The organism is Siminovitchia terrae (assembly GCF_003605405.2).
GTDB lineage: Bacteria > Bacillota > Bacilli > Bacillales > Bacillaceae_C > Siminovitchia > Siminovitchia terrae.
Genome location: NZ_QYTW02000036.1, coordinates 1 through 45,875 on the forward strand (window position 1 = coordinate 1; position 45,875 = coordinate 45,875).

44 protein-coding genes, 1 other RNA gene, 2 pseudogenes and 1 other annotated feature are annotated in these 45,875 nt (G+C 42.0%); of the genes and pseudogenes, 35 read left to right on the plus strand and 12 right to left on the minus strand.

Annotated elements, in window-relative coordinates:
• The first annotated feature begins 163 nt into the window (after window positions 1-163).
• Entirely contained in the window at window positions 164-595 is a 432-nt protein-coding gene (locus D5F11_RS23120) for an acyl-CoA thioesterase (protein ID WP_120118882.1), read from the plus strand.
• Window positions 596-796: 201 nt separating this feature from the next.
• Complete coding sequence (locus D5F11_RS23125; RefSeq protein ID WP_126646669.1) at window positions 797-1,012, plus strand: hypothetical protein; 216 nt, start codon at window positions 797-799, stop codon at window positions 1,010-1,012.
• Here D5F11_RS23125 and D5F11_RS23130 read toward each other — a convergent pair.
• On the minus strand, window positions 1,009-1,263 hold the full coding sequence (locus D5F11_RS23130; RefSeq protein ID WP_126646670.1) for a hypothetical protein: 255 nt from the start codon (window positions 1,261-1,263) through the stop codon (window positions 1,009-1,011). The two genes, D5F11_RS23125 and D5F11_RS23130, sit on opposite strands and share 4 nt — an antisense overlap.
• Before the next feature lie 209 nt (window positions 1,264-1,472).
• Here D5F11_RS23130 and D5F11_RS23135 point away from each other — a divergent pair, with 209 nt between their 5' ends.
• The 3 genes from D5F11_RS23135 to D5F11_RS23145 are packed head-to-tail and all read left to right on the plus strand — an operon-like array spanning window position 1,473 to window position 3,354.
• Window positions 1,473-2,543, plus strand: a complete 1,071-nt coding sequence (locus tag D5F11_RS23135; RefSeq protein WP_120118880.1) for an NCS2 family permease — start codon at window positions 1,473-1,475, stop codon at window positions 2,541-2,543.
• Window positions 2,544-2,555: 12 nt separating this feature from the next.
• Window positions 2,556-3,107 (plus strand): phosphoribosyltransferase family protein, encoded by a 552-nt coding sequence (locus tag D5F11_RS23140; protein ID WP_120118879.1) that lies wholly within the window; start codon window positions 2,556-2,558, stop codon window positions 3,105-3,107.
• A gap of 1 nt (window position 3,108) precedes the next feature.
• Complete coding sequence (locus D5F11_RS23145; RefSeq protein ID WP_126646671.1) at window positions 3,109-3,354, plus strand: hypothetical protein; 246 nt, start codon at window positions 3,109-3,111, stop codon at window positions 3,352-3,354.
• A 133-nt stretch (window positions 3,355-3,487) separates the two neighbouring features.
• Here D5F11_RS23145 and D5F11_RS23150 read toward each other — a convergent pair whose 3' ends face one another.
• On the minus strand, window positions 3,488-3,712 hold the full coding sequence (locus D5F11_RS23150; RefSeq protein WP_120118877.1) for a hypothetical protein: 225 nt from the start codon (window positions 3,710-3,712) through the stop codon (window positions 3,488-3,490).
• A 4-nt stretch (window positions 3,713-3,716) separates the two neighbouring features.
• Window positions 3,717-4,037, minus strand: a complete 321-nt coding sequence (locus D5F11_RS23155) for a YbjQ family protein (protein ID WP_120118876.1) — start codon at window positions 4,035-4,037, stop codon at window positions 3,717-3,719.
• Window positions 4,038-4,167: 130 nt separating this feature from the next.
• On the opposite strand from D5F11_RS23155, the gene D5F11_RS23160 reads away from it, so the two are divergent.
• Together D5F11_RS23160 and D5F11_RS26975 are read left to right on the plus strand one after the other, a co-directional pair.
• On the plus strand, window positions 4,168-6,372 hold the full coding sequence (locus tag D5F11_RS23160) for a YhgE/Pip domain-containing protein (protein WP_120118875.1): 2,205 nt from the start codon (window positions 4,168-4,170) through the stop codon (window positions 6,370-6,372).
• A gap of 467 nt (window positions 6,373-6,839) precedes the next feature.
• Window positions 6,840-7,007, plus strand: coding sequence for a hypothetical protein (locus tag D5F11_RS26975; RefSeq protein ID WP_185830876.1), 168 nt, complete (start codon window positions 6,840-6,842; stop codon window positions 7,005-7,007).
• A 90-nt stretch (window positions 7,008-7,097) separates the two neighbouring features.
• Here D5F11_RS26975 and D5F11_RS23165 read toward each other — a convergent pair whose 3' ends face one another.
• A complete protein-coding gene (locus D5F11_RS23165; protein WP_120118874.1) occupies window positions 7,098-7,202 on the minus strand; it encodes a YjcZ family sporulation protein in 105 nt (34 codons plus the stop codon).
• A 1,114-nt stretch (window positions 7,203-8,316) separates the two neighbouring features.
• Here D5F11_RS23165 and D5F11_RS23170 point away from each other — a divergent pair.
• Entirely contained in the window at window positions 8,317-9,117 is an 801-nt protein-coding gene (locus D5F11_RS23170; RefSeq protein WP_120118873.1) for an ABC transporter ATP-binding protein, read from the plus strand.
• A 38-nt stretch (window positions 9,118-9,155) separates the two neighbouring features.
• Here the strand turns inward: D5F11_RS23170 and D5F11_RS23175 are convergent, their stop codons facing one another.
• Window positions 9,156-9,773: a YktB family protein gene (locus D5F11_RS23175; RefSeq protein WP_120118872.1), complete on the minus strand. Its 618-nt coding sequence runs from the start codon at window positions 9,771-9,773 to the stop codon at window positions 9,156-9,158.
• 326 nt (window positions 9,774-10,099) lie between these two features.
• Window positions 10,100-11,209, minus strand: coding sequence for a M50 family metallopeptidase (locus tag D5F11_RS23180; RefSeq protein WP_120118871.1), 1,110 nt, complete (start codon window positions 11,207-11,209; stop codon window positions 10,100-10,102).
• Between the two features lie 236 nt (window positions 11,210-11,445).
• Here D5F11_RS23180 and ruvA point away from each other — a divergent pair, with 236 nt between their 5' ends.
• The 6 genes from ruvA to yajC all read left to right on the plus strand — a co-directional run bounded on the left by ruvA (window position 11,446) and on the right by yajC (window position 15,961).
• Window positions 11,446-12,066 carry a Holliday junction branch migration protein RuvA gene (gene ruvA / locus D5F11_RS23185; protein WP_120118870.1) on the plus strand — a complete coding sequence of 207 codons (621 nt, stop codon included), beginning with the start codon at window positions 11,446-11,448 and terminating at the stop codon, window positions 12,064-12,066.
• A gap of 20 nt (window positions 12,067-12,086) precedes the next feature.
• Window positions 12,087-13,088: a Holliday junction branch migration DNA helicase RuvB gene (gene ruvB / locus D5F11_RS23190; protein ID WP_120118869.1), complete on the plus strand. Its 1,002-nt coding sequence runs from the start codon at window positions 12,087-12,089 to the stop codon at window positions 13,086-13,088.
• Entirely contained in the window at window positions 13,085-13,291 is a 207-nt protein-coding gene (locus D5F11_RS23195) for a DUF2905 domain-containing protein (protein WP_120118868.1), read from the plus strand. Before ruvB ends, D5F11_RS23195 begins: the two co-directional genes overlap by 4 nt.
• Window positions 13,292-13,294: 3 nt before the next feature.
• Window positions 13,295-14,323, plus strand: a complete 1,029-nt coding sequence (gene queA, locus D5F11_RS23200) for a tRNA preQ1(34) S-adenosylmethionine ribosyltransferase-isomerase QueA (protein ID WP_120118867.1) — start codon at window positions 13,295-13,297, stop codon at window positions 14,321-14,323.
• Between the two features lie 207 nt (window positions 14,324-14,530).
• Entirely contained in the window at window positions 14,531-15,670 is a 1,140-nt protein-coding gene (tgt, locus tag D5F11_RS23205; RefSeq protein ID WP_120118866.1) for a tRNA guanosine(34) transglycosylase Tgt, read from the plus strand.
• A gap of 30 nt (window positions 15,671-15,700) precedes the next feature.
• The gene (gene yajC, locus D5F11_RS23210) at window positions 15,701-15,961 is read left to right on the plus strand and encodes a preprotein translocase subunit YajC (RefSeq protein WP_120118865.1); all 261 of its coding nucleotides are present in this window, start codon (window positions 15,701-15,703) and stop codon (window positions 15,959-15,961) included.
• 416 nt (window positions 15,962-16,377) lie between these two features.
• Here yajC and D5F11_RS23215 read toward each other — a convergent pair whose 3' ends face one another.
• Window positions 16,378-16,776, minus strand: a complete 399-nt coding sequence (locus D5F11_RS23215; protein WP_120118864.1) for a TIGR04086 family membrane protein — start codon at window positions 16,774-16,776, stop codon at window positions 16,378-16,380.
• Between the two features lie 151 nt (window positions 16,777-16,927).
• Between D5F11_RS23215 and D5F11_RS23220 the strand changes: the two genes are divergently transcribed.
• A complete protein-coding gene (locus D5F11_RS23220; RefSeq protein ID WP_120118863.1) occupies window positions 16,928-17,578 on the plus strand; it encodes a DUF421 domain-containing protein in 651 nt (216 codons plus the stop codon).
• Window positions 17,579-17,655: 77 nt separating this feature from the next.
• Here D5F11_RS23220 and spoVB read toward each other — a convergent pair whose 3' ends face one another.
• Window positions 17,656-19,200 (minus strand): stage V sporulation protein B, encoded by a 1,545-nt coding sequence (gene spoVB, locus D5F11_RS23225; RefSeq protein WP_120118862.1) that lies wholly within the window; start codon window positions 19,198-19,200, stop codon window positions 17,656-17,658.
• Between the two features lie 118 nt (window positions 19,201-19,318).
• Between spoVB and D5F11_RS23230 the strand changes: the two genes are divergently transcribed.
• From D5F11_RS23230 to dtd, 7 genes are all read left to right on the plus strand, one after another.
• On the plus strand, window positions 19,319-19,636 hold the full coding sequence (locus D5F11_RS23230) for a post-transcriptional regulator (protein WP_120118861.1): 318 nt from the start codon (window positions 19,319-19,321) through the stop codon (window positions 19,634-19,636).
• A gap of 73 nt (window positions 19,637-19,709) precedes the next feature.
• Window positions 19,710-21,977: a protein translocase subunit SecDF gene (secDF, locus tag D5F11_RS23235; RefSeq protein WP_120118860.1), complete on the plus strand. Its 2,268-nt coding sequence runs from the start codon at window positions 19,710-19,712 to the stop codon at window positions 21,975-21,977.
• A gap of 88 nt (window positions 21,978-22,065) precedes the next feature.
• Window positions 22,066-22,968, plus strand: a complete 903-nt coding sequence (locus tag D5F11_RS23240; RefSeq protein ID WP_120118883.1) for a cation diffusion facilitator family transporter — start codon at window positions 22,066-22,068, stop codon at window positions 22,966-22,968.
• Window positions 22,969-23,066: 98 nt separating this feature from the next.
• A complete protein-coding gene (gene recJ, locus D5F11_RS23245) occupies window positions 23,067-25,436 on the plus strand; it encodes a single-stranded-DNA-specific exonuclease RecJ (RefSeq protein ID WP_120118859.1) in 2,370 nt (789 codons plus the stop codon).
• On the plus strand, window positions 25,427-25,939 hold the full coding sequence (locus tag D5F11_RS23250) for an adenine phosphoribosyltransferase (RefSeq protein WP_120118858.1): 513 nt from the start codon (window positions 25,427-25,429) through the stop codon (window positions 25,937-25,939). Before recJ ends, D5F11_RS23250 begins: the two co-directional genes overlap by 10 nt.
• Before the next feature lie 207 nt (window positions 25,940-26,146).
• Window positions 26,147-28,336, plus strand: coding sequence for a RelA/SpoT family protein (locus D5F11_RS23255; RefSeq protein ID WP_120118857.1), 2,190 nt, complete (start codon window positions 26,147-26,149; stop codon window positions 28,334-28,336).
• Between the two features lie 14 nt (window positions 28,337-28,350).
• On the plus strand, window positions 28,351-28,809 hold the full coding sequence (dtd, locus tag D5F11_RS23260) for a D-aminoacyl-tRNA deacylase (protein WP_120118856.1): 459 nt from the start codon (window positions 28,351-28,353) through the stop codon (window positions 28,807-28,809).
• 97 nt (window positions 28,810-28,906) lie between these two features.
• Here dtd and D5F11_RS23265 read toward each other — a convergent pair.
• The 3 genes and pseudogenes from D5F11_RS23265 to D5F11_RS23270 all read right to left on the minus strand — a co-directional run bounded on the left by D5F11_RS23265 (window position 28,907) and on the right by D5F11_RS23270 (window position 30,893).
• Window positions 28,907-29,159: pseudogene (locus tag D5F11_RS23265) on the minus strand (CPCC family cysteine-rich protein).
• 63 nt (window positions 29,160-29,222) lie between these two features.
• Window positions 29,223-29,378: pseudogene (locus tag D5F11_RS27595) on the minus strand (IS1595 family transposase); the annotation flags it as partial.
• A 249-nt stretch (window positions 29,379-29,627) separates the two neighbouring features.
• A complete protein-coding gene (locus tag D5F11_RS23270; RefSeq protein ID WP_185830877.1) occupies window positions 29,628-30,893 on the minus strand; it encodes an N-acetylmuramoyl-L-alanine amidase family protein in 1,266 nt (421 codons plus the stop codon).
• A gap of 250 nt (window positions 30,894-31,143) precedes the next feature.
• Between D5F11_RS23270 and D5F11_RS26980 the strand changes: the two genes are divergently transcribed.
• The 5 genes from D5F11_RS26980 (at window position 31,144) to D5F11_RS23290 (ending at window position 36,374) form a co-directional block, all read left to right on the plus strand.
• The gene (locus D5F11_RS26980) at window positions 31,144-31,320 is read left to right on the plus strand and encodes a hypothetical protein (RefSeq protein WP_185830878.1); all 177 of its coding nucleotides are present in this window, start codon (window positions 31,144-31,146) and stop codon (window positions 31,318-31,320) included.
• A 53-nt stretch (window positions 31,321-31,373) separates the two neighbouring features.
• Window positions 31,374-31,603, plus strand: a binding site (T-box leader).
• A 65-nt stretch (window positions 31,604-31,668) separates the two neighbouring features.
• Complete coding sequence (hisS, locus tag D5F11_RS23275) at window positions 31,669-32,934, plus strand: histidine--tRNA ligase (protein WP_120118854.1); 1,266 nt, start codon at window positions 31,669-31,671, stop codon at window positions 32,932-32,934.
• A 16-nt stretch (window positions 32,935-32,950) separates the two neighbouring features.
• Window positions 32,951-34,720: an aspartate--tRNA ligase gene (gene aspS, locus D5F11_RS23280; protein WP_120118853.1), complete on the plus strand. Its 1,770-nt coding sequence runs from the start codon at window positions 32,951-32,953 to the stop codon at window positions 34,718-34,720.
• Window positions 34,721-35,050: 330 nt separating this feature from the next.
• Window positions 35,051-35,238, plus strand: a non-coding RNA gene (gene ssrS / locus D5F11_RS23285) — 6S RNA.
• Between the two features lie 371 nt (window positions 35,239-35,609).
• The gene (locus tag D5F11_RS23290) at window positions 35,610-36,374 is read left to right on the plus strand and encodes a tRNA threonylcarbamoyladenosine dehydratase (RefSeq protein ID WP_120118851.1); all 765 of its coding nucleotides are present in this window, start codon (window positions 35,610-35,612) and stop codon (window positions 36,372-36,374) included.
• A 36-nt stretch (window positions 36,375-36,410) separates the two neighbouring features.
• Here D5F11_RS23290 and D5F11_RS23295 read toward each other — a convergent pair whose 3' ends face one another.
• Complete coding sequence (locus D5F11_RS23295) at window positions 36,411-37,682, minus strand: replication-associated recombination protein A (RefSeq protein ID WP_120118850.1); 1,272 nt, start codon at window positions 37,680-37,682, stop codon at window positions 36,411-36,413.
• A gap of 533 nt (window positions 37,683-38,215) precedes the next feature.
• Between D5F11_RS23295 and D5F11_RS23300 the strand changes: the two genes are divergently transcribed.
• From D5F11_RS23300 to D5F11_RS27600, 8 genes are all read left to right on the plus strand, one after another.
• Window positions 38,216-38,911, plus strand: a complete 696-nt coding sequence (locus D5F11_RS23300) for a YczE/YyaS/YitT family protein (protein WP_120118849.1) — start codon at window positions 38,216-38,218, stop codon at window positions 38,909-38,911.
• A complete protein-coding gene (gene cymR / locus D5F11_RS23305) occupies window positions 38,908-39,327 on the plus strand; it encodes a cysteine metabolism transcriptional regulator CymR (RefSeq protein WP_120118848.1) in 420 nt (139 codons plus the stop codon). The genes D5F11_RS23300 and cymR overlap by 4 nt, the downstream gene beginning before the upstream one ends.
• A 21-nt stretch (window positions 39,328-39,348) precedes the next feature.
• Entirely contained in the window at window positions 39,349-40,491 is a 1,143-nt protein-coding gene (locus tag D5F11_RS23310; protein ID WP_120118847.1) for a cysteine desulfurase family protein, read from the plus strand.
• Between the two features lie 13 nt (window positions 40,492-40,504).
• Window positions 40,505-41,620, plus strand: a complete 1,116-nt coding sequence (mnmA, locus tag D5F11_RS23315; RefSeq protein ID WP_120118846.1) for a tRNA 2-thiouridine(34) synthase MnmA — start codon at window positions 40,505-40,507, stop codon at window positions 41,618-41,620.
• 252 nt (window positions 41,621-41,872) lie between these two features.
• Window positions 41,873-42,541 carry a tetratricopeptide repeat protein gene (locus tag D5F11_RS23320; RefSeq protein ID WP_120118845.1) on the plus strand — a complete coding sequence of 223 codons (669 nt, stop codon included), beginning with the start codon at window positions 41,873-41,875 and terminating at the stop codon, window positions 42,539-42,541.
• Window positions 42,542-42,562: 21 nt separating this feature from the next.
• The gene (gene recD2, locus D5F11_RS23325) at window positions 42,563-44,956 is read left to right on the plus strand and encodes an SF1B family DNA helicase RecD2 (RefSeq protein WP_120118844.1); all 2,394 of its coding nucleotides are present in this window, start codon (window positions 42,563-42,565) and stop codon (window positions 44,954-44,956) included.
• A 38-nt stretch (window positions 44,957-44,994) separates the two neighbouring features.
• A complete protein-coding gene (locus D5F11_RS23330; RefSeq protein WP_120118843.1) occupies window positions 44,995-45,525 on the plus strand; it encodes a PRC-barrel domain-containing protein in 531 nt (176 codons plus the stop codon).
• On the plus strand, window positions 45,485-45,673 hold the full coding sequence (locus D5F11_RS27600; protein WP_120068728.1) for a hypothetical protein: 189 nt from the start codon (window positions 45,485-45,487) through the stop codon (window positions 45,671-45,673). Before D5F11_RS23330 ends, D5F11_RS27600 begins: the two co-directional genes overlap by 41 nt.
• Window positions 45,674-45,875: the final 202 nt, after the last annotated feature.

Genomic DNA, 45,875 nt, shown 5'->3' on the forward strand with positions numbered 1-45,875 from the left:
CGGGGATAGCCTAATCAAAACTTTCGGTTATGAAGGTATTATTAGGAATCTCCCACTTCAAACAGACCATAAGGATGTTAAGTGGGAGTAGTTCAATAATGGATCGTGTAATAATATGGATGAATGTTGTCAAAGGTAAATATTAGAAAAAAGAGGAGATTATATGGAGAAAGTCATTTCGTCAAACGTTTCAAGAGCTATTCAGACAAAGCTTGTATTGCCGCCAGATACAAATCATTTAGGCACTATTTTTGGAGGAACTGTTTTATCCTACATAGATGAAATTGCTGTGATTGCGGCGATGAAGCATTCGAAGAAAACGGTTGTGACTGCTGCAATAGATACCGTTAATTTTGTATCTTCCGCGAAAAGCGGTGATATTCTATCGTTGGAAGCGTTTGTTCTGTCCACGGGCAACACATCCATGAAAGTGTATGTCAAAGTGGAAAGTAAAGATCTGGCAACTGATCAGAAAAAACTTACAACGACCTCTACAGTTACATTGGTTGCGCTTGATGAAAATAAAAAGCCTACCCCAGTGCCGAAGGTGAGATTGGAATCCGACTGGGAAAAGGAACTGTTGTTGAACCTCTAAAGGGGCTGTCCAGAAAGTCAGTGAAAACTGATTTTCTGTGACAGCTTTTTTTCATTTTAGAGTACTTCATTGAAGATCATTTGGCCTTCTCTCAAATCATTTACTTTCAGACGCTTGTTACGTTTTATGTAAATACTTTTAAATTTTAAATTGTTATTTTGGTCTTCAAATAAAATAACCTCTTTTATTTGGATTGTCAGTTTGAACAACCTGTTCAAGCTTATCATTCCCGATTTCCTCGAAAACGACCGGAAGTTCTATGTAATTAACTTCATTCAGCAGAAGTCTCCCACTTCTGTAAGTGGTGAGATGAATGCAAATTGGTATTCCATTCAGCGGGGGTTCAAACCCCGGCTGAATAAAGTTAAAGCCTCCGGCGGATGCCACAGATTTTCAGAGGAAATTTATCGAGCTTAAGCTCGATAAAATCTAGGCGCAAATACGCCAAGGCGCATTTGATTTTGATCTTCAGCAGAAGTAACATCAGATTTTTTCTCTGGTACTTCAGTATTATTGGCCTCGGATTGTTGATTATTTTTTGGTTCTATTGATTGTGGGGTATTGCTTTCGTCAGCATTCGTCGTATCCTTTGCCTGGTCATTCTTTTCAGTGCATGCTGCTATACAAGGGCACTTAAACATAAGATGAGTGAGTTTTTCATAGTACAACACTCCTATCTAGCCGAAAAAATTTTTGAGCACCGAACCATTATATTTTTACTTTTTTATTAATGCCATAATAAAGGCTTATATTGGACGAAAAAAAATATTGGGAATTTTATCAAAGGGCTTGAAAAAATTTGTCGAAACCGTACAATATTTAATGTAATTATGTTAACGTTCGTATTTTTATCTCAAATAAAGGAATGGAGTGTATTATGGATATCATCAAAGACATATTGGCAGCATTAAGTGTAGTACTGAATGGACTTCCACAGGGACTCCTGGCATTAACCTTCGGTTTTGCTTCGGTACCAACAGCTCTCGCATTTATAATAGGTGCAGGCGGAAATGCAATAATGGGCTCTGTTCCGGTTATTTCTTATCAGGCGGAAACAATCACGCTGGCTGGAACAATGGGTAAAAACATGCGTGAACGGCTTTCCATGATCTTTTTTGGTGCCATGATCATGGTGCCAATCGGCTTATTCGGGTTGTTGGAGAAAATTGTTGACTGGATCGGACCTGTAATCACAAGTGGGATGATGGCTGGTGTTGGTATTATGTTAACTAAAGTGGCCTGGGATATGGCGAAAAACAATCAATTAATTGGGATTACGTCTTTTGCCAGTGCTCTTATTGTATATATGGCGACAAAGGATCTTGTTTATACGATAACCATTTCAGTTATTCTCTCAAGTATCGTCTATTACTTTCTTACAAGAAACAATAAAGCTGAATTGAAAACTCCAGAGAAGGAAAGACTTGTCCGTCAAAAGCTCGTTCTTAATCCGATGGTGATCCGTGGAGCATTGGCAATGGTATGTTTGAACATAGGGGCAAATATCGCTTTTGGTAAGATAAATGGAGAAATTGCGCAAACAAACGTCAATGTCGATGTACTGACCGTGATTAGCAGCTTGGCAGACATGGTATCGTCGTTTTTTGGAGGCGCGCCGGTTGAGGTTGTCATTTCAGCAACCGCTAGTGCTCCACATCCAGTTTGGTCAGGTGTTCTGATGATGGTGATCATGGCTGTCATTCTATTTGCTGGGCTTCTTCCTAAGATAGGACGATTTGTACCAAGTGCTTCCATAGCAGGATTTTTATTTGTATTAGGTGCAATTGTCACATTGCCAGGAAATGCTGCTGCTTCATTTTCTACTGGGGAGCCGGCTTCCGGTCTAGTCGGCGGGATCACAATGGTTGTCACGGCAATTACCGATCCATTTCTTGGCATGCTGGCAGGATTAATTATACAATTTTTAATAGGACTATTTGGTTTTTAAGGAGATGGTTAGATGGAGACTTATACATTAACGATTGGGGATATAAAAAGAGAGCTGCCGATAGTTGCTGTATCGGATGAGCTTAGTATCGCAAGCTTTGTTATTCTGGGAGATACGGAGCTGGTATCATACACTGCACCAATTCTCGCAAGCAAATTGCCGGAAGTGGATGTTTTGGTTACAGCAGAAGCGAAGGGAATCCCGCTCATATATGAATTGTCAAAGCAGCTTGGCATGAAGCAGTATGTTGTTGCACGAAAAAGCATCAAACCTTATATGGAGTCCCCTTTGGTCAACGAAGTTGAGTCCATAACTACCCAGAAAAAACAGATATTATGCTTGGACAGTGACGATGTTCAGCAGATCAAAGGAAAAAGGGTGGCTATTATCGATGATGTGATCAGTACAGGACAGTCCGTGCGCGGCTTGGAAGAGCTAGTTGTTCAGGCGGGCGGTATAGTTGCTGCAAAAGCTGCTATTTTAGCTGAAGGAAATGCAGCGGGAAGAGAAGACATCATCTACTTGGAGAAGTTACCGTTATTCAGAAACAAGCTTTCGAAATAACATGAGGGAAAAAGGCGTCATTCTGAACAAAGTGGTCAGAAGGCGCCTTTTTAAGTTTTTTGGGGATACGACAGACGGAGGTCCTATTTTCCATTGGCGTACAGGTAGTAGTGGCGTCTTGAGCAGTCTGTTTAACTTGATTCAGCAGAAGTCTCCCACTTCTATAAGTTGTGAGATGAATGCCTATTGGTATTCCACTCAGTGGGGGTTCAAACCCCGGCTGAATAAAGTTAAAGCCTCCGGCTGATGACACAGATTTACAGAGGAAATTTATCGAGCGAAGCTCGATAAATTCTGGGCGCAAATACGCCAAGGCGCATTTGATAAATTGCTGTGGACTAAGGAACAGCTTTATCAGCATTCGCTTTACGCTATTATGGTTATTCTTCCTTATAAAACCTCTCACCAGTTTCAGGGTTATAGTAAACAGTCAATTTTTTGTTTGTCGTGGGGTCGATGGATATTTCATTCGTCCGCTGGAAGCCGTCAGGGACTTCACGCCCATGTTTCTTTTTAAAGCGTTTGTCCCATATGAACCATGAGATGATAATTAAAAAAATGAATATCAATATCTGGAGGCCATAAAAGCTAATGATCCACTCCAACTAACTAGACCTCTTCCACAATCACCGCTGTTCCATACGCGATGATTTCACTCATATTTTGCCCGATTTCCCCCGAATCGAATCGCATCATTGTTACTGCGTTGGCTCCCATTGCCCTAGCATTTTCCACCATTCGGTCAATTGCCTGTTTCCTGGCATCTTCAAGCATTTCCGTGTACTGGCTGATTTCTCCACCCAACAATCCCTTGAAAGATGCCACAATATCCTTTCCCACGCCCCTTGCTCTAACCGTAATTCCGAACACAGGCCCTTTTGTTTCAACGATTTTGTGATTGGCAATATTTTCAGTTGTTACGATAAGCATATTTTCTCGCTTCCTCTCGATATGATATATTATCTTTGTTACGGATGAAAAACAGTTAGGTTTCAAATTATTTTATGTAGGTTATGGGTCAAAATATTAACCAATATCATCAGTGTAGAAAGGATATCTTATGAACAAAATTTTTACGAGAGACCTTAAGAACATCAGTACAAATTGGGCGGCTGCCATTATTATCGGAGGTCTTATCTTGCTTCCCTCCTTATATGCATGGTTGAATATCGCGGCGATGTGGGATCCTTATTCCCACACCAATCAAATCCCCGTGGGTCTTGTTAATGAAGATAAAGGGGCGATTGTAAGGGATAAGCATATTGATGCCGGAAAAGAATTGGTAAATGAACTGAATGGAAACAAAGACCTGGACTGGCATTTTACCAATCGTAAAAAAGCAATGAAGGAACTGCGAAATGGGGACTATTTTGCTGTTATCATTGTTCCTGAGAATTTCTCTGAGAGCTTGGGTACTGTCATTTCGGATCATCCCAAAAAGGCAAAAGTGGAATATTATGTAAACGAAAAAGTGAACTCTATATCCCCGAAGATTACTCAAAAGGGGGCATCCATGATTGTTGAACAAGTCAGCAGCAAATTCATTGGTACAGTGAATGGAGTTATTTTTGAACTATTCAATGAAATTGGGATTGAATTGCAGAAAGACTTGCCAGATATCAAACAATTTGAACAATATGTATTCACCCTGGAAGAAGATCTTCCGGAAATTAATAAATTAATTAACAACTCACTGCAAGATGCTTCTTCTGCAGAAGAAATGATTGATAAAGCACAGGGAATGATACCTGAAGCAAGGCAATTAACAAGTGATGGTCTGGAAACGATTAATAAAACATCCGCTTTTTTATCAGATGCAGAAAATAGGCTTCAGGAGATGGCTCCAAAGATTAATGCAGATATACAGAAGATTCAAAAGGTCGCATCAGATATCAACGAATTTCTTGGAAAGGTTCAAGGAAAGGAGATTGATTTGAGCAAAGGCGACCAAATCAACAATCAGCTTCAATCCCAGTTGACTGAGGCGCTTGGGACTCTCGATACCATACAGGCAGTATTGACTGAGGCTAAAGGTCTGAACAACGCCCCAAAAAATCAGGACATTGACCAAAATGAAGGTGAAAGCCAGAATAATATACCTCAAATTGACCTGACCCAGATTGACCAGGCCATTGAAAAAACAAGTCAATTAAAAAGTGACCTTCAGCAAGTACAGAACAAAGCTTCTGAAATAAACGGGGTGCTTGAGGAGAAGAAGAAGGAATTCAATGAAACTATCGGCAGTCTTCAACAGCTGGCTGGAGATACTTCTGTGAAAATTGATGCTTTTGCAAAAGAGTATAAAGAAAATGTTGAACCAACTGTTATGAATGAAATTTCCAAGGCACAGAAGACTTTATCTAGTGCAAGAGAGATGCTGACTGAAATACAGGTTTCGTTGCCTGAAGTTGAAAAAATATTGCACAGAACAGATAAAAATTTGAGCAAAGGAAAAGATGCTCTTGAATATGCGCATGGGGAATTTCCTTATGTAAATGAGAAGGTTCGCGAGCTTGCAGATAAAATCAGGAAATTACAAGGAGAAGCGAATCTGAATGATATCATACAGCTACTTTTGAATGATCCAACTGCGGAAAGAAGTTTCTTTGAAGAGCCCGTTCAATTAAATGAAAACAAGATTTTCCCAATTAAAAACTATGGAACGGGAATGACTCCTTTTTATACGGTTTTATCGATATGGGTTGGAGCGCTTCTTTTAATATCTCTATTGTCAACCGATTTGAGAAATCATGAAGACTTTACTGGAAGACAAATATACTTTGGCAGGCTCTTCACCTTTTTAAGCATAGGGTTTCTACAGACGTTGATTGTGGTATGTGGAGACTTGTTCATTCTCGGGGTTCCTGTCCGCCATCCTTTTTGGATGATTCTGTTTGGTCTTTTTATCAGCCTTGTGTTTGTGCTGATTGTATACACGCTTGTTTCGGTGTTCGGGAATATTGGAAAAGCATTGGCGATTGTTATGCTTGTTTTGCAGATTGCCGGTTCAGGTGGAACATATCCTGTCGTCTTGCTGCCGGAGTTCTTCCAGGTCATCAGTCCGTTATTACCTTTTACCTATTCGGTCGACTTGATGAGGGAAGCAATCGGGGGCATTGTTTGGCAATCGGTTACAAAGGATTTGATTGCCCTAGCTCTGTTCGGGTTGGCAGCCTTGCTGTTTGGTACTTTCCTTAAAGAACCAGTTAACAGAAGAACGAAGGCATTCCTTGCAAAATCAAAGGAGGTTGATATTCTTCATTAATGATCCATTGCCGATACGTAATTGTCCCAGGGGCTTGATCATAGGCAGCTGAGTATGACAGAAAGCTGATCAATCCCTATCTTGTTTCGGGTGAAATGCTGCCCGGCGAAGGTTAAACCCTGTGATTAAAGTTAATATTTAAAAAAGACGAAGAAGCTGGGACATAAGTTGAAAACTAATGGATATTAGTAACAATTCGTGAAAATAAAGCCGCGTGAAATCAAGTTTTTTACATTTGATTTCATGCGGTTTATTCATGTTTATAGGGGTTTGTCCCAATTTTATGATCAAATGCGATAAGAAATACTATCAGAGCCATACCATGGCTTTTCCAAGGTAGTCTCTTTCATCCAAAAATAAAACTTCTCATTTGGATAACTTCTGGGAAGAAGTGCATGATTTTTATAAAGTGAATCGGAAACCTAAAGATGCTCAAGTGAGCAAAAAAATTAAGCGGGTGACATGAGATGCGAAACAACAAAATTCAAATTTTGCCTATTATTGCTTCTGTAGGAATAGGAGCAGCTGCATACAGTATGATGACTGGGCGGGGCGGACAGCTCTCAAACATGATTCCTCAATTGTCGAACATGGGACAGAGAAAAGGTGGCAATCAAACCCGGTCTATGGGATAAAAATGAAAAAGCCAAGAAACGCCATGCACTTGGTCGTCTCTTGGCTTCTAAAAATCAGCCCGGAAAACAACTGCTCTAGGATGGAATTTTTTAGTAATATCCAACAAAGGCAGTTCCAACAATGATTAAGAGGATAAACAATACGACAATCAAAGCAAAGCCTGATCCAAAGCCTCCTCCTGCATAGCCACTCATAAAAGCACCCCCTTATCCTTAGCTTTCATTATAGAATATGGGAATTTCCAACTCTGGTTAAGACAAGTATCCCAATATGATAAAAAATATACGAATAAACCATGTATCTAGGTGAAAACTGATTTTCATTCAACGACAACTGGATTACCTTAGACAGGCTTGAAATACGGATACCTGACAGAGGAGTCAGAGATTTCTAAGTAAGGAGCTGTGTTTCGATATTTTTCCATATCCACCATCGAGAGAAATTCCATAAGCTTTTAGGTCTTCAAGGCACAATTACTGTTATGGTTGCCCATTTTTAAAGGTTGACTACTCACCTTCATCTGGCGAATTAAATTCATGGATTCGATTACAAAAAATAGGATCGAAGTGAAAAATACATATGATTAAATCAATGAAGATTCCTCAATTTGCCTGCATAAAATATCGGATAAGGGGGATTGTTTAATGGATAAAAAACAGGAATTCTTGATTATTTTTATAACATGCATCTTGTTGGTTTTTACTTTGTATATATTTAGAGGCTTCATACCTATGGTAAGCAACAGCAATGACATAGGTATGCTCGATATAAAAAGGAGCCATTGAAGTGGGAATAAAATTTATTTAGGTGTCTTTCGTAAGCTTTTTGTTTAACTTCATTCAGCAGAAGTCTCCCACTTCTGTAAGTGGTGAGATGAATACCTATTGGTATTAATCTCAGTGGGGGTTCAAACCCCGGCTGAATAAAGTCAAAGCCTCCGGCGGATGCCACAGATTTTCAGAGTAAATTTATCGAGCGAAGCTCGATAAAATCTGGGCGCAAATACGTCAAGGCGCATTTGATAGATGACAGGAATATTAATTTATTTACACTTATACCAAAGTCTGCTACTGTAATAATAAACTTTTTATTCAGTAAAGTGGGGATGACAGGTATGGACACGATTGTATCTCTTGAAGGAGTTTCTTGGAAAAGGNTAAATTTATCGAGCGAAGCTCGATAAAATCTGGGCGCAAATACGTCAAGGCGCATTTGATAGATGACAGGAATATTAATTTATTTACACTTATACCAAAGTCTGCTACTGTAATAATAAACTTTTTATTCAGTAAAGTGGGGATGACAGGTATGGACACGATTGTATCTCTTGAAGGAGTTTCTTGGAAAAGGGACGGAAGGGAAATTCTAAGCGGCATCGATTGGAGAATGCAGAAGGGAGAGCATTGGGGCATTCTTGGACTAAACGGATCGGGTAAAACTTCTATTCTGAATATCGTATCGGGTTATCATTTTCCTTCGGAAGGAAATGTAACGGTGCTTGATCACCAATTCGGGAAATCATATTTGCCGGATCTTCGCAAGGAGATCGGCTTTGTCAGTAGCTCTTTAAACCGCTTTTCTCATATTATTGAGTATGAATCGATCGAAGAAATCATTGTAAGCGGAAAATTTGCTTCCTTTGGCATTTATGAGGAGGTAGCAAAAGCTGATTGGGAAAAAGCGGATGAACTAATTGAAAGATTCAGATTGGGTAAGTTGAAAGGGAAGCCGTATCATCTGCTGTCTCAAGGAGAGAGAAGAAGGGTTCTGATAGCACGTTCTTTAATGAATGATCCAAAATTATTAATATTGGACGAGCCATGTACAGGGCTTGATATTTTATCAAGGGAGCAAGTTTTGGCCTTGACAAAAGAAATTGACAGAAGCAACTGCAGCGTCATTTATGTCACTCACCATATTGAGGAGCTAGTCGAGGATATTACACATGTATTGCTACTAAGTGAGGGAACAATGGTGGCGGCTGGTCCAAAAGAAGAAGTGATAAAAGACGAATTATTATCCGAGACGTTTCATCTTCCAGTCAGCGTGCGCTGGGAAGAGAACAGGCCATGGCTTTCAGTCTCCCAAATCGCAAAAGTCAATATTTAAAAAGCGAAAAGCCGGCTGGATTCCCGGCTTTTCGCTTTTTAAGCATAACCTAATTTATAGATAGGGACGAGTGTTTCAAATGTATCTCTTGCCAATGAAATGAATTTGTCACCATCTTGGACTATCGGGTCATCAGCCGCGATATGTCTTCCGATGAGAAATTCCGCTTTTTTGACATCGCGGAAGCGTTCAAGCGTTTTTTTCAGATCTATTTCTTCAAGTGTGACGGCATCCTTTTTCATATGGTCCATGGAGATGACAAACTCGCCAGGGACTTTCTCTTGGATTTCAGCCATATGATTCAGGAATTTCTTAGCGATCTCACTCTTGTCTGGCAGCTCATATATATAAGCAAGCCAAAGAAAGGCATGGTCATCAAAAAGCCCAACTTGAAAGTGAGGGTGCTTCTTATATCCCCGCTTGTTATTTGCGATAGCCAGCCAAGTGTCTTGGGGTGGATTTACCGTTCTTCTGGCATGTCTAGCAATATGTAAAAACATTTCAGTTCCGATCATAGAACTTAAATCAGATGTTAAAGCTTCTCCAATGTTTTTAAACTTTGGCTGAATTCTATTTTGGATGGCCGCCATTCTTTCATCCAGGCCGTCAATGTGAAAAGTCTGAAAGTCATTTTTTGTAAAACCGTCAAACTGCATTCGATAACCCCTCTTTCATTAGATATTCTATAGTTTACCAAATTTTTCACTATGTATAATGTATTTGCATTCAAAATAAAAAAACGGGTGTTTGCCAAGATAATTATCAAAGGTTATGAATGTCATTGTGATGATGGCAATCGAGCTCCTGATGCTGTTAATGTATCTGTTCTCAAATCTTCTTTAAATCTCTTCTTTTACTCTGAAATCGCAGCACGCTCTTTTATTCTTCCAGCCTGCTAGATAAGTGGTTTATCCATATAGAAAGCATCGGGAGCCGCTGCCAATAAAAAATGACCTTTAGACAACACATTAACTATGTTGCTCTAAGCACGCAACTCTTCGATCCGCTTTTTTTCATAATGTCCTTCCAAATATAGTGAATGCCATTTACCAAGAACTTTCTTTGCTGCATCCAGTTCATTCATCATTTTATTGCAATTATCATCAAGGTACGCTGTATAGGCATCCCTAAAATGCCGGGTGATTTTCTCAGTAGGGCCAATTATGGCTAGCTTTCCGCGAATGTTTGGTTCTTCTCTTAATTTGCCGGCCTGGTGAAGAATGTGGACCATGGCGATATCCGCCATATCCTGCAGGGGATCCACCTTCTGACTGCGTGCCCGGAATGCTGCTATCCGTCCAATTGTTTCGGCGTCAGCGGTTTTTCCCAGCATTGTATAATGGGATGATAGTGAATAGAAAAGAGCTCCGGCAATTGGGTGATCCGAATGATTTCGAATAGCTTCCTCAGCAGCCTGAACCGTTTCAGGCCGCCAATTTGTTCCTTCGGGATCTTCCTGCATCATCCGGTAACTCAATAAGACGAGCTCCTTTCCTGGTTGTTTCCTGGAAAGCATTGCGAGCAGCCGTCCGTCTGTCTGCATGCCATTATTCTCTGTTGGAATCAGGTTAATGGAGCCAAATAGCAGGTTGATCATACCAAATGTAAGCAAGATTCCTGATGGCACTTTCGTGTAGGCAAGGAGGATAGCGATAACCGCGGTAAGTAAATTCACTAATGGGCCACCGAAAATGTATAATCTTAATTTTTGGATTAGCTCTTTATCTGTAAGCCTATCAGGAAAACGAAGCATTGCTCGCCCCATATACCCTAATGCAGGCATTTGGATTAAAAATAACGACTTGTCCTCCGAACGGACATAGACGAATGGACCGATACTCATGTTCATAAAGACCATGCCCGCTGCTTTTCCAGCGATTGCATGGCCGCATTCGTGGATAATAAGAGCAATGAATATGCTCACAAAAATAGCAGCACCGATCACCAACATGTTTTTGGCATCGATAACAACATCATGTTTATATAAATAAGGCAGAAAGACTGGCCAGAGTCCGATTCCTATGACCAGGCCAAAAACTAGCTGCTTACAATTTCTTTTTTTCGGATTTGTCGAAGGTTCTCCTTGTTTCATTTCTGCTACAATCCCCCTTTTTGTTTATCAATCCACACCCATGTTTCCACTTATACGGCCTGAAGGTCTTGCAGGTTTCATCTAACTAATAATATCCATGGATGATTGAATTCGGGCAAAGCTTGGCATTTTAAAAATTTTGATGTTAAATTGGTTAGAACATATGTTGTTTTATGTATAATGATAAATGAATTATATGATACAATGATGGTTAGTATGAAAGAGGAGAGAAACCATTGTACGAATACATCAAAGGGACTGTTGAGCATATCGGTCCCGAATATATTGTGATAGAAAATAATGGAATCGGCTATCAGATTTTGACGCCGAATCCTTTCCTTTTTTCAGTGAAAAAGGGTGTAGAGACCGTCATCTATACATATCAGCATGTCCGAGAGGACATCCTTGCACTTTATGGCTTTGGAACCAATACTGAAAGGGAGATGTTCAAGAAGCTAATCAGTGTTTCCGGAATCGGCCCTAAAGGCGCCTTGGCTATCTTGGCATTCGGAGAGCCTGAACAAGTCATCCAAGCAATTGAAATGGAAGATGAGAAGTTTTTGACTAAGTTTCCTGGAGTTGGTAAGAAAACGGCCAGACAAATGATCCTCGATTTGAAGGGGAAACTGCATGATGTTCTTCCTGAAGGAATGGTGGAAGCTGCGGCAGATGTCGATCATGAGGCAGTGGGAGCAGCTTCTGACGGTTTGGCCGAACTAGATGAAGCGATGCTTGCGCTTGCGGCATTGGGATACTCTGACCGAGAGTTGAAAAAAATACGTCCAAAACTGGCAAAGGATGTTCTGACAACAGACCAATATATTAAAAGTGCACTTCAAATGCTTCTGAAACAATAACATGGAAGGAGTGATCATGGATGGAGGAAAGGGTGCTTTCTGGAGAAGCGTCTATGAATGATGTGTCTTTTGAACAAAGTCTCCGTCCGCAGTCGCTTTCCCAATATATCGGCCAGGACAAAGTGAAAAGCAATCTGTCCATCTTTATTGAAGCGGCAAAAATGAGAAAAGAAGCACTTGACCATGTGTTGCTGTATGGTCCGCCCGGGCTCGGAAAAACAACGCTGGCAGTGGTAATTGCCAACGAAATGGGCGTGAATGTAAGGACTACGTCCGGGCCCGCTATTGAACGGCCAGGGGATTTAGCAGCTATTCTTACTTCACTCGAACCTGGAGAGGTTCTGTTTATAGATGAAATCCACCGATTACCGCGTGCAATTGAAGAGGTTTTATATCCAGCAATGGAAGACTATTGTCTTGATATTGTGATTGGAAAAGGCCCGGAAGCGCGATCTGTCAGGCTGGACTTGCCTCCATTTACCTTAGTCGGTGCCACCACGCGTGCCGGGGCTGTTTCTGCTCCTTTGCGCGATCGCTTTGGAGTGCTGTGCCGGTTGGAATATTATAATGACAAACAGCTCACCGATATTGTTGTCAGGACTGCTGAAATACTCGACACTAAAATTGATTGGGACGGAGCTGTTGAGATTGCGAGGCGTTCAAGGGGAACTCCTCGAATCGCCAACCGTCTACTCAGGAGAGTGCGTGACTTTGCACAGGTGCGCGCAAATGGCATCATTACACTTCCATTGGCTGATCAAGCGCTTGAACTGCTCCAGGTAGACAAACTTGGGCTTGACCACATTGACCATAAGCTTCTGAGAGGGATTATTGAGAAGTTCAGGGGTGGTCCTGTTGGAATTGATACGATTGCTGCTAGTATAGGGGAGGAATCAACCACAATTGAAGATGTTTATGAACCCTATCTCCTACAAATCGGATTCCTTCAGCGGACTCCAAGGGGACGGATGGTAACGCAACAAGTATATGAACATTTCAAATTGGAGGTGCCGCACCCTTGAACGGGATGGCGAAACTTTTAATGGTTGCCGGTGCTGTGATTTTTATTGCGGGGTTTTTGATACATTTTCTTAATCTTGGAAGGCTTCCTGGTGATATTGTGATCAAAAAAGGGAATGCAACTTTCTTTTTCCCTGTTATGACATCTATCATCATCAGCATCATTTTATCGGCAATCTTTTTTCTAGTTGGGAGGCTTAAATGAATTTTGAAAGTAGACATGTTTGATTTCAACCTGCCTGAGGAGTTGATTGCGCAGACACCGCTGGAAAATCGATCCTCAAGCAGGTTGATGGTGTTAAATAAGCAAACGGGTGAGGTTAAACACGAAACGTTCAGGAAACTGATCGATTATTTGAATCCTGGCGACTGCCTTGTTTTAAACGATACAAAAGTACTGCCTGCCCGTTTGTTCGGAATAAAAACGGACACAGGGGCAAAAGTTGAAGTGCTTTTGCTTAAACAAACAAATGAAGATCGTTGGGAGACACTTGTCAAGCCGGCAAAGCGGGTTAAAAAGGGGACTGAAATCTCTTTTGGTGACGGCCGGCTGAAAGCAGTTTGCACGGGGACGGAAGACCATGGCGGCAGGCTGTTTGAGTTTCAATATGAAGGTATCTTTTATGAAATTTTGGATTCACTTGGGAAGATGCCCCTTCCTCCATACATAAAAGAACAGCTTGAAGATCAAGGCAGATATCAGACGGTATACGCTCGAGAAAGGGGATCAGCTGCTGCTCCGACGGCCGGTCTCCATTTTACAAATGAAATACTTGAATCATTGAAAGAAAAAGGGGTACACGTGGCTTTTGTTACCCTTCATGTAGGACTTGGAACATTCAGGCCTGTGAGTGTGGATAGTGTTGAAGATCATGATATGCATGCCGAGTTTTACCGCATGTCGAAGGAGACGGCTGCCCTTCTGAACCAAGTGAAAAAGGATGGGGGCAGAATCATTTCGGTAGGAACTACTTCTACGAGGACACTTGAAACGATTGCAAGGGAGAATGGAGGTTTGTTTAAAGCTGGGAACGGCTGGACTGACATTTTTATTTACCCGGGATATGAATTCCGGGCCATTGACGGGCTGGTTACGAATTTTCATTTGCCAATGTCTACACTGATCATGCTTGTCAGTGCGTTGGCTGGACGTGAATATATTCTGTATGCATACGAAACCGCTGTTCAAGAGAAGTACAGATTTTTCAGTTTCGGGGATGCTATGTTGATTATTTAACTTCATTCGATAGAAGTCTCCCACTTCTGTAAGTGGTGAGATGAAAGCATATTGGTAATACATTCAGTGGGGTTTCAAACCCCGGCTGAAATAAAGTTAAAGCCTCCGGCGGATGCCACAGATTTTGTCGAGCCAAGCTCGATAAAATCTGGGCGCAAATACGCCAAGGCGCATTTGATTAAGATAAAGAGGAAAGGGGGATGCTCATTGTCGGCTATTACATATGAATTGATCAAGACATGCAAACAGACAGGTGCCAGGCTGGGAATGATCCATACTCCACATGGATCATATGAGACACCTATGTTTATGCCGGTAGGAACACTAGCAACTGTCAAAACGATGAGCCCTGAAGAATTAAAAGAAATGGGCGCGGGTATTATTCTTAGCAATACCTATCATTTATGGCTGCGTCCTGGAGAGGATATTGTTGAAGAGGCTGGAGGGCTTCACAAATTTATGAACTGGGATCAGGGAATTCTGACCGATTCAGGCGGATTTCAGGTATTCAGTTTAAGTGAATTTAGGCAGATTGAAGAAGAAGGAGTTCATTTCAGAAATCATCTAAATGGAGATAAATTATTTCTATCACCTGAAAAGGCAATGTCCATTCAAAATTCCTTAGGGTCTGACATAATGATGGCATTTGATGAATGTCCACCATATCCGGCATCACAGGAGTACATGAAAAACTCGGTGGAACGGACATCACGTTGGGCTGAAAGATGCCTCGCTGCCCACAAGCGCCCTGAAAAACAAGGGCTTTTCGGGATCGTTCAGGGTGGTGAATATGAACAATTACGAAAGCAGAGTGCGAGGGACCTCGTTTCACTTGATTTTCCGGGTTATGCGATTGGCGGCTTGTCTGTAGGTGAACCAAAAGATGTAATGAACCGGGTACTTGAATTTACAACGCCGCTTTTACCGTCTGACAAACCTCGTTATTTGATGGGGGTGGGTTCACCAGACTCTCTTGTTGATGGCGCGATAAGAGGAGTGGACATGTTTGATTGTGTCCTTCCAACACGTATTGCGAGAAATGGTACTCTGATGACAAGTCAGGGGCGTCTCGTTGTGAAAAATGCAGCCTATGCAAGAGATTTTGGACCGTTGGATGAAAATTGTGATTGTTATGCATGCCGAAATTATTCACGTGCCTACGTCCGCCATTTAATTAAATGCAATGAAACTTTCGGAATTAGGCTTACGACTTACCATAATTTATATTTTCTGTTAAAATTGATGAAGCAAGTCAGAGATGCAATCAAAGAAGATCGTCTCGGTGACTTCAGGGAAGAATTTTTTGAGCGCTATGGATTCAATCGTCCTGACGCGAAAAATTTCTAAATAAATGCAATCGAGAAAGGGGGAAAAGCCTTGGCTACACTTGCCAATTTAACACCGTTCCTATTAATGATCGTCTTGTTTTATTTTCTGCTGATCAGACCGAACCAAAAGCGGCAAAAGGCAGTCCAAACAATGCAGAGTAATCTGCAAAAAGGGGACAAGATCATTACAATTGGAGGCCTTCATGGTACGATTGATGCCATTGATGAAGGGACAGTCGTCATTCTTTGCGGTGATGGAAGCAGACTTACATATGATCGCAATGCAATACGGGAAGTTGCTCAATCTTAATACATAAAAAAGAAGCGTATTCGTTTGACGCTTCTTTTTTATATAAGAAATGATAAAATACTTAAGTTTTGAGTAGCCTATTTTTCACTAAATGTTGAGTCGAGCTTCGACGCACAGGGATGTTCTAGTGCAGGCGAAGCGACAGGGTATCGCGTTCTAAGCCTGCTGAGTCCATCGGGGCAAGGGTTAAGCCAATCCGCTTTTGAAGGACTCCGCCTTCTTTAGCGTTCGTCTAGCTTTGCGCCTATAAACAGGAACTCTCCGCTTTTCTCTTCTCCAGCTACAACGCCTATCCCCGCGTGGCGATAAGCCATTTTTCAGTGGTGTCTGAGGAAGGGATTATTCTTATGCTTGTCGGGGCTTAGCACGGCGTTTTCGCATTTCAACTCAATAAGAGACGCTTGCTTTTGTTTTATTCAATGGTGCTGCTGCTGCGTCGGACCTCCCGCGATATTCACCCCTAGTACGCCTCCCATCATGGCGGTCAATGTATAACATGTGTAATAAATGAGTTGTTCCAATGTGAAAAGGGAACCGTGGCCTAAATATTGATATAACAAAATAATCAAGCTGTATAAAAGACCTGTTGCTCCTCCCAGCACCCATCCTTTTTGCCTGCCTTTGCCTCCACAGATGAACCCCCCGGCAAATACACTGAAAAAGGAAATAATCGTGATAAGTAAACGGATAGATTTTTCCTGAGTATTTGTGAAAGATAAAATGAATGAAAAAACTAAACTTGTAATTGCAGCGAGAAGAAATATCGTTATGACACCATATAAAACGGATACCCCGAAATTCTTTGCTTCGATCATCTTTCACTCCTTTCTTTAAACATTTGGGCTAAAAATACGCCTGTCCTTCTACAACATATTCACAAATTCAGTTATTAGAAGCCTTTTTCCTCATGTTTATCAAATTGTTGCTCATACTAAGTCATGAGTTTTGGATAGGAGGGAAATGCTTATGAATGATTTTTGGGTTATTATTCTTCGGACCATTGTTCTCTATGGAGTTATACTTGTAATTTTCCGCCTGATGGGAAAAAGGGAAATTGGAGAACTGAGCGTTCTGGACCTTGTAGTTTTCATTATGATCGGGGAAATGGCAGTGATTGCTATTGAGCAGCATAAAGATCCTATTATGCATACGATTGTCCCAATGACTGTTTTGCTGCTCATTCAGGTAGGAATGGCGTATGCATCATTAAAAAGCAGGAAGTTCCGCAGTCTAATCGATGGAAAGTCTTCTGTCATTATTGAAAAGGGAAAGATCAACGAAAAGGAAATGAGAAAACACCGATATAATTTTGATGATTTGCTCATGCAGCTAAGGCAGAAGGATATTAGCAATATTGCAGATGTGGAGTTTGCCATATTGGAAACATCGGGTGAGTTGTCTGTGTTTAAAAAAGGAAACAAAAAGAAGGCGGGATCAGTTACAGTTCCCCTTGTAGTTGATGGTGAAATTCAGCATGATGGGCTAAAAGAATCAAATAAAAGCGAACAATGGCTTAGACGTGAGCTGAAGAGTAGGGGGCATAAAGAAATTGAAAATATATCTTTTTGCAGTTTTCAGGACGGAAGCTTTTATATCGACTACATCGATGAAGATTGAAGGGGTCATTGAAGGGGTCTGACCCCCACTCCGTTAATGCGTTATCACTTTAATGGGATGGGGGTCAGACCCCCATTTTATTTTATAAGGTTTCCGATGACGGGTATTTTTGTCATGTCACCTTTATTCACGAGTTTAAGACCGAATAACAAAGCTAAATAGATCATAGTTGTGAATATAATTCCTAAGGCCATCTTTATAAAATTTGAATCGAAAAATAGAGAATCATATATTATTTTTCCGCTCCAGCCTGCCAGTATGGCTGCAGCGAAAAATTTTATATAGTCTTTAATATACACAGTAAATTGAATTTTCTTTAAAACGGTGGCATAGTGAAGCGCTGTGATCAATAAAGTTCCTGCTGCAATTCCAAGTGCGGCCCCTGTAATCCCTATGTGCGGTTGGGATGCCAGTATAAAGATGACACCAAGCTTAAAAGCATTTCCAATCAGGCTGTTGATCATAGCGGCTCTGGCCAGATCAAGCGCCTGTAAAATGGCTTGAAGTGGTCCTTGATAATAATGAAAGATGAAGAATGGTGCCATCAGCTTAATAAAATAAGCGCCATTTTCCGATCCGTATATAAGCTTCATCAATGGCTCTGCAAATGTAAACAAAATGATTACGGACAGCCCCCCGGAAAGCAGCGCGAAGCGAAGTGCCTGCTGTAGCCTGTGCTCGACCAGCCCATGGTTACGGACAGCGTTGGCCTCACTTATGGCTGGCACGAGGGACGTTGCAAGGGAAAATGTGATAAAGGAAGGCAGAGTCAGCAAAGGCAGGGCATATCCGGTCAAAAGTCCATACTGTTTCGTAGCGATACCGGCAGCTACCCCTGCTAATAGAAGACTTTGGGATACGATAATCGGCTCAAAAAACCAGGACAAAGATCCAATCATTCTGCTGCCTGTAGTGGGCAGTGCCACATTCATCAATTCCTTGAACGTCGCTTTTCCGCCTTTTAAAGCGAGTAAAAAATTTCTTCTGACGGGGAATCTTTTCTTCACTTTAAACATCGCAAACAAGTATAAAAGAGAAGCAAGTTCTCCTATCACTGATGCAACCATTGCCGCCGCCGCCGCATATTCAATCCCCATTGGAAGAAAAGCTTTCGTTAGTACGGCTATCAGCGTGATGCGCACTGCCTGCTCCAACACTTGGGAAACAGCAGACGGCTTCATATTCTGCTTACCCTGGAAGTAGCCTCTGATGACTGAAGAAATAGCTATGATCGGTATGATCGGTGCAATGGCTGTTAGTGGATAGTAGATTCTAGGATCAGTAAAGAGTGTTTTGGAAAGCAATGGTCCAAGCAAAATTAGCGCAGGCGTAAAGAGAAGCGAGAGTGTACCTGTTACTGTCAATGAAACGACAAGTATCTTTTTTACTTTTCGCTGATCGCCTTTGATATCTGCTTCAGCCACGGCTTTGGAAATGGCCACTGGCAGGCCAAGTTGAGTGATGGTCACTACAAGGACCAGCGTCGGATAAGCCATCATGTACAAGCCTACACCTTCTTCACCAATCAGACGCGCGATGACGATTCTGTTGATAAAACCAAGCAGTCTTGTGACGAGGCCTGCAGCCATTAATATCATTGTGCCTTTTAAAAACTTTGACATCTATTTCCCTGCCTTCTCAAATTTGCTCAATTCGATTACAATTATGTATATGCACAGTGTTGGACAAAGCATGACAAGTTCAGGATTTGTCCCGGAAAAATGAAGGGCGGGTATGCGGATGTCAGAATATAAGCATGAATACGATGACTACTTCCATAGACTCAAACCTGCTTTATTAAGTAAGGCGGAGGAGTTTGTAATTCTTGGGTATGAGGATATTTCCATTGAGGATTTATGGAGGTTTTTAACTGAAAAAGCTTGGAAGAAGCCCAAAGCAGGGGTAAGGGTCCATGAATTGGTTTCCGATATCTTCTTATTAAAGATTGGCGATTTTATGAACTTTGCGACTGTGGAAGCATTTCGCTCGCAGGGAGATTCATTGGAAAATCTCAGAAATGATGACTTTCAACAATTATTGAAAACAGATGAAGATTGACACTCCTTTTTAACTGTTTCATAATCAAAACAGATAAAGAAGATGCTTGTCATCTAAGGAGGACTTATATTTAATGGTAAAAAGAAGCCGGATTGTAGCCTTTTTTCTCATATTGATTTTCATTGCAGGAATAATGGGCTCAACTACAAACAGCATTATAAATAACATAAAACTCGGTCTTGATCTGCAGGGTGGTTTTGAAGTTTTATATGACGTAAAACCGGCAAAAGAAGGGCAAAAAATAACTAGGGACACTTTGGTACATACAACCGATGCGCTTAATCGAAGGGTCAACGTACTCGGTGTAAGTGAACCGAATATTCAGGTTGAGGGCTCGAACAGAATCAGGGTTCAACTTGCAGGGGTTGAAGACCAGAATCAGGCGAGGGAGATTCTTGGAACTCAGGCTACCCTTACTTTCAGAGATGTCAATGACAAAGTGATGCTGGACGGAACGGATCTTGTTGAAGGAGCAGCTAAACAAAGCTTTTCCTCAGATACAAACCAGCCTATTGTCCTTGTCAAATTAAAGGATAAAAAGAAATTCAGAGAAGTGACTGAAAAAATTGTCAGCATGAAGCCAAACAATCAACTCGCTATTTGGATGGATTTCGAAGAAGGTGTTGACTCCTACAAAAAGGCAGCTACAAGTGACAGCACGAAACTACTTTCTGCTCCAAATGTTAACCAAGTTTTTAATCAGACAGATGTTTCGATTGAGGGGAATTTTACGACTGAAGAGGCAGAGAACTTGGCTAACCTGCTCAATGCCGGTGCCCTGCCTGTTAAACTGACTGAAGTGTATTCAACTTCGGTTGGGGCTAAATTTGGTGAGCAGGCAATGGATAAAACAGTCACAGCAGGAATCATTGGGATTGCGATTATATTCTTGTTCATGATCTTTTATTACCGTTTCCCGGGGTTCATCGCGACAGTCACTTTGTCTATTTACATTTACTTGATTTTGCTCATATTTACCCTGATGAACGGAGTCCTTACTTTACCGGGTATCGCTGCATTGATCCTGGGTGTCGGGATGGCGGTAGACGCCAACATCCTTACATATGAAAGACTGAAGGAAGAGATCAGGCTTGGACGGTCGCTGCGCTCAGCCTTCCAAGCAGGTAACAAGTCTTCATTCGTTGCCATTCTTGATGCCAATTTAACGACCTTGTTGGCTGGAGCGGTTCTTTTTTACTTCGGTACAAGCTCTGTCAAAGGGTTTGCGACGATGCTCATATTGAGCATACTGATGAGCTTTATCACAGCGGTTTATGGCTCAAGATTTCTCCTGGGTCTATGGATCAACAGCCGCTTCTTTAAGGAAAAGCCTGGATGGTTTGGAATTAAGAAGTCCGATATCCATGACCTGTCGGAAAATATTTCCGCACATGAACTGAAAACTCCCTTTGACAGGTTTGATTTTGTAAAAAGCAGGAAGAAGTTCTATGCCTTTTCCATTATTTTGCTTGTTGCTGGGGCAATTGTTCTTGGCATGTTCAGACTGAATCTTGGAATTGATTTTTCAAGTGGAACCCGTGTGGAAATAGATGCTGGCAAGCCTCTAACAACTGAAGAACTGAAAACGGAACTGGATGCAGTAGGGATGCCGTCCGATGATATTATCCTTTCTGGAACCGATCAGGAAATCGGTGTAGCCCGTTATAAAGGGGCTATGTCTAAAAATGAGATTGCAAAGCTGAAGGATCATTTTGAAGAAAAATATGGAACGGAACCAAATGTTAGTACTGTGTCTTCTACAGTAGGAAAAGAGCTGGCCAGAAACGGCTTATTTGCTTTGGCAATAGCGGCGTTGGGCATCGTTATTTATGTATCATTCCGATTTGAATACAGGATGGGACTTTCTACTATCCTTGGCCTTGGCCATGATGTCATTTTCATTGTTGCGTTTTTCAGTCTGACGCGGCTTGAGGTGGACCTGACATTTATTGCCGCCGTCTTGACAATCGTTGGTTACTCCATCAATGACACAATCGTTACATTTGACCGAATCCGTGAAAATATGAGAGCGAAAAAACGACTGAAAACGAAAGAGGACATTGCTGAGATTGTCAACAAAGGACTGCGCCAGACATTAACTCGATCAATCAATACGGTATTGACCGTCATCGTGACTGTAGTGGCGCTGTTGATTTTCGGTAGTGAGTCCATTCAGAATTTCTCCCTTGCGCTACTGGTCGGTTTGCTAGCAGGAACCTATTCATCCATCTTCATTTCCGCACAGCTTTGGTATGATTTAAAGGTAAAAGAATTGGAGAAAAAAGGCCCTATCAGTACAGTGAAAGAAAAGAAAAAGTGGTCGGATGAACCGCAAGTATAGAAAAATAAAAGCAAAAAAGCCGCGAATTGCGGCTTTTTTGCTTGGAAAGGATAGTATAAGTAATACAACTTTTGAAAGAGGGGTATCTATGGAGCAGAAAGACCGTTTTAAACAAGCGGAGGTTGCAGCATGGGCAGGCATCATCATCAATGTGCTACTCACTTTAATAAAAGGTATTTTTGGTTTAAAAGCAAACAGTAAAGCATTGATTGCGGATGCTGTTCATTCTGCGTCGGACATTGTCGGGTCTTTGGCTGTGTGGGTTGGCCTAAGGGCTGCGAAGCAGCCGCCGGATGAGGAGCACCCTTATGGACACGGGAAAGCAGAATCCATAGCGGCTATTATTGTTGCGGTCATTCTGTTTATTGTCGGCGTACAAATCGGGAAGTCTTCTTTTGAATCATTCTCCAAACCTTTGGAAGCACCTGGTTCGATAGCAGTTTATGCTGTGATTTTTTCCATTATCGTCAAGGAGGCATTATTCCGGTATAAATATCGCCTAGGGAAAAAACTCAATAGCGAAGCGCTGATCGTTAATGCCTATGAACACCGTTCTGATGTCTATTCGTCCATCGCTGCATTGATTGGAATTGGTGCATCCATCATAGGGAAAAAATTGAACGTTGACTGGCTTGTGTTTGGTGATCCGGTCGCCGGTTTGGTTGTCTCGGTCATGGTCATGGGGATGGCATGGAAGCTGGGATCTGGGGCTATATATAACACATTGGATCACGTGCTGGATGATGATCAAACAGAAGGTTACAAAAAAGTCGTTTTATCTGTTCCAGAAGTCAGGAGAGTTGATGAGCTTTATGCCCGGCAGCATGGGTATTACGTAATCATCGATTTGAAAATCTCCGTCGATCCGGAAATGACAGTGGCGGAAGGACATCGGGTAGGTAAAATGGTGAAGAAATTGCTGCTTGATGAACCAGATGTTCATAACGTACTTGTACATATTAATCCATATTTTAATAAATCTAGCTATTAAAAAAATCATTGATTGAGGGATTATATAGGCTTTATTCCTCAAGGAATTGAAAGGACCTCTCCCGTTTTGTATAATAGGAAGTCTGGGAGAGTGAGTAAATGTTACAGTCAAATACACGCTGGATCGTGCGAAAGGCCGATGAGAAAGCGGTACAAATACTATCTGGTGAGCTTGATATATCTCTGTTGACCGCCACGCTGCTTTTGAACAGGGGGATCAGTGATCCTGCGGAAGCTTATCGATTTTTACATATTGAAAAGGAAGACTTCCATGACCCTTTTTTGATGCAAGACATGAATAAAGCAGTTGAACGGATACGCCGGGCGATTGATGAACAGGAAAAAATTCTTGTATACGGCGATTATGATGCTGACGGTGTAACAAGCACCACAGTATTAATGACAGTCTTGAGGGAATTGGGGGCTTCGGTCGAGTTCTACATACCAAATCGTTTTACAGAAGGATATGGTCCAAATGAAAATGCTTTTCGTCAGGCTGCTCATAATGGAGTCAAGTTAATCATTACCGTAGATACCGGTATTGCATCTGTTCATGAGGCAGAAATCGCAAAGCAGCTTGGAATGGATTTGATTATAACGGATCACCATGAAATCAGGCCTGAAGTACCGTCGGGATATGCTATTATCCATCCAAGGTATGGCGACACTCTATATCCGTTTCCAGATCTTGCGGGAGTCGGTGTCACGTTTAAGCTGGCGCACGCATTATATGGATCAGTGCCGGACTCCTTGCTTGATCTTGTCGCTGTTGGAACAATTGCAGACCTTGTTCCATTGCATGGGGAAAATCGGCTCATTGTGAAAAAAGGTCTTCGTGTTCTCAGTCGTTCAGAGCGTCCCGGACTTTTAGCATTGAGCAAGCAGGCCGGAGTAAATCTTGTTGAAGCGAATGAAGAAACGGTCGGTTTCACAATCGCTCCCCGTTTAAATGCAGCGGGCAGGCTATATTCAGCAGACCCTGCTGCTGAGCTTTTACTATCGAAAGATCAAAAGACGGCGGAAATGCTGGCAAATGATATTGAACAATTAAATAATGAGAGAAAAGATATTGTTGCAGAGATAACAAAAGAAGCCATGGAAATGGTGGAAGCACTTTACCCTCCCTCCGAAAATCATGTGCTTGTCATTGGAAAAGAGGGATGGAATCCAGGAGTGATCGGTATTGTAGCTTCAAGGCTTACCGAAAAGTATTACAGGCCGGCGATTGTCTTGGGATATGACGAGGAGACTGGAAAGGCTAAGGGGTCTGCACGAAGTATCAAAGGCTTTGATTTGTTTGCTAACCTGCTGACTTGTGCAGATTTAATGGAGCATTTTGGCGGACACCCAATGGCTGCAGGAATGACTCTTTCAATCTCCAAAGTGGACGAGCTAAGAAAGAGGCTAGAGGCAGTGGCTCAAGAGCAGTTGAGTGAAGAAGATTTGATCCCATTTGCTGATCTTGATGCAGAAGCTTTATTAGCTGAAGTGGATTTAGACTCGATAAAAGAACTGGACAAGCTTGCGCCATATGGTGTGAGCAATCCGAAGCCGAAGTTTATGGTCAAAGGTGCAGATCCACAGGATATAAGGAAAATCGGGACGAATCAAAATCATCTCAAGCTGACTTTAAAGCAAGCCGGCGGCCTACTTGACGGGATTGGTTTCAATCTCGGTTATATTGCGGACAGCATTTCACCTGATGCGAAGTTGTCTGTCATCGGAGAACTGGCAATCAACGAATGGAATAATATAAGGAAGCCGCAAATATTTATTAGAGACGCCTGTATCAATAGCTGGCAGCTTTTTGACATGCGTGGCAACAAGCGTCCTGACACCTGGCTTCCCTTGCTACCGAAAAAAAATGTGCATTTTGTCGTTTTTAATCGACAAACGCTGGATGAGTTCCCATTAGATGCATCGCCGTCCGATGTTAAATTGATTTTAGATTTCCAAAAGGCGAAAGAACTGATCATTGATGGTAAAAGCATTGTGTTTCTTGATATTCCACCGAATTTATCCCTTCTTGAGGCGTTAATAGAAGGGAAGTCTCCCAATCGAATATATGCCCATTTTTCTCATGATCAAGCTCAATTTTTTAAAACAATCCCGACAAGAGAGCATTTTAAATGGTATTATGCTTTTTTGGCAAAAAGACGCACCTTTGATGTGAGGAAGTTCGGAAAAGAGCTTGAAGCTCATCGTGGATGGTCAACAGAAACAGTCCAGTTTATGACTCAAGTGTTTTTTGAACTGGAATTTGTTACAATTAAAGAAGGTGTTATTGCTCTTAACCAAGTGAAAATGAAGAAAGATTTGTCGGATTCTCCTGCCTATCAACAGAAACAGGCGGGCATTAAACTTGAAAATGTACTGGTTTATTCATCATACCAGGAATTAAAACAATGGTTTGAAAAGCGAGTAGCACACCCTGTTTATCATGAGGAGGAAGTGGATGCATGGACTTAAAACAATATATTACAATCGTGCCGGATTGGCCTCAAAAAGGGATTTTATTTAAAGATATTACGACATTGATGGATAACGGGGAGGCCTTCCGTTATGCAACGGATCAAATTGTTGAATATGCGAAAGAAAAGGAAATAGATCTTGTTGTCGGTCCTGAAGCGCGCGGATTCATCATTGGCTGTCCTGTTGCCTATGCTCTTGGCGTTGGTTTTGCCCCAGTGAGAAAAGAGGGGAAGCTTCCAAGGGAAACGATCAAGGCAAGCTATGGAAAAGAATATGGAAAAGATGCTTTGACTATTCACAAGGATGCCATTAAAAAAGGCCAGCGTGTCTTGATCATTGATGATTTATTGGCAACTGGAGGTACGATTCAAGCGACAATTGAACTTGTCGAAAAATTGGGCGGCATCGTTGTAGGCATTGCTTTCCTCATCGAGCTTTCATATTTGGATGGTAGGAAAAACCTTGAGGATTATGATTTATTATCATTAATAAAGTTTTAATTTACCAAAAGATGGATAAAAAGCACTCTCCATTGAGTGCTTTTTATTATATCCTTTTAAATAAAAATCGATATAATTTGAGATAAATCATGGAAAAAACCATCTCGTTCTTTACAATCAACGTATAAAAAACGATAATAGTATTCATATTCTATTTTTATTCGACACATTTTCAAAATTTTTATTTTAATTAAAAAGGTGATCCTTGTGGCAAAAGATAACATTTTAGCAGCTGACGATGTCTTTGAACGGGTAAGTAAATATTTAAACGAGGAACATGTTGAACTGGTAAAAAGGGCTTATGAATTTGCCCGCCAGGCCCATAAGGATCAGTTTCGCAAATCCGGGGAACCGTATATTATCCATCCGATCCAGGTGGCCGGTATTCTTGCTGACCTCGAATTGGATCCAGCTACGGTTGCAGCTGGTTTTCTTCACGATGTTGTAGAAGATACTCAGGTGACAATCAAGCAGATTTCCGAGGAGTTTAATAGTGAAGTGGCGATGCTTGTTGACGGTGTCACTAAGCTCGGAAAAATAAAATATAAATCGCACGAGGAGCAGCAAGCAGAAAACCACAGGAAGATGTTTGTCGCTATGGCGAAAGATATTCGGGTCATTTTGATCAAGCTTGCTGACCGTCTCCATAATATGCGTACTTTAAAGCACCTTGCTCCTGAGAAACAAAGAAGGATTGCCAATGAAACGCTGGAAATTTTTGCTCCACTTGCCCATAGGCTTGGAATTTCGAAGATCAGATGGGAATTGGAGGATACATCACTTCGATATCTGAACCCGCAGCAATACTACCGGATTGTTAACCTGATGAAAAGGAAGCGTGCTGAAAGGGAGGAGTACTTGGACAACGTCATTGACGGAGTACAAAAACAACTGGAGGAAGTAGATATTAAGGCTGAGTTATATGGAAGGCCTAAACATATTTTTTCCATCTACCGGAAAATGACCCTGCAGCATAAACAATTCAATGAAATCTATGATCTTCTTGCAGTGAGGATTATTGTCAATAGTATTAAGGATTGCTATGCCGTCCTTGGAATCATCCATACGTGTTGGAAGCCGATGCCTGGAAGATTCAAGGATTATATTGCTATGCCCAAACCAAACATGTATCAGTCGCTCCATACAACGGTTATCGGACCAAAAGGCGAGCCGCTGGAAGTGCAAATTCGGACGATTGAAATGCACAGGATTGCTGAGTACGGGATTGCGGCTCACTGGGCATATAAAGAGGGAAAGACAATCGACCAAAGGGCTTCATTCGATAAGAAGCTTTCCTGGTTTCGGGAAATTTTAGAATTCCAAAATGAATCGGCCAATGCCGAAGAATTCATGGAATCATTGAAAGTCGATTTATTTTCAGATATGGTGTTTGTTTTCACTCCAAAGGGGGATGTTCTTGAACTTCCTGCTGGATCAGTACCGATCGATTTTGCATACCGCATCCACTCGGAGATCGGCAACAAAACGATTGGAGCGAAAGTCAACGGGAAAATGGTCACGTTGGACTATAAGCTGAATACTGGCGACATCATAGAAATCCTTACATCCAAACATTCATACGGACCAAGCCAGGATTGGCTCAAGCTGGCGCAAACGTCCCAGGCCAAAAATAAGATCAGGCAATTTTTCAAGAAACAGAGAAAAGAAGAGAATATTATTAAGGGCAAGGAATTGATTGAAAGAGAAATCAAAGAGCTGGATTTTGACATCAAAGATATCCTAGTCCCAGAAAACATTGAAAGAGCAGCGGAGAAATTCAATTTTCCGAGTGAAGATGATATGTATGCGGCTGTCGGCTATAATGGGATTTCGGCACAGCAAGTTGCTAATAAATTGACAGACAAATGGAGAAAAAAACGGGATGAAGAAGAGGCCGTAAAAGAAATTGTATCCGAGGGCCGACAAAGTCCGCGCCCAAGAAGACATGAAGCAGGTGTAAAGGTCAAAGGAGCGGATAATCTACTTATCCGGCTTTCTCGTTGCTGCAACCCCGTTCCAGGTGATGAAATCATTGGGTTTATCACAAAAGGGAGGGGCGTTTCAGTTCATCGAAGCGATTGTCCAAACGTAACGAGCTCCGAGCAGGAGAACCGTCTTATTCCTGTTGAGTGGGTGCAAAGCGGAAATTCTCTTAAAGAGTATAATGTTGATATTGAAGTATTGGGCTACGACCGCCATGGCCTGTTGAACGAAGTTCTGCAGACTGTCAGTGGTTCAAGAACGAATATTACGGCTGTGACAGGCAGGACAGACCGGAATAAAATGGCCACGATCATGGTGACCATCGCAATTCATAACATCAGCCATCTTCATAAAGTTGTGGATAAAATTAAACAGATTCCAGATGTATACGCAGTCCATAGAATCATGAACTAAAGGAGCATATGAAAGTGAAAATCGTGCTTCAAAGATGTAGTCAAGCAAAGGTGACAGTGAAAGGAAAAGTGACAGGAGCCATCCACAAAGGCTTTGTACTATTAGTTGGTGTCACACATGATGATACTGAAAAAGAAGCTGAATGGCTTGCGGATAAAATCGTCAACCTTCGTATTTTTGAGGATGCGGATGGAAAGATGAACCGTTCATTAAAAGATGTGGAAGGTGAAATCCTGTCAGTCTCACAGTTTACACTTTACGCCGACTGTAATAAAGGCAGGCGCCCGAGTTTTGTCGATGCAGCGCCGCCAGACAAAGCAAATCCCTTATATGAGTATTTCAATGAACTGCTGCGGATCAGGGGAGTCAAGGTGGAGACAGGTGTTTTTGGCGCCATGATGGAAGTTGACCTGATCAATGATGGCCCTGTTACTCTTGTTTTGGAACGAACCAAAGAACCGAAAGAAAAATAGCTAAACCGGCACTGCGATAAGCAGTGCTTTATTTTTTAAAAAGGCTACGTTAAATGTGAAAATTGAAAATATGGGGAAGCCACTAAACTAACGTTATTTAGTTTAGTGGCTTCCAATTAGGGTCTTTGACATCTTGATTGTTCGGTTTTCTTACAAATTCAATGCAATTTTCTTGGCAAGCACCAAACTTAATGAAGTTTTTTTGTGCATGTCTTAACGAAATGTCATTTGTCCCACCTTCATGATCAGAATCTCTAAATTGAACACCGTCATCTTCCCAAAAACATATTGTACATCTGTAGCTTTTCATCTAATGTTTTATATCCACAACAAGGACAAGTATATTTCATTTTGACCACCTCAGTCATTTTTTAGATTTCGGATTTTGTTGTTATAGATCTGATGGACAAGAATCATACAGTAAAGTTAGGTAAACGCAGGTTATCATGGGTATCCGTAAGTTATATTGTGTTTGGTGCTTTCGTTATTTGAGCTGTCTATAAATAAGAACAAAGCAAGGTAATTATCGAGGTGCTTTGTACTACACCTCTAAAACGGTCAATCCATTGTGAATTAAGTTTTGAGCCAATCATATTTTCAACCGATATGGTCAAGGGCTATTTCCCGCGAATATCTTTTGTTCAAGAAAGTTACAAAGCCATCCTTAGTTCGAAATGAAGCATCTATCCACTAAATCAATGAATTAAATCTATCCTCATAAAAAAGGGACTTCCGTTATCAGGCAGTCCCTTTTTATGTTCGTTTTTTGGATGTTAATGAGATCGAAGCAGGACAATTTGCTGTAAACTTCTTCAAGTCTACTTATAGAAATCCTCCAGCCCTTTTACAATTGAGTCGGTGACCTTCTCATGATATTTCTTCGACTTTATTACTTCTTCTTCATCTTTGTTGCTCAAATATCCAAGTTCCAGTAAGATGGCTGGTTGGGTATTTTCTCTTATGACATAATAGTTCCCAAATTGTGTACCACGGTCTTTGAGCTTGAGCGATTTGGACAAATGGCTGTGCAGTGTGTCCGCCAACCGCTTTTCATAAGAATGAAAATAATATGTTGTATGTCCAGAAGCAGAAGCGTCATCAATGCTGTCATAATGAAGGCTGATGAAAATATCTGCTGTATTTTCGGCAGCTGTGTTGGTTCTGCCGTAAAGTGGTACATATTTGTCGCTAGACCTTGTCATGACAACTTGTGCACCAGATTTTTCCAGTTTTTTTTCAAGCAGCTTTGCTGTTTTTAACGTTAATTCTTTTTCAATGGCTCCGTTTGCACCCGCCGCGCCCTGGTCATGGCCTCCATGTCCTGCATCAATTACAATTAGCTTTCCGGATATTCCTTTTCCGGGTCTTCTTTGGCTGGCAGGTCTATCAGTCGATGAAACGACCCAATCGGCTATGTATCCTTTTTTTCCTTCAGATGTCTTTACTTCCACCCAATTTTTCTTTTGATTGATTACTTCGTATACTTCTCCAGCGTATGCTTGTCCCACAACTTTTGATTTAAGCTCGGGTTTTTTCCTAATCATTGAGTTATCATGAAGAACCATGATATTGGTTGATTTATGTTTTGTTTTTTTGTCGCCGGTCTCTTTTTTCTTAATATATTCGCTGCTGATCCAAGCAGTTTCAGACTCAAAAGAAATCTTGCTCCATCCATTGCTTTCTTCGATGATTTTTACCTTATCGCCTTCGTTCAGCTTACCCAAAACGTCGCTGTCAGTGCTCGGTTTAGAACGTACATTCAGGCCCTGAACGGTAATGCTGCCTTCATTTGACTTTGCTGTTATTTTCTCTTTGGAGGCCAGCCATCCTGCAATCCATCCGCTTCCACCTGAGGGCAGTTCAATTTCGTACCATTCGTCCTTTTCTTTGATAATTGGGTATGTTTCTCCTTTTTTCAATTGGGTAATAACTGAATAAGACGTGTCGGGTTTTTCGCGGACATTTACGATTTCACCTGTGATTGTGGCGGTTTCGGAGTCTGCGGTGGTAAGTGACGGATCCTTGCCGCATCCGGCGATTATAAAAATGAGTGCAAGAATCATCAATAACTCTTTTTTCCCCACGGTCATTCCGCCTTTCTCTCTTGGTAATTATTATCGCATGATGAGCAAAAATAAAAAAGTGGAATCATACTTTTCTTCTATCAGAAATAAAGGAAATCCTGTTGCTAATTTTCAAAGAATCAAACTATTGTCCAGCGCGTCAACATCACAGGACATGCGTTTTAGAACAAGCTTAATTGAGGTCTCATCTTTCTTATAAATTTGGGGGATTTGGACATAATAGTGGAATATCAATTCCAGGAGGATTTTTATGAGAATCAATGAAAAAGGGCGAAACACAGGAGCAACTTTGCCAAACACAGATGGCCTTCACTTACAAAATCTCCTCGAAAAGGAATTGGGAGAAGTACCGGCTTCATTTGGGAATGAATACGGTTGGGATCATTCAGATATTCAATTTTTAAAAAGAGGGCTTGAACGGGGTTAAACGTTGACAAAAGTGGTATACGTTCGTATGATTATATAGATAAATTACAGATAGTTCATCCGATGAGGGAGAGAGTAACCGGGAACGGTTTGGTCAGAGAGGAAATATCCAGGCTGAAAATATTTCCGCAAATTGTCCCGATGAAAGACACTCCTTAGGATTCCTCTTTGAACAGCTTTATGGCCCAGTAAGAGAAGGACGCTTACAAGCGTTATGTGAAAAAGTGAAAGTGATGATTGCTTTTAAAAAGGGTGGCACCGCGGGAAATACTCTCGTCCCTTGTTTTTCGAAACAAGAGACTGGGAGTTTTTTGTTTTTTATCTGGAGTGATGGAAAGGAGAAATGAGGTTGTCAATTCAAATACCTAGAGGTACGCAGGATATTCTTCCAGGAGAAGTTGAAAAGTGGCAGTTCATTGAAAAAAAGGCCAAAGATATTTGCAGAAGGTATTTATACAAAGAAATTAGGACTCCGATTTTTGAACATACGGAGCTTTTTCAACGGAGTGTTGGGGACACAACTGATATTGTCCAAAAAGAGATGTATACCTTTGAAGACAGGGGTGGCCGGAGTCTGACACTGCGTCCTGAGGGGACGGCTGCAGTCGTTCGGTCTTACGCAGAAAATAAAATGTACGGGCAAGCAGTCCAGCCTGTCAAGCTTTATTATTTTGGACCGATGTTTCGTTATGAGCGTCCGCAGGCAGGTCGTTTCCGCCAGTTTGTTCAATTTGGTGTAGAAGCCATCGGAAGCGACGATCCTGCTATTGATGCAGAAGTCATTTCACTTGCAATGGAGCTATATAGGGAAGTAGGTTTGAAAAAGCTTCGTTTAGTCATTAACAGCCTCGGGGACAGCTCCAGCAGAAAAGCACACAGGGATGCGCTTGTCGCCCATTTTCAGCCGAGGATTGGGGAGTTCTGTAGTGATTGCCAGCAGCGCCTTGAAACGAACCCATTAAGGATTTTGGACTGCAAACGGGACCGGGATCACGAGCTTATGAAGTCTGCCCCTTCCATACTTGATTATTTGAATGAAGAATCAAGACATTACTTCGAAACTGTGAAAAAGCATTTGTCTGATATGAACATCGAGTTTGTGGTGGATTCAACCCTTGTTAGAGGATTAGATTATTATAACCACACAGCTTTTGAAATTATGAGTGAGGCTGAAGGCTTCGGTGCCATCACTACTTTGTGCGGTGGGGGAAGATACAATGGCCTCGTGCAGGATGTGGGTGGTCCTGATCAGCCTGGAATCGGCTTTGCGCTCAGTATTGAACGACTATTAAGCGCACTTGATGCAGAAGGAGTCGCTCTTCCTCACGAGACAACTGTTGATTGCTATATTATTGCCCTTGGTGATAGTGCGATGGAATATACTGTTCCTCTTTTACAAGAGCTTCGCAGAGCAGGTCTTTCTGCTGAAAAAGATTATATGGGGCGCAAGATGAAAGCTCAATTCAAAGCTGCTGAACGAGTCAACGCCAAATATGTCCTGATTATTGGAGAAGAGGAACTGGAAAAAGGCACAGCGGTTATAAAAAATCTGCAAACGGGCGAACAGGAAAATGTTTCGCTTGATAACATTGTTGAAATTTTAAATAGAGGATGACAAGGAGAGTTTGCTTATGTTTGGAAGAACTTATTATTGTGGAGAAATTACAGAAAAGGCGATTGGAGAATCCGTTCAATTAAAAGGCTGGGTACAGAGACGCCGTGATTTAGGCGGTCTAATTTTCATCGATCTTCGTGACCGCACTGGAGTCGTTCAAATTGTTTTTAACCCGGAAGTATCAAATGAAGCACTAGAAACTGCCGAAACACTTAGGAACGAGTTCGTTATTGACGTGAAAGGTGAAGTGGTGAAGAGGGAAGAATCCACTTTTAACCCCAAAATAAAAACAGGGACAATTGAAGTGATTGTCAATGAAGTAACTATTATTAATAAAGCAAAAACACCTCCATTCATGATTGAGGACAGAACAGATGCAGCGGAGGACATCCGTTTAAAATACCGTTATCTGGACTTGCGTCGATCTGAGATGTTCGAAGTGTTTAAGATGCGTCATGATGTTACAAAAACAATCCGGAATTACTTGGATGAAGATGGTTTTCTTGATATAGAAACGCCGATGCTCACGAAAAGCACTCCGGAAGGAGCCAGGGACTACCTTGTTCCGAGCCGTGTCCACCCAGGTGAGTTTTACGCGTTGCCGCAGTCCCCGCAACTGTTTAAACAGCTTCTGATGGTGAGTGGGTTTGATAAATACTATCAGATCGCTCGTTGTTTCAGAGATGAAGATCTGCGGGCGGACCGTCAGCCTGAATTCACGCAAGTGGATATTGAAGCAAGCTTTATGGATCAAAAGGAAATCATGGAAATGGTCGAAAAGATGATGGGCAAAATCATGAAAGATGTGAAAGGCATTGATGTTCCAGAGCATTTCCCAGTGATGACCTATGATGAGGCAATGGCGCGTTTTGGTTCCGACAAGCCGGATACCCGTTTTGAAATGGAGCTTCAGGATGTTTCTGAAATCGTGAAGGAATCAGGCTTCAAAGTGTTTTCCGGAGCAATTCAATCTGGAGGACAGGTAAAATCCATCGTTGTAAAACAGGCTGCAGAAAAATATTCCAGAAAAGACATTGACGCACTCGGTGAATTCGCCGCCATTTATGGAGCAAAAGGGCTTGCCTGGATGAAAGTCGAAGAGGACGGCATTAAAGGGCCGATCGCTAAATTCTTTAATGAAGAAGAAGTCAAGCAGCTTACAACTTTCCTTCAAGCAGAAGTCGGAGATTTGATTCTTTATGTTGCCGACAAAAAGAGTGTAGTGGCTGACTCGCTCAATGCTTTAAGGTTGAAGCTTGGCAAAGAGCTTGGACTCATTGATGAATCCAAATTTAACTTCCTTTGGGTTGTTGACTGGCCGCTATTAGAATATGATGAAGAAGAAGGGCGCTATACTGCAGCACACCATCCATTTACAATGCCTGTCAGGGAAGATGTCGAATACCTTGAAACAAACCCTGAGCGTGTGCGTGCTCAAGCCTACGACCTTGTGTTGAATGGATATGAGCTTGGGGGAGGTTCATTAAGGATTTTTGAAAGGGATGTACAGGAGAAAATGTTCACAGCCCTTGGATTCTCACCGGAAGAAGCTCAGGAGCAGTTTGGCTTTTTACTTGAAGCCTTTGAATACGGAACTCCGCCTCATGGAGGGATCGCACTAGGTCTTGACAGAATGGTTATGCTTCTTGCCGGACGGTCAAGCCTCAGGGATACGATTGCTTTTCCAAAAACAGCAAGTGCCAGCGATCTTTTGATGAAAGCACCCGACGAAGTCGACAGCCAGCAATTAAAAGAACTTCATCTTCAAGTTGAAGGTAACAAATGATAAAAGTGTAGAGTAAAACCTACCACCACCATCTTGATTTTTTAACTTCATTCAGCAGAAGTCTCCCACTTCTGTAAGTGGTGAGATGAATGCATGTTGGTTATTCCATTTAGCGGGGGTACAAACCCCGGCTGAATTAAGTCAAAGCCTCCGGCGGATGCCACAGATTTTTAGAGGAGATTTATCGAGCGGAGCTCAATAAAATCTGGGCGCAAATACGCCAAGGCGTATTTGATAACTTGACAAGCAGGATTGGACCGATGAGGAAAATTCTCCAACTGTTTTTGATTGATATAATTTTGTGCCTGTGATAATATTTATCCAACAAGAAAAGTCCTGATGTGTTCGTCTAAATACCTTATCGTTTTGACCGACAAGTTTTAACTACGGGAGCTTGGAGTTTCCAAATCGATGGCATGCCTTTGGTCAAAGGACGCTTGAGATTCGGAGCAGGGCACCCACCTGCCGAGAGCGGGTTCAAAACAAAGGATCTTAATGACGGCACAATTGGGACTTTTCATTTTCAACCAAAAAAAGCAATCTGCAACAATGCAGATTGCTTTTTTTGGTGGGATAAATTGGATTTGAGCGGTGCACATTATTGAGGCGACTTAAAGCAGGGATGTCATACCAAAGAATATCTCCGCTCAAAAGGAAATGAAGGATATGAATAATAAGAGTCAAGCCAAAAAGAATCACCTAAAAGATCATCAGAAATTAATGAAACTGGCGTATACGATGATGCCAATCTTACGGATATTCCCAAAGATGATGAAGATGAACAGGAATCAAATTAATCCGATGAGGATACAAATGTTATTTGCTTGCCAACACTTTTATTTTCCTATATTCTTAGTCCTGAATCGATTTGAACTTGGAGATGATTTTCATGCTGCATCAGTTTTCGCGCAATGAACTGGCGTTAGGAAAAGAAGGATTAGAAATATTAAAAAACAGCACAGTTGCTGTTCTAGGGATCGGCGGTGTCGGATCATTTTCCGCTGAGGCACTTGCGAGGTCAGGTGTGGGCAAATTAATTCTTGTAGATAAAGACAATGTGGATATTACGAATGTCAATAGGCAGATCATTGCCTTGTTGTCAACCGTTGGAAAGCCGAAAGCGGATTTGATGAAAGAAAGGATAAAAGATATTAATCCAGAATGTGAAGTCGTTGCTTTAAAGATGTTTTATACGGAAGAGACATACGAGGAATTTTTTTCGCATGATCTTGATTTTGTTGTGGATGCATCCGATACGATTTCTTATAAAATTCATCTGATTAAGGAATGTCTTAAAAGGGATATACCAATGATTTCAAGCATGGGCGCCGCCAATAAGATGGACCCGACCCGGTTCATGATCAAGGATATTTTTAAAACGCATACCGATCCCATTGCAAAGGTGATCAGGACAAGGCTTAGAAAAGAGGGAATCAAAAAAGGAATTCCTGTTGTATTTTCCGATGAAAGTCCGATTGTAGTCAGGGAAGATGTGGCTCAAGAAGTCGGAAAACAAGATTCGGATATTAGGAAAGCGAAAATGCCTCCCTCATCGAATGCTTTTGTTCCTTCAACTGCGGGCTTAATTATGGCGAGCCATGTAGTAAGGGAGCTTTTGAAAGGTATTCATATTGAGCGGGTTAATAATGCTTGAAAATACTGACGGGACCGTGAGGTCCCGTAGTTTATTTCATTCGTTATTTTGGATCTTTTCATACACAGCTGCCAAAGCCTGCTCGAATTTCCCTGTTTTTTTAGGTTTATAATACTCTTTTCCTTTTATTTTATCAGGCAGATATTGCTGTTTGACCCAGCCGGATTCATAGTTGTGGGGATATTTATAGTCAATTCCCCTTCCCAATGATTTTGCTCCTTTATAATGAGAGTCTTTTAAATGGAGAGGAACTTCTCCACTTTTACCTGATCGGATATCGCTTAACGCTTCGTCCATCGCTTTATAGGCGGAATTGGATTTTGGAGACAGGCAGAGCTCAATCACTGCGTTTGCTAACGGAATACGGGCTTCAGGAAAACCGATTTTTTCTGCCGTTTGTACCGCGGCCAGAGCTCTTGGTCCAGCTTGTGGATTAGCGAGACCAATATCTTCATACGCGGTGACAAGCAATCTTCTGGAGATGCTTGGCAAATCACCTGCCTCAATCATTCTACCGAGGTAATGTAAAGCGGCATTAACATCACTGCCACGGATTGATTTTTGAAAAGCGCTTAAAACATCATAATGGGCATCGCCATCTTTATCATGGGAGAAAGCTTTTTTCTGAAGGCATTCTTCAGCTACTTCCACTGTAATATGAATAACCTCGTCCTTATTTGGTTCAGTTGAAAGAACGGCTAGTTCAAGTGCATTCAAAGAGCTCCTCACATCCCCCCCGCTCGCGGAAGCAAAGTGATGAAGGGCACTTTGGTCTAAGTTTATTTCATATTTGCCAAGGCCGCGCTCTTCATCATGGAGGGCCCTTTCAATCGCCTTGAACATATCGGGCTCTTCCAAAGGAAAAAGCTCAAAGATCTGACAACGACTCCTGATGGCCGGGTTAATTGCATGGTAAGGGTTGCTTGTAGTAGCGCCGATTAGAATGATCATACCATTTTCCAAGTATGGGAGCAGGAAATCTTGTTTTCCTTTGTCAAGGCGGTGAACCTCATCCAACAAGAGAATGACTTTACCGCTCATTTTCGCTTCTGCGGCGACTATCTCCATATCCTTTTTATTATTTGTCACTGCGTTCAAAGAACGGAAAGCATAGTTGGTGCTTCCTGCTATGGCGCTTGCTATTGATGTTTTTCCAATGCCAGGGGGACCATATAAAATCATGGATGAGAGCTGTTTAGCTTTCACCATTCTAGAAATGATTTTTCCTTCTCCGACAAGGTGTTGCTGACCGACTACCTCATCAATCGTTCTTGGTCGCATCCGAAAGGCCAAAGGTTGTGCGTTCATGACATCCTCTCCAAACTGCTGTCTAGTTTTCTGTATAGAAAAAATGTGAGTTTAATTAAAGTTTGTTTAGCTCCAGAAAGGTCGACTAGCAAACTTCCTGCGGCGTAGTATATCCGATGAGGCTAAGTTCACCTACCGCAAGGTTGCGTGATGTTGACTCAATGCAGTTTCACACTGAGTCATCCTTAGTGTAGCTTTCCTATGATAAGTCAACATAGGTGCTCCTGAGATCAGGATGTCTTAGTGCTACTGATGTACAGGAAATTTAGTGCAAGTAAGTAGCAGGACGTCGCTGCTTGAGTCTTCTGAGTTCTATCGATGCAAGGATTAAGCCCATGCCGAAGAAAACTATGCCTTTGTCAATGATCGTCTAGCTTTACGCCGTTAAGCAGGCACTTTCACATTTCCTTATCCTTTATTTCGACGGAGTCATCCGTCTGTACGTTAAATGAGTAGGCACGTCCATTTTTCTCATTGCTTCTATCATACCAAACTTGCGTGCTATATGCATTTTAGCTAGGGGTTATGTTATAATGGAGCAATGCAAAGGGGTAGGAGACTTGAAAAAAAGAGATCAATTACCAAAGAGGTTTATTTTATTTATTGTTGGGCTTCTTGTAATGTCGCTTGGAATTGCGCTGATGATTGTCTCTGATTTTGGAGCGTCCCCATGGGATGTTCTTCATGTGGGTCTTTATTATCAGTTCGGTCTAACGATCGGGACATGGAGCATCATCGTCGGTTTTGTCGTACTGGGCAGTGCTGGTTTGATGATGAAAGAATGGCCGCAGTTCGGTGCCTATTTGAATATGGTTGTCGTTGGGATATTTATTGACATGTTCATGATGCTTCCATTCATGACTGAACCCGAAACATGGCTGGGAAAAGGTGTTATGTTTATGGGGGGAATGGTGATTTACGCTTATGGCATGGGAGTTTATTTGTCCGCAGAGCTTGGAGCCGGTCCAAGGGACAGCTTTATGCTGGCATTGACTGCTAAGACGAAGTGGAAAGTCGCCAATGCAAGACGGTTGATGGAAGTGGGGGTTTTGGTAATTGGTTGGTTGCTCGGAGGCCCTATTTTTATCGGAACGATTGTATTCAGTATTGCTGCAGGCACTTTTATTGGTATTGCTTTGCCGCAATGCCAAATACTTACAAATAAATGGCTGAAAAATACAGTGAAAGATAAAAAAGTGAATGAAATTGAACGGGGTGCAAGTGTATGAAAATTTCTACCAAAGGTCGTTATGGTCTGACCATCATGATTGAACTTGGAAAAAGATATGGAGAGGGCCCCATATCCTTGAAGTCGATAGCACAGTCTCATAATCTTTCGGAGCATTATCTTGAGCAGCTTGCAGGTCCTCTTCGCAATGCTGGACTGGTCAAAAGCGTGAGAGGAGCGTATGGCGGCTATATATTGGCCAAGGAGCCTTCAGAGATTACGGCTGGCGATATCATCCGCGTATTGGAGGGTCCCATCAGTCCTGTTGAAGGAATCGAGGATGAGGAGCCTGCAAAAAGGGCATTATGGATCAGAATACGTGACGCAGTTAAAGAAGTTTTGGACAGCACGACTGTTGAGGATTTGGCTAACCATGAAGATGAAGGCCAGGTACAACCATACATGTTTTATATTTAATCTGAGAAATTGGTGGGAACAATGAATAATATTTATTTGGATCATGCTGCTACAACACCGCTCCATCCACAGGCTGCAGAGCAAATGACAACAGTCATGAAAGAAATATACGGGAACCCGTCCAGCATCCATGCTTCCGGCCGTCAGGCCCGTCACTTGCTGGATCTGGCAAGAGCAAAGGTAGCCCGGACAATTCATGCCAAAGACAATGAAATCGTCTTTACGAGCGGCGGGACAGAAGCGGATAATCTTGCAATCATAGGCACAGCAATCGCAAATAGAGATAACGGGAAGCATGTCATCACATCTTCCATTGAACATCATGCCGTACTTCATGCCTGTAACTTTCTTGAGAGGGAAGGGTTTGAAGTGACGTATGTCCAACCGGATGAAAATGGCTTGATTGATGTGGGAGAGATAGAAAAAGCTCTCCGTGATGACACAATTCTGGTAACGATTATGTTTGCCAACAACGAAGTGGGGGCCATTCAGCCGATTAAGAAAATCGGTTCATTATTAAAAAAACATCAGGCCTATTTTCATACGGATGCTGTTCAGGCGTATGGAACAGAAGAAATTGATGTGAATGATCTCCAAGTCGATCTTTTATCTGCTTCAGCCCATAAAATAAACGGTCCAAAAGGCGTCGGGTTTCTTTATATCAAGAATGGAACAAGGATCGATTCCTTGTTCTATGGGGGAGAACAAGAGTTAAAGAGACGGCCGGGTACGGAAAACCTTGTATCCATTGCCGGGTTTGCTGAAGCTGCATCCATCTCCTCAAGCATGTTAGAGGAAAAGAGACAGACGTATAAACAGCTTAAAGATAAATTTCTTCAGACACTTGATAATGAAAAAATTGAATTTACCATTAATGGTTCAACGAAAGGATCGGTTCCACACGTTTTGAATATCAGCTTTCCTGGCACGGAAGTGGAATCCCTTCTTGTGAATTTAGATCTTGAAGGAATAGCTGCATCAAGCGGTTCCGCATGTACTGCTGGTTCTGTTGAACCTTCTCACGTATTGACTGCTATGTTTGGCAGCGGATCGGAACGGACACACAATTCAATCCGCTTCAGTTTCGGGCTCGGCAATACAGAGAAACAGGCCGTGGAGGCCGCTAAGAAAACAGCTGAAATCGTCCGAAGGCTTACTAAATGAAAGGAAGATTACAGTGAATAAGGCACCGAAAGATACACGTGTGATTGTTGGTATGTCCGGTGGAGTCGACTCATCTGTGGCTGCTCTCCTGCTAAAAGAGCAGGGGTATGATGTGATCGGAATTTTTATGAAAAATTGGGATGACACGGACGAATTCGGCGTATGCACGGCTACCGAAGATTACAATGACGTTATAAGAGTATGTAATCAAATTGGCATACCTTACTATGCAGTTAACTTTGAACAGCAATATTGGGATAAGGTTTTTACTTATTTTCTTGATGAATATAAAGCGGGAAGAACACCCAATCCAGATGTAATGTGTAACAAGGAAATCAAATTTAAAGCATTTTTGGACCATGCGCTGAAACTAGGCGCTGATTTTTTGGCGACAGGTCATTACGCGCGGATCGAACGCAGCAATGGGGAAGTTAAAATGCTTCGGGGGATTGATCAAAACAAGGACCAGACTTACTTTTTAAATCAATTGACCCAGGATCAGCTCCAAAAAGTTATGTTTCCGCTTGGGGGAATTGACAAGAAAAGGGTAAGGGAAATAGCCAAAGAAGCGGGCTTGGCCACAGCAGAAAAAAAGGACAGCACTGGAATCTGTTTTATTGGGGAACGGAATTTTAAGGAGTTCTTAAGCGGCTATCTTCCAGCCCAAAAAGGGAATATGGAGACTTTGGATGGAGAAAAAGTTGGTACCCATGATGGTTTGATGTATTATACAATCGGGCAGCGTCACGGTCTTGGGATCGGCGGTGCCGGCGACCCGTGGTTTGTTGTCGGGAAAAACCTTGAGAAAAATGTTTTGTATGTAGAACAGGGATTCAATCATCCGACATTATATTCAGACAGCATCCAAGCTATTAAATTGAATTGGATTTCCGATCAGAAGAAAGAGACTGAGTTTACTTGCACCGCGAAATTCCGTTACCGGCAGCCGGATGAGGAAGTCACGGTCAAGTTGTTGCCGGGAAATGAAGCCGAAATCAGATTTGCAAGGCCGGTAAGAGCCGTTACGCCTGGGCAGGCAGTCGTCTTTTATGACGGGGATGTTTGTCTTGGAGGAGGAACGATTGATCAGATTTTTCATGATGGACAAAGATTAACGTATGTCGGATAGTTGAAGGGCTGCTTATTTCATAAGCAGCTTTTTCCAGGTGAGCAGAAAGTGTGAAATTATACAAAATCTCATTCCAAGAGGAACTGTAGAGTCCGGAGACGGACAAACTCGAAATAGCTTTGCTTTTTCTGCTTGGATGTTGAGCCGTCATTTCTCTTCGCAATTATATGGAAAAACGGGCGCTAGGGATTTTCTTTTGCGGCATATGTTATAATTTTAATAATAAAAGAACTTATGTACGGAGTGTAGCAAATGGATAAAAACATACAAGGAATTGAATATTTACAGCAGGGAGAAATGGAAAAAGCCGTTCAAATGTTTACAGAGGCGATTGAGGAAAATCCAAAGGACCCAGTAGGTTATGTAAACTTTGCAAACGTTCTTCTATCGGTTGGAGAGCCGCAGCGGGCGGAGGAATTTCTAAAGCGTGCTATAGAGCTGGATAATCAGGCGACAGCAGCTTACTACAGTTATGGAAATTTATATTTTAATCAGGAGAAATATCCGGAAGCTGCAGGGATGTTTGAAAAAGCTTTGGCTATTGGCCCGGAAACGAATGATTTACATTACATGCTTGGAATGTGCTTTGTGAATTTGGGAAGAACTGAGTTGTCACTCCCATATCTGCAAAGAAGTGTAGAGCTGGATGATACGGATATTGAAGCAAAGTTCCAGTACGGATTGGCATTGGCACGGGCAGGAGTCATGGACGAGGCAATTAAAAATTTGGCAGAAGTGGTTGAAGCAGATCCTGAGCATGCTGACGCTTTGTATAATTTGGGTGTTGCCTATACAGGTAAAGAAAACCAACTGGAAAAAGCCTTGGGCTATTTCAATAAAGCATTGGCCACCCAACCCGATCATATTCTTGCGGGGAATGGAAAAAAGTTGGTGGAACAGGTTTTAAAAGAGCAAGACTAAGCATTAGGGGAGGTCCCGGCAATGGAATCACTTGATCTGTTTTCCGAAGATGAAAAGTTCATAAAGGGTCGGCACCTCGTTACGATTTTTCATAATGAACAAAACCTATACTCTGTTGTCAGGATTAAAGTGGAAGAAACAAATGAGGAGTATAAGGAAAAAGAAGCAGTCATCACTGGTTATTTTCCAAAAATACACGAACAGGAAACGTATATTTTTTATGGGGGGTTAAAGGATCACCCGAAATTTGGACTCCAATTTCACGCCAAGCATTTCAAAAAAGAAATGCCACAGACAAAACAAGGGCTTGTTATGTATCTTTCCAGCGATTTATTCAAAGGAATTGGTGAAAAAACGGCTGAACGAATCGTGGAAGCCCTTGGAGAGAATGCGATCAGCCTCATTTTAAACAAACCATCTGTTTTGGAGGGAATCCCCCGGGTTCCGCCTGAAGTAGCCAACAACTTGTATGAAACGCTTCTTGAACACCAGGGACTGGAGCAGGTGATGATTGGCTTAAATCAATATGGATTCGGGCCGCAAATATCCATGAAGATATACCAGGTGTATAAAGAGGAAACGTTGAACATCATTGAAAAAAATCCATACCAGCTGATCGAAGATGTCGAAGGAGTTGGGTTTGGCAGGGCGGATGAGCTTGGAGCTCAGCTGGGCATTGTGGGGAATCACCCACAAAGGATCAAGGCAGGCTGTTTGTATGTTCTGGATCAACAATGTATGCAAAACGGACATGTCTATTTGGAAGCGGAGCAGCTGCTTGAACAAGTAAAGCAACTGCTAGAAAACAGCCAGGATGTTGAAATTCCTTTTGAATTAATTGCGGATGCCCTCATTCAGTTAAAAGAGGAAGGCAAAGTGATTGGTGAGGAACAGCGGGTTTATATGCCTTCGCTTTATTTTTCGGAGAAAGGTCTTGTTACGAACATCAGCCGGATTATGGATCAAAAGCAATACGCAGATCAATTTCCAGAATCTGAATTTTTATTAGCGCTCGGGAATTTGGAAGAACGGTTGGGCGTCCAGTATGCACCGTCCCAAAAAGAAGCGATTCAAACAGCTTTAACAAGTCCATTGATGATTCTGACAGGTGGTCCTGGAACCGGAAAGACAACAGTTATAAAAGGAATTGTGGAACTGTATGCAGAGCTTCATGGTTGTTCTCTAGATATCCATTCCTATAAAAGGGAAGACGTGTTTCCGTTTATCTTGGCAGCTCCTACCGGCCGTGCAGCCAAAAGGATGGCCGAGTCGACCGGGCTCCCAGCGATGACCATCCATAGGCTATTGGGCATGACAGGCCAGGAGGACTTGGATTCAGAAGGAGAGCGGGAAATCGAGGGGAATATCATCATCATCGATGAAATGTCGATGGTGGATACGTGGCTTGCCCATCAGCTTTTCAAGTCGCTCCCTGATTCCATTCAGGTTATTCTTGTAGGAGATGAAGACCAGCTTCCTTCAGTTGGTCCAGGACAAGTGCTGAAAGATCTTTTAGCCTCCAATACCCTTCCGGTTGTCCAACTGACTGATATTTACCGTCAAGCAGACGGTTCGTCGATTGTGGAACTGGCACATGAAATAAAAAATGGAAAAATCCCATCTGATATTACGGTTCAGAAGAAAGACAGGTCCTTTATCAAATGCCAAGCACCGCAAATAGGGGATGTTGTTGAGAAAGTCGTAAAAAATGCCATCACAAAAGGATACACGGCAAAGGATATTCAGATATTAGCTCCTATGTACCGAGGACCTGCCGGAATTGACAATTTGAATAAAATTTTGCAGGAAGTTTTTAATCCCAAAAAAGAAAAAAGGAACAAGGAAATAACCTTAGGAGAGACGAAATTCCGGATAGGGGATAAGGTGCTGCAGCTTGTCAATCAACCGGAAAAGAATGTCTTCAATGGTGACATCGGAGAAATTATTTCGATCTTGTATGCAAAAGAAAATGTTGAAAAGCAGGATATTATTATCGTTTCTTTCGAAGGAACGGAAGTCACATATATGCGCCAGGACTTTAACCAGATTACCCATGCTTTCTGTTGCTCTATCCATAAATCGCAGGGAAGCGAGTTTCCGATTGTCATCCTTCCGGTTGTAAGAAATTATTATCGGATGCTCCGCCGCAATTTACTATATACAGCCATAACAAGGAGCAGGCAATTTCTCATTTTGTGCGGAGAAGAAAGTGCCTTCCGTACCGGAATAGAACGAGAAGATGATCAAAAGAGACAAACAACATTGTGTGAGAAGCTGGCTGGTGAAAAACTGCAGCCAACCGTTGAAGTACAACTGAATGATGAACAAGAGGAATGGTCATATGAAGACAAACTTTTCATGACTGATCCCATGATTGGCATGGAAAATGTTTCACCTTATGATTTCCTCGATTGAGCAGACAATAAAAATGTTCGAAAAAGGCGGTGTTTCTTTTGCGGACATTTTCTTTATTGAAAGGCATGTCGGTCTATGACCGAAATGGAGAAATACTCGGTGAGGTTTGCGATATTTGCATAGGCGAAGAGGGACTGGTGACAGATCTTTTGCTGCAGATGAAAGGGTTCATCGGTAAAAAGGTACGTGTTCCCGTCCAGTCTGTTTCTTCCTTTGGTGAGGATGGGATTATACTTGGTAGCAACAGGCAATACTCCAAATACCGAGAGCTGGATAATGAATATACCATGCATCATGGCCACCCTTTAGCCAAAAAAAATACAATGACACCACATGGCGAACAACTCGGCTTGCTGGATGATGTATATTTTTTGGAAAAAGAGGGCACAATCGTTGGGTATGAGCTGACTGATGGTTTCTTTTCAGATATAACGGAAGGAAAGCGGGTAATTCGTACCCTCGATCCCCCAAGTATGGGAAAGGATGCCATCATCGTGTCGGCAATTAACCAACGAGGTGGCAATGCCCATGATGAAATGTCCGAATTGTCAAAGCAAGGACCTTGGTAAAATTGGAGTCAATCAGTACTATTGCTGGAATTGCTTCATAGAACTTTCCATCGGGAAGGAAATCATCTATACCCACCAGGTGGAAGAAGATGGTACCTTGAGTTCCTTGGATGATCTGTTCGACGAACGGGAACGAAAGTTGAGTTAAGAGGCTGCCTTCAGGAGGTAGCCTCTTGATTTTAACTTCATTCAGCAGAAGTCTCCCACTTCTGTAAGTGGTGAGAAGAATGCATATTGGTATTCCATTCAGTGGGGGGCAAACCCCGACTGAATAAAGTTAAAGCCTCCGACGGATGCCTCAGATTTTCAGAGGAAACAATCGGGCGACGTTTCTCGTCGCCACCGTCTAG

Bases quoted from the DNA above. Each gene is read 5' to 3' on its own strand.
- D5F11_RS23230 (WP_120118861.1), top strand. From the start codon at position 19,319: ATGTCAGAATATAAGCATGAATACGATGACTACTTCCATAGACTCAAA.
- recD2 (WP_120118844.1), top strand. From the start codon at position 42,563: ATGGAATCACTTGATCTGTTTTCCGAAGATGAAAAGTTCATAAAGGGT.
- D5F11_RS23145 (WP_126646671.1), top strand. From the start codon at position 3,109: ATGAGGGAAAAAGGCGTCATTCTGAACAAAGTGGTCAGAAGGCGCCTT.
- spoVB (WP_120118862.1), bottom strand. From the start codon at position 19,200: ATGTCAAAGTTTTTAAAAGGCACAATGATATTAATGGCTGCAGGCCTC.
- D5F11_RS23250 (WP_120118858.1), top strand. From the start codon at position 25,427: ATGGACTTAAAACAATATATTACAATCGTGCCGGATTGGCCTCAAAAA.
- D5F11_RS23140 (WP_120118879.1), top strand. From the start codon at position 2,556: ATGGAGACTTATACATTAACGATTGGGGATATAAAAAGAGAGCTGCCG.
- D5F11_RS23310 (WP_120118847.1), top strand. From the start codon at position 39,349: ATGAATAATATTTATTTGGATCATGCTGCTACAACACCGCTCCATCCA.
- recJ (WP_120118859.1), top strand. From the start codon at position 23,067: ATGTTACAGTCAAATACACGCTGGATCGTGCGAAAGGCCGATGAGAAA.
- D5F11_RS23180 (WP_120118871.1), bottom strand. From the start codon at position 11,209: ATGAAACAAGGAGAACCTTCGACAAATCCGAAAAAAAGAAATTGTAAG.
- D5F11_RS23295 (WP_120118850.1), bottom strand. From the start codon at position 37,682: ATGAACGCACAACCTTTGGCCTTTCGGATGCGACCAAGAACGATTGAT.
- D5F11_RS23155 (WP_120118876.1), bottom strand. From the start codon at position 4,037: ATGCTTATCGTAACAACTGAAAATATTGCCAATCACAAAATCGTTGAA.
- D5F11_RS23290 (WP_120118851.1), top strand. From the start codon at position 35,610: ATGCTGCATCAGTTTTCGCGCAATGAACTGGCGTTAGGAAAAGAAGGA.
- D5F11_RS27600 (WP_120068728.1), top strand. From the start codon at position 45,485: ATGATGAAATGTCCGAATTGTCAAAGCAAGGACCTTGGTAAAATTGGA.
- D5F11_RS23120 (WP_120118882.1), top strand. From the start codon at position 164: ATGGAGAAAGTCATTTCGTCAAACGTTTCAAGAGCTATTCAGACAAAG.
- D5F11_RS23320 (WP_120118845.1), top strand. From the start codon at position 41,873: ATGGATAAAAACATACAAGGAATTGAATATTTACAGCAGGGAGAAATG.
- D5F11_RS26975 (WP_185830876.1), top strand. From the start codon at position 6,840: ATGCGAAACAACAAAATTCAAATTTTGCCTATTATTGCTTCTGTAGGA.
- secDF (WP_120118860.1), top strand. From the start codon at position 19,710: ATGGTAAAAAGAAGCCGGATTGTAGCCTTTTTTCTCATATTGATTTTC.
- aspS (WP_120118853.1), top strand. From the start codon at position 32,951: ATGTTTGGAAGAACTTATTATTGTGGAGAAATTACAGAAAAGGCGATT.
- D5F11_RS23165 (WP_120118874.1), bottom strand. From the start codon at position 7,202: ATGAGTGGCTATGCAGGAGGAGGCTTTGGATCAGGCTTTGCTTTGATT.
- ruvB (WP_120118869.1), top strand. From the start codon at position 12,087: ATGGAGGAAAGGGTGCTTTCTGGAGAAGCGTCTATGAATGATGTGTCT.
- D5F11_RS23175 (WP_120118872.1), bottom strand. From the start codon at position 9,773: ATGCAGTTTGACGGTTTTACAAAAAATGACTTTCAGACTTTTCACATT.
- D5F11_RS23170 (WP_120118873.1), top strand. From the start codon at position 8,317: ATGGACACGATTGTATCTCTTGAAGGAGTTTCTTGGAAAAGGGACGGA.
- cymR (WP_120118848.1), top strand. From the start codon at position 38,908: ATGAAAATTTCTACCAAAGGTCGTTATGGTCTGACCATCATGATTGAA.
- D5F11_RS23160 (WP_120118875.1), top strand. From the start codon at position 4,168: ATGAACAAAATTTTTACGAGAGACCTTAAGAACATCAGTACAAATTGG.
- D5F11_RS23215 (WP_120118864.1), bottom strand. From the start codon at position 16,776: ATGATCGAAGCAAAGAATTTCGGGGTATCCGTTTTATATGGTGTCATA.
- D5F11_RS23220 (WP_120118863.1), top strand. From the start codon at position 16,928: ATGAATGATTTTTGGGTTATTATTCTTCGGACCATTGTTCTCTATGGA.
- D5F11_RS26980 (WP_185830878.1), top strand. From the start codon at position 31,144: ATGAGAATCAATGAAAAAGGGCGAAACACAGGAGCAACTTTGCCAAAC.
- D5F11_RS23300 (WP_120118849.1), top strand. From the start codon at position 38,216: ATGGAGCAATGCAAAGGGGTAGGAGACTTGAAAAAAAGAGATCAATTA.
- D5F11_RS23240 (WP_120118883.1), top strand. From the start codon at position 22,066: ATGGAGCAGAAAGACCGTTTTAAACAAGCGGAGGTTGCAGCATGGGCA.
- D5F11_RS23135 (WP_120118880.1), top strand. From the start codon at position 1,473: ATGGATATCATCAAAGACATATTGGCAGCATTAAGTGTAGTACTGAAT.